At 52.0% G+C, this 49,779-nt stretch carries 51 protein-coding genes, 1 tRNA gene, 3 pseudogenes, 1 riboswitch and 1 other annotated feature; of the genes and pseudogenes, 25 read left to right on the top strand and 30 right to left on the bottom strand.

The window, feature by feature from the left end; all coding sequences use genetic code 11:
* From P3X23_RS03820 to P3X23_RS03830, 3 genes are all read right to left on the bottom strand, one after another.
* Positions 1–347 (bottom strand): inorganic phosphate transporter (locus P3X23_RS03820; protein WP_300873306.1); only part of this gene is annotated, 347 nt, incomplete at its 3' end.
* A gap of 3 nt (positions 348–350) precedes the next feature.
* A complete protein-coding gene (gene thiC, locus P3X23_RS03825; protein WP_300873408.1) occupies positions 351–1,733 on the bottom strand; it encodes a phosphomethylpyrimidine synthase in 1,383 nt (460 codons plus the stop codon).
* Between the two features lie 10 nt (positions 1,734–1,743).
* A riboswitch (TPP riboswitch) is annotated at positions 1,744–1,842 on the bottom strand.
* A 33-nt stretch (positions 1,843–1,875) separates the two neighbouring features.
* A complete protein-coding gene (locus P3X23_RS03830; protein ID WP_300873308.1) occupies positions 1,876–2,811 on the bottom strand; it encodes a septal ring lytic transglycosylase RlpA family protein in 936 nt (311 codons plus the stop codon).
* Positions 2,812–3,409: 598 nt separating this feature from the next.
* Between P3X23_RS03830 and P3X23_RS03835 the strand changes: the two are divergent.
* From P3X23_RS03835 to P3X23_RS03870, 8 genes and pseudogenes are all read left to right on the top strand, one after another.
* Positions 3,410–3,861: pseudogene (locus tag P3X23_RS03835) on the top strand (DUF2339 domain-containing protein).
* A gap of 140 nt (positions 3,862–4,001) precedes the next feature.
* Positions 4,002–4,316, top strand: a complete 315-nt coding sequence (locus P3X23_RS03840; RefSeq protein WP_300873310.1) for a hypothetical protein — start codon at positions 4,002–4,004, stop codon at positions 4,314–4,316.
* 78 nt (positions 4,317–4,394) lie between these two features.
* Entirely contained in the window at positions 4,395–4,667 is a 273-nt protein-coding gene (locus P3X23_RS03845) for a DUF2339 domain-containing protein (RefSeq protein ID WP_300873311.1), read from the top strand.
* Positions 4,668–4,709: 42 nt separating this feature from the next.
* Positions 4,710–5,345 (top strand): pyridoxamine 5'-phosphate oxidase, encoded by a 636-nt coding sequence (pdxH, locus tag P3X23_RS03850; protein ID WP_300873313.1) that lies wholly within the window; start codon positions 4,710–4,712, stop codon positions 5,343–5,345.
* Positions 5,346–5,770: 425 nt separating this feature from the next.
* Positions 5,771–5,911 (top strand): urease subunit beta, encoded by a 141-nt coding sequence (locus P3X23_RS03855; RefSeq protein ID WP_300873315.1) that lies wholly within the window; start codon positions 5,771–5,773, stop codon positions 5,909–5,911.
* Between the two features lie 64 nt (positions 5,912–5,975).
* A complete protein-coding gene (locus tag P3X23_RS03860) occupies positions 5,976–6,731 on the top strand; it encodes a HEAT repeat domain-containing protein (protein WP_300873317.1) in 756 nt (251 codons plus the stop codon).
* Between the two features lie 12 nt (positions 6,732–6,743).
* The gene (locus P3X23_RS03865; RefSeq protein WP_300873319.1) at positions 6,744–7,541 is read left to right on the top strand and encodes an ABC transporter ATP-binding protein; all 798 of its coding nucleotides are present in this window, start codon (positions 6,744–6,746) and stop codon (positions 7,539–7,541) included.
* A gap of 135 nt (positions 7,542–7,676) precedes the next feature.
* Complete coding sequence (locus P3X23_RS03870) at positions 7,677–8,840, top strand: glycosyltransferase family 4 protein (protein ID WP_300873321.1); 1,164 nt, start codon at positions 7,677–7,679, stop codon at positions 8,838–8,840.
* On the opposite strand, the gene prmA is transcribed toward P3X23_RS03870, so the two are convergent.
* The 7 genes from prmA to P3X23_RS03905 form a co-directional block, all read right to left on the bottom strand.
* Positions 8,818–9,765, bottom strand: coding sequence for a 50S ribosomal protein L11 methyltransferase (prmA, locus tag P3X23_RS03875; protein WP_300873323.1), 948 nt, complete (start codon positions 9,763–9,765; stop codon positions 8,818–8,820). The genes P3X23_RS03870 and prmA overlap by 23 nt on opposite strands.
* A gap of 8 nt (positions 9,766–9,773) precedes the next feature.
* On the bottom strand, positions 9,774–11,357 hold the full coding sequence (gene serA / locus P3X23_RS03880) for a phosphoglycerate dehydrogenase (RefSeq protein WP_300873325.1): 1,584 nt from the start codon (positions 11,355–11,357) through the stop codon (positions 9,774–9,776).
* A 516-nt stretch (positions 11,358–11,873) separates the two neighbouring features.
* On the bottom strand, positions 11,874–12,719 hold the full coding sequence (locus P3X23_RS03885; RefSeq protein WP_300873327.1) for a hypothetical protein: 846 nt from the start codon (positions 12,717–12,719) through the stop codon (positions 11,874–11,876).
* Between the two features lie 15 nt (positions 12,720–12,734).
* Positions 12,735–13,289: an RAMP superfamily CRISPR-associated protein gene (locus P3X23_RS03890; RefSeq protein ID WP_300873329.1), complete on the bottom strand. Its 555-nt coding sequence runs from the start codon at positions 13,287–13,289 to the stop codon at positions 12,735–12,737.
* 371 nt (positions 13,290–13,660) lie between these two features.
* Positions 13,661–14,029, bottom strand: coding sequence for a hypothetical protein (locus P3X23_RS03895; protein WP_300873331.1), 369 nt, complete (start codon positions 14,027–14,029; stop codon positions 13,661–13,663).
* A 238-nt stretch (positions 14,030–14,267) separates the two neighbouring features.
* Complete coding sequence (locus P3X23_RS03900; RefSeq protein ID WP_300873333.1) at positions 14,268–15,062, bottom strand: type III-B CRISPR-associated protein Cas10/Cmr2; 795 nt, start codon at positions 15,060–15,062, stop codon at positions 14,268–14,270.
* Between the two features lie 955 nt (positions 15,063–16,017).
* The gene (locus P3X23_RS03905) at positions 16,018–16,455 is read right to left on the bottom strand and encodes a hypothetical protein (RefSeq protein WP_300873335.1); all 438 of its coding nucleotides are present in this window, start codon (positions 16,453–16,455) and stop codon (positions 16,018–16,020) included.
* A gap of 197 nt (positions 16,456–16,652) precedes the next feature.
* Between P3X23_RS03905 and gshA the strand changes: the two genes are divergently transcribed.
* Positions 16,653–17,792 carry a glutamate--cysteine ligase gene (gene gshA / locus P3X23_RS03910; protein ID WP_300873337.1) on the top strand — a complete coding sequence of 380 codons (1,140 nt, stop codon included), beginning with the start codon at positions 16,653–16,655 and terminating at the stop codon, positions 17,790–17,792.
* Positions 17,793–17,794: 2 nt separating this feature from the next.
* Positions 17,795–18,985 carry a lipid-A-disaccharide synthase gene (gene lpxB / locus P3X23_RS03915; RefSeq protein WP_300873339.1) on the top strand — a complete coding sequence of 397 codons (1,191 nt, stop codon included), beginning with the start codon at positions 17,795–17,797 and terminating at the stop codon, positions 18,983–18,985.
* A 37-nt stretch (positions 18,986–19,022) separates the two neighbouring features.
* Here the strand turns inward: lpxB and P3X23_RS03920 are convergent, their stop codons facing one another.
* From P3X23_RS03920 to P3X23_RS03930, 3 genes are read right to left on the bottom strand one after another with little or no spacing between them, the layout of a single operon-like run.
* On the bottom strand, positions 19,023–19,463 hold the full coding sequence (locus tag P3X23_RS03920; protein WP_300873341.1) for a Spy/CpxP family protein refolding chaperone: 441 nt from the start codon (positions 19,461–19,463) through the stop codon (positions 19,023–19,025).
* Between the two features lie 54 nt (positions 19,464–19,517).
* On the bottom strand, positions 19,518–19,838 hold the full coding sequence (locus P3X23_RS03925) for a hypothetical protein (protein ID WP_300873342.1): 321 nt from the start codon (positions 19,836–19,838) through the stop codon (positions 19,518–19,520).
* Positions 19,835–20,440, bottom strand: a complete 606-nt coding sequence (locus P3X23_RS03930; protein WP_300873344.1) for a sigma-70 family RNA polymerase sigma factor — start codon at positions 20,438–20,440, stop codon at positions 19,835–19,837. Before P3X23_RS03930 ends, P3X23_RS03925 begins: the two co-directional genes overlap by 4 nt.
* A 158-nt stretch (positions 20,441–20,598) precedes the next feature.
* On the opposite strand from P3X23_RS03930, the gene P3X23_RS03935 reads away from it, so the two are divergent.
* The 3 genes from P3X23_RS03935 to P3X23_RS03945 all read left to right on the top strand — a co-directional run bounded on the left by P3X23_RS03935 (position 20,599) and on the right by P3X23_RS03945 (position 22,863).
* On the top strand, positions 20,599–21,258 hold the full coding sequence (locus P3X23_RS03935) for a MotA/TolQ/ExbB proton channel family protein (RefSeq protein WP_300873346.1): 660 nt from the start codon (positions 20,599–20,601) through the stop codon (positions 21,256–21,258).
* Between the two features lie 105 nt (positions 21,259–21,363).
* Positions 21,364–21,765, top strand: coding sequence for a DUF3110 domain-containing protein (locus P3X23_RS03940; protein ID WP_206200608.1), 402 nt, complete (start codon positions 21,364–21,366; stop codon positions 21,763–21,765).
* Complete coding sequence (locus P3X23_RS03945) at positions 21,766–22,863, top strand: glycosyltransferase family 2 protein (RefSeq protein WP_300873352.1); 1,098 nt, start codon at positions 21,766–21,768, stop codon at positions 22,861–22,863. It abuts the gene before it with no gap.
* Between the two features lie 53 nt (positions 22,864–22,916).
* Here P3X23_RS03945 and P3X23_RS03950 read toward each other — a convergent pair whose 3' ends face one another.
* On the bottom strand, positions 22,917–23,291 hold the full coding sequence (locus tag P3X23_RS03950) for a DUF4278 domain-containing protein (RefSeq protein ID WP_300873354.1): 375 nt from the start codon (positions 23,289–23,291) through the stop codon (positions 22,917–22,919).
* 319 nt (positions 23,292–23,610) lie between these two features.
* Between P3X23_RS03950 and P3X23_RS11940 the strand changes: the two are divergent.
* Positions 23,611–24,036, top strand: a pseudogene (locus P3X23_RS11940) (RNA-guided endonuclease TnpB family protein); the annotation flags it as partial.
* The gene (locus P3X23_RS03960; protein ID WP_300873358.1) at positions 24,033–26,351 is read left to right on the top strand and encodes an ATP-dependent helicase; all 2,319 of its coding nucleotides are present in this window, start codon (positions 24,033–24,035) and stop codon (positions 26,349–26,351) included. The pseudogene P3X23_RS11940 and the gene P3X23_RS03960, both read left to right, overlap by 4 nt.
* Here the strand turns inward: P3X23_RS03960 and P3X23_RS03965 are convergent.
* Both P3X23_RS03965 and P3X23_RS03970 read right to left on the bottom strand, forming a co-directional pair.
* Positions 26,332–26,970, bottom strand: coding sequence for a hypothetical protein (locus tag P3X23_RS03965; RefSeq protein ID WP_300873360.1), 639 nt, complete (start codon positions 26,968–26,970; stop codon positions 26,332–26,334). The two genes, P3X23_RS03960 and P3X23_RS03965, sit on opposite strands and share 20 nt — an antisense overlap.
* Positions 26,971–27,017: 47 nt before the next feature.
* On the bottom strand, positions 27,018–27,710 hold the full coding sequence (locus tag P3X23_RS03970) for an HAD family phosphatase (protein ID WP_300873362.1): 693 nt from the start codon (positions 27,708–27,710) through the stop codon (positions 27,018–27,020).
* Between the two features lie 186 nt (positions 27,711–27,896).
* Here P3X23_RS03970 and P3X23_RS03975 point away from each other — a divergent pair, with 186 nt between their 5' ends.
* Positions 27,897–30,371, top strand: a complete 2,475-nt coding sequence (locus tag P3X23_RS03975; protein WP_300873364.1) for an ATP-dependent Clp protease ATP-binding subunit — start codon at positions 27,897–27,899, stop codon at positions 30,369–30,371.
* A 142-nt stretch (positions 30,372–30,513) separates the two neighbouring features.
* Positions 30,514–30,675 carry a hypothetical protein gene (locus tag P3X23_RS03980; protein ID WP_300873366.1) on the top strand — a complete coding sequence of 54 codons (162 nt, stop codon included), beginning with the start codon at positions 30,514–30,516 and terminating at the stop codon, positions 30,673–30,675.
* A 149-nt stretch (positions 30,676–30,824) separates the two neighbouring features.
* Here P3X23_RS03980 and P3X23_RS03985 read toward each other — a convergent pair whose 3' ends face one another.
* Both P3X23_RS03985 and lepA read right to left on the bottom strand, forming a co-directional pair.
* Positions 30,825–30,980 (bottom strand): hypothetical protein, encoded by a 156-nt coding sequence (locus tag P3X23_RS03985; RefSeq protein ID WP_300873368.1) that lies wholly within the window; start codon positions 30,978–30,980, stop codon positions 30,825–30,827.
* 10 nt (positions 30,981–30,990) lie between these two features.
* Positions 30,991–32,802, bottom strand: coding sequence for a translation elongation factor 4 (gene lepA, locus P3X23_RS03990; RefSeq protein ID WP_300873370.1), 1,812 nt, complete (start codon positions 32,800–32,802; stop codon positions 30,991–30,993).
* Between the two features lie 103 nt (positions 32,803–32,905).
* Here lepA and P3X23_RS03995 point away from each other — a divergent pair.
* Together P3X23_RS03995 and P3X23_RS04000 are read left to right on the top strand one after the other, a co-directional pair.
* Positions 32,906–32,979 (top strand) — tRNA-Pro (locus tag P3X23_RS03995).
* 102 nt (positions 32,980–33,081) lie between these two features.
* Positions 33,082–34,443 (top strand): TrkH family potassium uptake protein, encoded by a 1,362-nt coding sequence (locus tag P3X23_RS04000; protein ID WP_367186509.1) that lies wholly within the window; start codon positions 33,082–33,084, stop codon positions 34,441–34,443.
* Here P3X23_RS04000 and P3X23_RS04005 read toward each other — a convergent pair.
* Together P3X23_RS04005 and P3X23_RS04010 are read right to left on the bottom strand one after the other, a co-directional pair.
* Positions 34,440–35,516, bottom strand: coding sequence for an isocitrate/isopropylmalate dehydrogenase family protein (locus P3X23_RS04005; RefSeq protein ID WP_300873374.1), 1,077 nt, complete (start codon positions 35,514–35,516; stop codon positions 34,440–34,442). The genes P3X23_RS04000 and P3X23_RS04005 overlap by 4 nt on opposite strands.
* 169 nt (positions 35,517–35,685) lie before the next feature.
* Positions 35,686–35,997 (bottom strand): annotated as a pseudogene (locus P3X23_RS04010) (30S ribosomal protein PSRP-3); the annotation flags it as partial.
* 79 nt (positions 35,998–36,076) lie between these two features.
* Between P3X23_RS04010 and P3X23_RS04015 the strand changes: the two are divergent.
* Positions 36,077–36,859, top strand: coding sequence for a TIGR01548 family HAD-type hydrolase (locus P3X23_RS04015; protein WP_300873376.1), 783 nt, complete (start codon positions 36,077–36,079; stop codon positions 36,857–36,859).
* Here the strand turns inward: P3X23_RS04015 and rnhA are convergent.
* The 7 genes from rnhA to secE all read right to left on the bottom strand — a co-directional run bounded on the left by rnhA (position 36,807) and on the right by secE (position 40,716).
* Positions 36,807–37,286 carry a ribonuclease HI gene (gene rnhA / locus P3X23_RS04020; protein WP_300873378.1) on the bottom strand — a complete coding sequence of 160 codons (480 nt, stop codon included), beginning with the start codon at positions 37,284–37,286 and terminating at the stop codon, positions 36,807–36,809. The genes P3X23_RS04015 and rnhA overlap by 53 nt on opposite strands.
* 79 nt (positions 37,287–37,365) lie before the next feature.
* Positions 37,366–37,764 carry a 50S ribosomal protein L7/L12 gene (gene rplL / locus P3X23_RS04025; RefSeq protein WP_300873380.1) on the bottom strand — a complete coding sequence of 133 codons (399 nt, stop codon included), beginning with the start codon at positions 37,762–37,764 and terminating at the stop codon, positions 37,366–37,368.
* Between the two features lie 75 nt (positions 37,765–37,839).
* Positions 37,840–38,367, bottom strand: coding sequence for a 50S ribosomal protein L10 (rplJ, locus tag P3X23_RS04030; protein WP_300873382.1), 528 nt, complete (start codon positions 38,365–38,367; stop codon positions 37,840–37,842).
* Between the two features lie 18 nt (positions 38,368–38,385).
* Positions 38,386–38,518 (bottom strand) — a sequence feature (ribosomal protein L10 leader region).
* Positions 38,519–38,545: 27 nt separating this feature from the next.
* The gene (gene rplA, locus P3X23_RS04035) at positions 38,546–39,259 is read right to left on the bottom strand and encodes a 50S ribosomal protein L1 (RefSeq protein ID WP_300873384.1); all 714 of its coding nucleotides are present in this window, start codon (positions 39,257–39,259) and stop codon (positions 38,546–38,548) included.
* Positions 39,260–39,346: 87 nt separating this feature from the next.
* Entirely contained in the window at positions 39,347–39,772 is a 426-nt protein-coding gene (rplK, locus tag P3X23_RS04040; protein WP_300873386.1) for a 50S ribosomal protein L11, read from the bottom strand.
* Positions 39,773–39,786: 14 nt separating this feature from the next.
* Positions 39,787–40,470 carry a transcription termination/antitermination protein NusG gene (gene nusG, locus P3X23_RS04045; RefSeq protein WP_300873388.1) on the bottom strand — a complete coding sequence of 228 codons (684 nt, stop codon included), beginning with the start codon at positions 40,468–40,470 and terminating at the stop codon, positions 39,787–39,789.
* Between the two features lie 30 nt (positions 40,471–40,500).
* Positions 40,501–40,716: a preprotein translocase subunit SecE gene (gene secE / locus P3X23_RS04050; protein WP_300873389.1), complete on the bottom strand. Its 216-nt coding sequence runs from the start codon at positions 40,714–40,716 to the stop codon at positions 40,501–40,503.
* A gap of 95 nt (positions 40,717–40,811) precedes the next feature.
* Here secE and P3X23_RS04055 point away from each other — a divergent pair, with 95 nt between their 5' ends.
* Positions 40,812–41,693, top strand: coding sequence for an alpha/beta hydrolase (locus P3X23_RS04055; protein ID WP_300873391.1), 882 nt, complete (start codon positions 40,812–40,814; stop codon positions 41,691–41,693).
* Between the two features lie 14 nt (positions 41,694–41,707).
* Here the strand turns inward: P3X23_RS04055 and P3X23_RS04060 are convergent, their stop codons facing one another.
* A complete protein-coding gene (locus tag P3X23_RS04060) occupies positions 41,708–42,502 on the bottom strand; it encodes a hypothetical protein (protein WP_300873393.1) in 795 nt (264 codons plus the stop codon).
* A 129-nt stretch (positions 42,503–42,631) separates the two neighbouring features.
* Here P3X23_RS04060 and P3X23_RS04065 point away from each other — a divergent pair, with 129 nt between their 5' ends.
* Entirely contained in the window at positions 42,632–45,712 is a 3,081-nt protein-coding gene (locus P3X23_RS04065; protein WP_300873396.1) for a glycoside hydrolase family 38 C-terminal domain-containing protein, read from the top strand.
* On the opposite strand, the gene P3X23_RS04070 is transcribed toward P3X23_RS04065, so the two are convergent.
* Positions 45,709–46,146, bottom strand: a complete 438-nt coding sequence (locus P3X23_RS04070; RefSeq protein WP_300873398.1) for a single-stranded DNA-binding protein — start codon at positions 46,144–46,146, stop codon at positions 45,709–45,711. The two genes, P3X23_RS04065 and P3X23_RS04070, sit on opposite strands and share 4 nt — an antisense overlap.
* A 175-nt stretch (positions 46,147–46,321) precedes the next feature.
* On the opposite strand from P3X23_RS04070, the gene P3X23_RS04075 reads away from it, so the two are divergent.
* The 3 genes from P3X23_RS04075 to P3X23_RS04085 are packed head-to-tail and all read left to right on the top strand — an operon-like array spanning position 46,322 to position 48,730.
* Complete coding sequence (locus P3X23_RS04075) at positions 46,322–47,620, top strand: FAD-dependent oxidoreductase (protein WP_300873400.1); 1,299 nt, start codon at positions 46,322–46,324, stop codon at positions 47,618–47,620.
* Positions 47,621–47,665: 45 nt separating this feature from the next.
* A complete protein-coding gene (locus P3X23_RS04080) occupies positions 47,666–48,241 on the top strand; it encodes a DUF3365 domain-containing protein (protein ID WP_300873402.1) in 576 nt (191 codons plus the stop codon).
* A 12-nt stretch (positions 48,242–48,253) separates the two neighbouring features.
* Entirely contained in the window at positions 48,254–48,730 is a 477-nt protein-coding gene (locus tag P3X23_RS04085; RefSeq protein ID WP_300873404.1) for a DUF3122 domain-containing protein, read from the top strand.
* Here P3X23_RS04085 and P3X23_RS04090 read toward each other — a convergent pair.
* The coding region (locus P3X23_RS04090; RefSeq protein ID WP_300873406.1) for an anthranilate synthase component I at positions 48,717–49,779 on the bottom strand (1,063 nt) is incomplete at its 5' end. The two genes, P3X23_RS04085 and P3X23_RS04090, sit on opposite strands and share 14 nt — an antisense overlap.

Below are 49,779 nucleotides of genomic sequence, written 5' to 3' on the forward strand. Positions count from 1 at the left end.
CCTACTAAGCCACCAATCAGGGCGTGGGAAGAACTACTGGGCAGCCCCCAATACCAAGTGAGCAAATTCCAGCCCATTGCACCAAGAAGTGCGGCACTAATTACGCTAAACCAATGTTCACCCAAGGCGCAACTGTCGAGAATCCCCGATTCAATGGTTAGCGCCACCCGTGTACTCAAGAAAGCACCGCTAAAATTAGCCACAGCCGCAAGGATGAGGGCTGAGCGCAGGGAAAGGGCACGGGTGGCCACCACCGTCGCAATAGCATTGGCGGCATCATGGAAACCATTGGTGACATCAAAAAGGAGGGCGATCGCAATCAGCCCCCCCTTGAACTCAATGGCCATGCTCTAGGCAGAGGCGCTGACTTGATCTTTTTCCTTGGCGAGGAACTTCTCCAGTTCCGCAAGGGCGTCGGCATCCACTTTGGTTTGCATTGGGCAGAACTTCGGCCCGCACATGGAGCAGAACTCAGCCGTTTTGTAGATATCTGCTGGTAGGGTTTCGTCGTGGTATTCCCGTGCCCGATCTGGATCAAGAGCCAGTTCAAACTGGCGGTTCCAGTCAAAGTTGTACCGTGCCCGCGACAGTTCATCATCGCGATCGCGCGCTCCCGGACGGTGACGGGCAATATCCGCTGCGTGAGCAGCAATTTTGTAAGCAATTAAGCCATTGCGCACATCTTCGGCATTAGGCAAGCCAAGGTGCTCTTTGGGGGTGACATAGCAAAGCATCGCTGTGCCGTACCAGCCCGCCATTGCTGCCCCAATGGCACTGGTAATGTGGTCGTAGCCAGGGGCAATATCAGTCACTAAAGGTCCAAGGACATAGAAGGGGGCTTCGGAGCACTCTTCCATTTGCTTGCGCACATTAAATTCAATTTGATCCATGGGCACATGGCCAGGCCCTTCCACCATTACTTGGACATCGTGTTCCCAAGCCTTGCGCGTCAATTGACCGAGGGTTTTCAACTCCGCCAGTTGAGCTTCGTCGGAGGCATCGTGGAGACACCCCGGCCGCAGCGAGTCCCCTAGGGAGAAGGAGACATCATATTTTTTGAAGATTTCAATAATGTCGCGGAAGTGGGTGTAGAGCGGATTTTGCTTGTGATGATACAGCATCCACTTGGCGAGAATGCCACCACCGCGCGACACAATCCCTGTGATGCGGTTTTTGACCAAGGGCAGATATTCAATGAGAATCCCGGCATGGATTGTCATGTAGTCCACCCCTTGCTGGGCGTGCTTTTCAATGACATGAAGAAAGTCATCGGGGGTGAGCCGCTCAACACTGCCGTGGACACTTTCAAGGGCTTGATAGACGGGCACCGTACCGATGGGCACCGGTGAGGCATTAATAATGGCGGTGCGAATGGCATCGAGGTCACCCCCCCCCGTGGAGAGATCCATTACCGTATCGGCACCATACTTGACTGCTAGACGCAGTTTCGCCAATTCTTCCTCGAGGTTTGAGGAGTTGGGTGAGGCACCAATATTCGCATTGACTTTGCACTTGGCGGCAATTCCAATCGCCATCGGCTCGAGGTTGGGGTGATTGATATTGGCGGGGATAATCATCCGCCCACGAGCCACCTCATCGCGAATCAATTCCGCAGGTAAATTCTCCCGCTTTGCCACATAGTGCATTTCTTCGGTGATGATCCCTTGGCGGGCATAATGCATTTGGGTGACATTGTCTTGCCCTTTGCGGGCAGCAATCCATTCGCTACGCACCATGGATAGAATCCTCTCTAGACAGCTTCCCTACGCCAGCATGACCTGGTTCAGGTTCTAAGGGTTTACTCTCAGTCTGCTCTGACCGCAGACACCCCTAGCATGTCGTTCATTCTATCATTTTGCCCTTGGGGGGTGGGGATCAATCCAGCACATCAATGCGTACAGGCCCGACACCCGCACCAATCAGACCAATAGCAGCGGCAGCTCCCCGCGAGAGGTCAATTTCCCGTCCCCCTGTAAAAGGCCCGCGATCGTTAATCCGCACGACCACTGAGCGGCCATTTTGCAGATTCGTCACCCGTACCCGTGTACCAAAGGGCAGCGTGCGATGGGCAGCCGTAAGGGCATCTTGATTAAAGCGCTCACCATTTGCTGTGCGAGCACCATGAAAACCAGGACCATACCACGAGGCAAGACCACTAAACTGCATCCGAATTGGTCCCATGGCCACAACTGTATTTTGGCTCCCCTCAACACTGGTAAGAGCCGGAGCATTACCCAGTTGGCGACGGATCAAGTTGGCAATTCGCAGGGCATTTTCATCGTTGCGCTGTGCCCCCTTAGGCAGCATGACCTGATTGTTCAGGGTCAGCAGCGGTTCTTGGTCAGCGTAGATGCGATAGTGCTGCTGTTGGGCATCCCAACGGACGCGCACCAAATTGGCGTCAAAACCCTGTTCGTGAAGCTGATTGAGACGAGCAGTAAAAAGGGTTGCCTGTTGTGCTGCTTCTGAGAGAGTGGTTTGCTCTGGCATCCCGGCGCCGTTCGCGGCAGCGACTTTGACTCCCTCTGTGGTGGCTGCCCGTTGCCCCAAGAACGTAAGCACGGGAATCCCCCGCAGATAGACAGTAATGGCTTCCCGTCCCTGTTGCTGATGACGATGGAGGCTGGCGATCGCCCGCGTTGTCCTCGGAGCTGTGGACTGACGTTCCCCCACTTTGGTGGCAACAACGGTCGAGGCGGTATCTGAAGCTGACTCTATAGCTGGTGCAGTCGTGGTTGCACGGCTACTAGAAAGCATTCCCAACACAGCCAACGTGGTTGTTGTCAGACCCAAATAAAGCGTTTTTTTCATAGGCGTCCGTTAAAAAGGGCATCCATACGGCTGGACAGTAGGGCACCAACATCACACGGGGCAAACCCTTACTGGTGCCGTGTTCGCTCTCATCGCGGAACTGTTTCAACCTACCACGAAGGCCTAGAATCAAGCATCAGGGGCATTTTGTTCACGGAAAACATCTTGAAAGAGAATAAAAAAGCGCCGAGGGCAGTGAAACCTATGCAGACTGGCATATTGACGGAATTTAGAGTTGATGAAAGAAAATAAGAAAATTTTATAAACTTTTAACAAGTTATTTTTAATTTCTGAACACTTTTGTGACTCCGATCACCGAAAATAAAAATTTCTCTGAAAGATAAAATTTGCTTTTTGCGACCTTTTCTGTGTGTCATAGGACGATTTTTGACCTGATTTTGTTTCCTGTTTTACCCCTTTTGGAAGGCTTCTCTAAACATTTGATAAAGTGCATTGCTCAAGGAATTGCTCTCTTTTTTAGCGCATAAAACGGGGATATAGCCCCTAAGGGGTCAGACTATGGCAGACAGGGATGACTTGCGGCGTTGTCTTGAAAACTGAGAAGCCGCTGTGGCCGTCCTCCAGCGATCGCTATGTGATGCCTTCCTCAGCGGACTGGCTGCACAATTGGGAGCTGTGGCTCAACCGTCTTGGTGTTGGCCTACTGCTGTGGGGGCTTGGCTTTCTCTTTCGGTACGCCGTTGAATTGGGCTGGATTATGGATGGGGTTTTTGTGGCCATGGGCTTTGTTATCGGGATTGTGCTGATGGGGCTGGGCTGGCGGTTGCAGCAGCGAGCCATTTTCAGTCAGTTTTTGCAGGGGGGTATTACCTAACCATCTTTGCTGCTTATCAGTTTTTAATAGTGATGCCTTGGGGCATGGCGTTTCCATTGATGGGGGCAGTGACCCTGGGGGCATTTTTTATATCGTTGCGCCAAAATCGAGCCATTTTGGCAGTGATTGGTGTTGTTGGCGGCCTAACCACCCCCTTGCTCCTCTACAGCACAGATATTAGTTGTCCTTTGGCCTTGACCAGTTACATTTTTTGAATTCTTCTGGGCAGTTGGCCAATTGACGGGGTGAAGGGCGGGCGATCGCTCCTGCTTTCAGCTTTTTGGTTGGGATGGCTGATGTTAATGGTGTCTATGACCGTTCACCGGATTAATCTGGGGGGTTGCAAGCGATTCTGGTGTTGACTTGGCTAGGCTTTACGGTATTGCCCCCTTGGTATCAGTGGCGCGATCGCTCCCACTCCCAGCAGACTTCCCCAGTATCAGTTGGCTATGGTTCAACAATCGCCCTTTTTAACCCGCTCATTGCCCTCGGCTTAAGTGCTTTTCTTTGGGGGTGGTCAACAACGGTAACGGGGCGCGTGGTGGCCTCTACCTTGGAATCAGTCTGCTCTGGCGACGCCTGTCGCAACCTTGGCGCTGGGTCTATAGCTTTACGGGACTTGTGCTGGTTGCCTTCGGTATTATTATTCGCTACTACGCTAATCGCCTGATCCTCGCACCCCTAGTAATCAAGGGGCTGATTTTGCACGACCTAAGCCAACACGATTCGTCACAAAACTTGCGGATGATTGCCCCTCTTTGGTACGGGGGCAACGACCCTTGTCTGGGGACTCTTTGGTGTGGGACTGCTGAGCTATGGGCTGCGACGAGATACATCAGTACTGCGCACGCTGGCTTTGATAATCCTAATCATTACACTGGTTCGCCTTTTTTTCATTGATCTTATCAATCTTGCGCCCGTGGGGCGAGTGCTCCTATTTATGGGATTTGGTTTGATTTTTTTGCTGCTGAGCTATTTTTTTCCGTACTCTGTGGGGGCGATCGCCCGTGGAATCCTCTAGGATCAGTGAAGAAACCCCAAGCAACAAGTCTGAAGAAAACCCATGACCAGCATTGCTGATCTGCGCCGTGATTACCGCCGTCAACGTCTTCTAGAAAGTGAGGCGGCTGAAGATCCAATTCAACAGTTTCGCCTCTGGTTTACCGAGGCCGTCAACGCCGAATTGCCGGAACCCAATGCGATGACGCTGGCCACCCTTGGCCTCGATGGTATGCCCGCCGCGCGACTGGTGTTGCTCAAAGAAGTGGATGAGCGCGGGTTTGTTTTTTTCACAAACTATCGTAGTCGCAAGGGTCTAGAATTAGCAGCTCATCCCAAGGCCGCCCTAGTGTTTTGGTGGGCAGAACTAGAACGGCAGGTGCGCATTGAGGGCCATGTCGAGCAAATCAGTGCAGCGGAGTCCGATGCCTATTTCCAAAGTCGTCCCTTGGGTAACCGTTGGGGGGCATGGGCATCTCAGCAGAGTGAGATTCTAGAATCCTACGCCGAACTGGAAGCTCGCCTAGCAGAAGTGGAAGCCCGCTACGGTGAAAACGTGCCCCGGCCAGAGCATTGGGGTGGCTATCGGGTCCTGCCGACCTTGATTGAATTTTGGCAAGGACGACCCAATCGCCTCCACGATCGCCTGTGCTATCGTCGCCAGGGAGACCACTGGCAGCGGGTACGCCTCTACCCCTAGGATAGAGATACCTTGCCGAGATTGGCCGCGAGTCTGCCATGATTCCCAGTGAACTCATCCCCGCAGATGGCGCGATTGAATTTAATGCTGGCTGACCAACAGTTACTTTAACGGTGGTCAACTGGAGCATCGCCCCATTCAGTGGGGGCGCATCATCACTTTTAGGAAAAAAGCTTAGAGCCCCCGGTTTAAGCGCAGGCTGAAATTATTCAGCTGTGGTGCGGTTCAGCACCTTCTGAGTTCAAGTTCTTTGACCTCAATGCGTTCAAAGCAGAAATGTTTGTCCAGACGATGCGTGCCACAACCGAACCGGCAAAACTGCTTCGCATTGCACCCAAAGAACAGCAGGCATTAACGACCGCCAAGGGGGTGACGCCCCTTAAGTCTATACTGTCAACTAGGTGATTCGCATCCTCAAGGGAAAGGTGGGCAGGCAGGTCAATCTTGCTCTCCAGTTTGATCGCCAACAGGCGCGAGGGATGTGCTTAGATATTCCCGCTGGCACGGCCATTCCCTTTGAGCTGGGGGATGAGCAACTGGCACAACTGATGACCTCAAATCTATGACTTTCGCGCTGAAGTCAACGGTGCGCTCTAGTCGGGGTTCCAAGCATCCTGTAGATTAAACAGTATGGATGACAATGATTTCCCCCTTCTTGACACCTCAGAAGATGCACTGGCAGCTCTACCGAGTGAGGAGAGCGATCGCCCCGATCCCGAAGCTATGTTGCCCCTGCTGACCTCCGCTGATGTGACGGAGCGGATGTTAGCGGCGCGTGCCTTTTGTGAATTGCAGGATGAACGCGCCACACCCTATCTCATTCATCTGTTGCAAGAACCCTGTCCCTTGGTTCGTGTCAGTGCTGCCTATGCCCTTGGCCGTAACCCCAGTTTGGCGGCAGTGGATGCCCTCATTCAGCAATTGGAGCGGGACTGGAATGGCTATGTCCGCAAAGGCATTGTTTGGGCCTTGGGCAACTGTAGCGTCCGCTTTCCCCTACCAGAAGTTTATCGGCGCACCCTTGATCCCTTGATTCATGCCCTGCAGACCGATATTTCTGCCGTGCGCCTGTGGGCGGCCAGTTCCTTGGGTCAAGTTGCCGAAGCCAGTGAAGAGGCGGCAACGGTTGCCATTCCTGTCCTTGCTTTGGCTTTGGCTCAGGATGCGATCGCGGCGGTGCGCAGTAACTGTGCTTGGGCCTTGGGTCATGCCTGTCGCAAAATTCCTTTTGGCTCTCTGTACACCCAAGCCATTGATCAACTGATTGCTGCGCTGCAGGACAGTGATATGGGTGTTCAGGAAGATGCCAAAGCAGCCCTTTTGAAGTTGGGGGATGCGCGGGGATTGCAAGCGATCGCAGACCTGCAATTAGAGGCCTTTGGCTAAAGGAGGCGGCAGATGACCAAACCACTGGTAGAGTTGCGGGGTGTCTGCAAAGCTTTCGGTAATAAGCAGGTTCTCGATAATGTGGATTTGGTTATCTATCCCCAAGATGCCCTTGTGATCCTTGGTCCTTCTGGTACTGGGAAGTCAACAATTTTGCGGATTATTGCCGGATTACTTGCCCCCGATCAAGGCGAAGTCTATGTGGCAGGTGAACGCCGCCAAGGGTTGCGCCAGGATGGCCTGTGCCGGTTGCGCATGAGCATGGTTTTCCAGCAATCTGCCCTCTTTGACTCCTTGACAGTTGCTGAGAATGTTGGCTTTTACTTGTATCAACACACCCGTTTGCCCGAAGCACGGATTCGCGAAATTGTCAGCGAAAAATTAGCGATGGTCGGCCTCGCTGGCGTAGAAGACCTCTACCCAGCCCAGTTGTCTGGGGGGATGCGCAAGCGGGTGAGTTTTGCCCGTGCCATCGTCGATAATCCAGAAGACCCCGATGACGATCCCTACCTCCTGCTTTACGATGAGCCAACAGCAGGGCTAGACCCCATTGCCTCGACAGTGATTGAGGATTTGATTCGCGACCTACGGGAGAAAACTGGCCATGCCTACGTTGTCGTGACTCACCAAAATAGTACGATTGAACGCACGGGCGATCGCCTGATTCTCCTCTACCAAGGTCGCATTTGCTGGCAGGGTACCCATGCTGAAGCTCACACAACTGACAATCCCTACTTGCGACAGTTCCTCAGCGGCGATGTCAATGGCCCCATTCACATCATCGATCAAATGGGTACGGCTGTTCTATAGAATACATTTCCCCTTGGTCTATCTGTAGGCATCTTGGCGAATTCCGAGGATGTATGTCAGGATAGCGATTATTCCCTGCTATTAAAACATTTAAATCCTATAGAAAACTATCCTTAAATAAAGGAATAAACTATCGTGGCTCTACACATCGCGTGGCTTGGCAAAAAATCCCCCCCCTGCGGCAATGTCACCTATAGTCGTGAGATTACCAATGGGCTATTGGATCGGGGTTATCAGGTGAGCTTTCTGCACTTTGCCCAAGAGGATAAACAGGAGGCCGACAGTGACAGTGAGATGCCAGATGTAACGCTCCCTTGCCTCTACAAATCGCAAGTCTATACTCTGCCGTCTCTGCGAGCCAACAAAGTTCTGGTTGAATCCCTGAAGAAACTCAAACCAGATATTGTCCATGCGTCATTGACCCTCTCCCCCCTCGATTTCTTTCTCCCTGACATTTGCGAAGAGTTGAATATTCCCCTTGTCGCCACATTTCATCCTGCCTACAGCGAAAAGTATCGCACCTTAACAGCGGGCACAGCTTTGATGACTTACCAACTCTATGCCCCCTTTTTAGCCCGCTATGACCAAGTTATTATTTTCTCTCAGTCGCAAAAAGAACTCTTGATGCGTCTTGGAGTAGGTGCTGAAACCCTGCGGGTGATTCCCAACGGGGTGGATACACGCAAATATGCCCCCGGCCCCTCTACGGCCAAAGAAGAGTTTAAGGCACGCTACCTCTATGTCTATCAGGGGCGGATGGCAATCGAAAAGAATGTCGAAGCACTCCTGCGCGCTTGGTGTGCTGCTGACATGCCGCCGGAGTGTAAGCTGCTGATGGTGGGTAGCGGTGTCCTCATGTCTTCATTAATGGCCAACTATGGCCCAGATCAAAATATTCTCTGGCTTGGCTCGATTGTTGATGATCAGGAACGGTTGCAAATTTTACGCGGCTGTGATGTCTTCATTTTACCTTCACAGATTGAGGGGTTGTCCCTTTCGCTTTTAGAGGCAATGGCCTGTGGTTTGGCCTGCTTGGCCACGGATGTGGGCGCCGATGGCGAAGTCCTTACAGGGGCAGGCATTGTCTTAAATCCCCAGTATGTCAAAACTCAGTTGCAAACGCTTTTGCCCGTTTTTTATCAGCATCCAGAAATGATTCGCCTGCTGGGGGATAAAGCCCGCAAACGGGTACTTGAGCACTATAGTCTTAGTCACAACTTGGATCGCCTAGAGGCTTGTTATCAAGAACTTATGGCATCACACTCTTTAATGCGCTCTAAAGCAAAGGCGGCAACTTGACATTGTTTAACTCGTTGAACTCGGTTGAATCCGGCAGACCTTGAAAACGGGCATTGAGACAACACCACTCCTGGCGTCGCCAGACACTGCCTAGGCTCCAGCCCTGCCGCTCCAATTGCTCTGCGACACGATCTGCTTGATCTAAGAGAATGCCGCTAAAGATGCCCCAGCCTTTAGGTTTGACAATTGCCGCCAAGTGGGGCAAAATTTCAAGAATCACCGCTGCCAAAATATTACAGACAACCCCATCTACGAATGGTGGCACTTTCTCCCAACTGCCTTGAGCCACCACTAGCTGCGCTTCCGTGAGGCCGTTGAGCTGAGCATTTCTTTGGGTGGCTGTAACTGCTAATTCACAAGTGTCAACTGCATAAACTTTCTCAGCGCCTAAGAGCAGGGCAGCGATCGCCAGAATGCCACTGCCACAGCCAATATCGGCAATCACAGTGGGGGGCAGCGGCTCAAAGGTTTGATCTAACTGCATCTCTAGGGCTTCAAGGCAGAGCTGAGTGGTCTCATGGGTACCAGTGCCAAAGGCCATGCCGGGGTCTAACTTGATGACTAAGCGGGTGTTATCTGCCGGTGGGGTTTCCCAAGCGGGACAAATGAGTAGGCGATCGCCCACCGGTATCGGATGCCAGTGAACTTGCCAACTATGAGTCCAGTCCTGCTCATTGACCAACTGCCAGTGCAGTTTGGGTGAGAGGTAGCCTTGAGCCACGACATCCTGCTCAATCCAAACCCCCAACGCGGCAATGTCCAGTAGGGTCACCTGCTGCTGCGGTACATACCCCTGAATCAATACCCGTCCCTGCTGTTGCTGGGTTGCCGTTCCTTGACAGCCAAAAGATTGCAGGCGCCAATAGACCAGCTCTTCCGCCTCAGCTTGACAAGTAACGGTAATTTCCCACCAGCGCTGTACCACAATCAAGCCTATAGATTGACAATATAGGCATCACGAATGCCGGGCACTTTGAGGATTTCCTCCAAAAGGCCTTCCGGGAGTGGATCATCGAGGCTAATCACCATCACCGCATTACCGCGCACCATTTTGCGACCCACCTGCATACTGGCAATGTTGACATTAAAGCTCCCCAACTGGGTGCCGATCTTACCAATGATGCCGGGCATATCGCGGTGCAGTGTCAGCAGCATATAACGGGTTGGCGCTACACTAATGGGAAAGTCATCAATACTGGTGATGCGCAATTCCCTATGGGCCAGCAGCGCACCAGAGACAGATCGGGTTCCCGATGGACTTTTGGCAATCAGCGTCAAAGAGCCAGCATAGTCGCGCTGCGATTCATCGCGGGTTTCAACAACGCGAATTCCCCGTTCCTTGGCCTCTAGTCCAGCGTTCACATAGTTCACCCGCTCCCGCAACGCCGGAGAGAGCAAGCCCTTGAGAGCGGCAATTACAATCGGTTGACTGTCATTGGTGGCCAGTTCCCCTTGCAGACGAACTTCCAGAGATTCCACGCGACCGCCAGCCAATTGCCCCACTAAGTTGCCGAGGGTTTCGGCCAACTGCATATAGGGAGCTAGTTTCTCAAGGACATCGGGACGCAAGCCGGGAATATTCACCGCCGATCGCGCCGGCAGCCCCAAGAGGACATCGCGAATCTGTTCGGCAACATCAATGGCCACATTCACCTGTGCTTCTTCAGTGGAGGCCCCTAGATGGGGAGTTAAAATTACCTCCATGCCGCAGGTACGCAGTGGGGAATCGGCTTCAAGGGGTTCATTTTCAAAGACATCGAGGGCAGCCCCCGCGAGTTTACCAGTCCTAAGCGCCTCCACAAGCGCTGCTTCATCAATAATGCCGCCCCGCGCACAGTTAATAATACGCGCTGTGGGCTTCATCTTGGTAATGGTTTTGGCATTGATGAGATGTTGCGTTTCTGGAGTTTTTGGCAAGTGCAGCGTGATAAAGTCCGACTCCGCAAACAGCACATCTAGATCGACAAGGCGGCAGCCCAGTTGTTCAGCTCGCTCTGTCGAAAGATAAGGATCATAGGCAAGGAGTTTCATGCCCATGGCACGGGCGACCGTAGCGACATGGGAGCCAATTTTGCCCAATCCAATAATGCCAAGGGTTTTCTTATAAATTTCTACTCCCGTAAAGCGTTTGCGATCCCATTGACCCGATTTAACCGCAGCATTTGCATCGGGGATATGGCGGGCAAGGGCGAGCATCATCGCCAAAGTGTGCTCCGCCGCCGCAATTGTGTTCCCCTCTGGCGAGTTGACCACCATAATACCTTTGCGGGTAGCAGCGGGTACATCTACGTTATCAACCCCCACCCCAGCACGACCAATAATTTTCAATTGATTGGCTGCTTCAATGACTGCCTTAGTAACCTTGGTTCCCGATCGAATCATTAGGGCATCGTATTCGGGAATGATTTTAATGAGTTCTTCCTCTGAGAGGCCAATTTTGACATCGACTTGTGCCACTTGGGCAAGCAGATCAAGCCCCACCTGTTCAATGGGATCGGAAACCAGAACTTTGGGCATACCTAAACACTATGTATAATGCCAAGTTTATTATAGTAGCACATCCTGCATGAAAGCTCTTGCAGTCGACCCTAGGCCAAAGAGCGGCTTTGTTAGGGTAAAACTCTGCTTGTACTCTGGGAATGCTAAAAAATGGAACAGCAATAGCAGAGCACCTCTACCTCCCTGTTAACAGATTTTGGATTAACCGTTCTGCATCCTCCCGCTCTTTAATGGCCAGCAGTTGCAGAAAATGACCTTCATTGCTCAGCTACTAACTGAAGGAGTCCACAACCACAAGTATTGCCAAGGGTAATTGTTTGAAATACTCACCGCGCGGCGAACACAAATTATCTAAAAGCGAAGAAAAGCCAAAATAATACAGAGGGCACTGTTGTTGATTGCCGTGTTTTTGGGGGAGCTTGTCGGCTTGAGATTTGAAACATAGCCGAAGATACGCCGCTTTGATCTCTTCCTCAGAAGCTCCCCCTGAATGCCAAGAATATCGTAGTAGTAGCTATTTTCCCAAAGAAATTGTCAGGAGGGGTTACTTTTAACTTTTTTTGTAAAGGGAAATAGCAGGTTGTATTGTCCTTCTTTCTTTAATTTATTCACAAACTTGAGTCTTGGATTATCTGGATTATCTTGACTTTCAGGTACGCCAAAGATTGTAATAACTTGGTAGTCATCCAAGTTAGCTACCCAAACAGGTGACGGCTTGCCGGTAGAACCACAGAGGTTTTTATCGTAGCCATTCCGTTGCTTAAATTGGTTATGATGGAGGCACGCAAGACCATAGGATTTTCCGTTTTCAGGAGAACCCCAGCAAAGGATAATACGGCAGTTTTTATCAGCAACTTCTTCCCATTGATCAGTATTAACAGTGCCAAGCGATAACAATGACGGTTCAGTGGGGTTAATTGTCCGATTACCCAGATCATATAAAGCGGTATAAAACTTTTGAAGGTATTCCTGAAATTTTTGTTTAAATTCCTTCGGATCCTCGGGATGTTCCCAAAAGTCATGTTCATCTTTATTTTCAGGATTAGACATAGGAATCAAGTCAGAACCGCGCCACCATGGAAGTCGAGGGTTAGGGCGCTCTTGGCGAGAGTAGCAAGGACGGCGTGCGCCTTGGCCAATACCACCAAGGTGAAACATTAGCCATGCGAGATGTTTTGCCAAGTTTGCTAAGGTGCCTTTTTGACCATCAGGAACCTCTGGGGAATAGTCCAATACCAGCGTCCCTTGTTCTTCGCCGTAGAGGTCACTTTTACCTTGTGCTTCAGGTTGAGTTACTTGACCGTTGAGCACCCGTACTTGTAGATAGCCATGCTGAAGGTGAGGCTGAATTGCCCCGAAAATTTTTCTTTTCGTTTCCACGTCTCAGGCAAATTTTTAGGAACCGTGGATGAGTTGGCCTTGAACTGTAAACTCTACGCTAAAGAAGCCATGCTCGACCTGTTTTTGGGGTTCCACTAAAACACCATAGCCTGCATTAACTTGAGAACCAAGGCCTTGGTTCAGACCACAGATTAACCAGTTTTTTACTTGCTCCAGAATTTCAAAAGAGACGCCATCTCTCGGTCGTAGGCCAATGAGGAATGAAACTCCTTGCAGGGAGAAGAAAGTGTTGGGATTGGGTTTGTACTTGAGAGAGTTCCCATCCCATGACCATAGGTTATTGACAATATCGAGTGCCAATCCGCCCTTCTTCGATTCAGGCAATGGATAGGCATCAAGGAAAATAATCTTGCCGGCTTGATTGGCTTTTTCTGCCTTTAGGGAACCGAAATACTTAGCAACCTCTATTTCTGATTTCAGCTCGCGCAGGGCTTGGGCACGGGCTACGCCGCGCAGAGTGCTGGAGGGAATATAGGGAATTCCCAAGTTATCGAAGGCCGGCAAGAGCATAGTTTCTGGACCGCGGTGGCCACAACACGGATACGCCAAGGGCAGGTGACCTGAAAACAGTTCTGTTCACCAGCAATTTGGCGGATGCGCTCTGTTAAGCTTTTCAGGCGTTCTGTGTAGTTTCCCCTCTCCGCCGTTGTGAGTAATTGAATTTTTGTTCCATCTTTACTTGAAGGATCACTGGGCGATCGCATCCAGCGGAGGTATTCAACAAAGCCTGCGGTTGGATCAGGGCCGGGAGTGGGATCAAGGGGAGGGATCGTCTTGATTGCTATTTCCGCCGCTCCCCTTACCGTTGCCACGGGGAGAATTAGCGGAATTTCCTGAATTTGGGTGCTGCGTCGCTTTATTACTTTATTAGAGGAGGGGCGTTGGAGAACTCGATTTTGAGAGGTCATTTTGCGGTGCTCCTAGTCTTTACTCTTGATGTCGGCGTAGAGGGTCGTCGCCCAGAAGGTAAATTCACGGGCAATCTGTAAGCCTAAGCCCGTTAGGCCAAGGTAGGACGCTGTGTCGAGGTTCTTGAGGGCTTCCAAACCTTTGTCATTTGCTAAATTTTGATCACCGGTTACTTCCTCAAGAACCCGGAAAAAGGCTTTAACGACATCTTTCTTTCCCTCTTGACTCAGAGCTAATTCTTCGGCCTTGAGACGCATTAATCCCCAAGTGGCGAGGTAGGTGTAGAGTTCGACGGCTTGGCTTTTTTGCTCCCGCAGCCGAGTGTCATCCTTTGTGTCCTCATGCAGTTTTCTCAAGGCTGTATAGACAGGCTGTGCCATTGTGCGTGGATAGCAGATTGGGGTGCAGGGCACTATAGAGGCCAGAAATCGAGGAACGTTCCCCAGGGGATGCTGGAAACCACCAGTTGCGAGTATTTTTAATGGCCGAGAGTGCTTGCTCCAGGCGCTGTTGCAATAGCGGCCACCAAGTGCCGACATTAATAGTGACATATACTTTTTCCTCTGCGGAAGTAGGCAGGGCTGGATTGGCTTGACTAAGAGCTGTTTGGGCTTGCTTCTAGGCCTTGTAATCTGCATCGCTGCGCTTGCACGTGGGTCTTTCTTGAGGGTCACCTAGCGGCAGAGCAATCCAGTAAGTTTCCCCAAAATGACTTAGTTGAGCTTCCCAAAGAGCATTCCACTCCCACTGTCCCCCTTGCTGCCAGCCTTGGAACTCGCGCTTTAATTTTTCTTGTTCAGAAGCGGTGAACTCTGTTTCAATCCATTTTTTAATTCGCTCCTGCCAGTGGGAATCGTTATAGCTGTTGCGGACTTTGGATTTAATTGCTTGTCGCACTGATCTACCAATCTCTAACCAAGTTTGTTGCGGATGCTGCTCCAGTTCCTTGTCAATACTCTTTTTATCTTTGTCGAGAATGAGTGCCGTAATTACATTGGGAAAGCCTGCCGTTACTGAGCTGGGGGCGGGTTGTCCTTGGGTTTCAACGGGTTGGGCAATGCCAAATGCCTCAAAGTATTCTTCAAAGTCGGAATATTTTTGCAAGAGAAAGGCATCAATGATTGTCTGGTTGTAAAGATTGGGGGTAAGGCCATACCGTTCAGCAAGAAACCAGCAGACCTTGGCACTTAGGTAGTGAAGCAGGTAGGAACTTGACCAAAAGTCCAGCAATTTCCGCAAGGATTTAATGAATTCCTGCACAGGAGAAAAGGAAAACATCAATAGCCAAGGGTGTTTTGGCTGATCCCTATTGCCGGCACCTTTAGGAAACAGTGTCCCTGCCAAAGCAGCAGTAATGGAGGTGTGGGCTTCGCGGGGGCAATCGGGAATGCGTGTGTCAGCAGGCAGCAGCAAGATATCTCTAGTAGAGGTTGCTTGGCTTTTGATCCGCTCATTATTGGCAATGGCCTCGCCATAAAATCGCCAAAACCACCAAAAGACTTGTTCAGCGTCAGTTTCTTGGCAAATCTGCTCCGGGATAGAGTTTTTTTAATTTGAATAGAGTTTTCTTCAATTTCAGTTAAATTCCCTGCAAAGGAAAATTTCAAATAACTTTTGGTACCGCTGATAGGGTGGGCAATTTCCACCTGAGTACTGTTATTTGTTCAAGTTGGTAAAGTCATCATTTTCCGTTGAAAGCTCAGGCGATCGCCGGCCGATGCGCTATGATCTGCGGTGATGCCGCCGGCCTACCAATCTTCCAAAGCTTGGGTATGTTGGCTAAGGCAGTTTACCTGCTGCCATTGACCTTTACTAACAGCGCTTTCAGGTAGGGCTTGTGGAGCAGGGCATAAAGCTTGCCTTCGTAGTACATGGATGTGCTTCCTAAAACAATTGACTCTACTGCAAATAGCTGACTGGACAGTATGTGCCTTGGGCAATCGCAGTAAATATTTTCTTTTTCTTTGCCTAATATAGTTTAGTTGAGATATGCAGGCGAAAGAAAAACACATTTTTTTTGCAAAGATTAACAATTTTCTATATATTTTTTGATTTTTTGCAAGAATTCAAGAATTGAACTGGTATCCTAACTCAGGACAAAACTCAGAGGTATCCGATACGCGATCGCACCACTATTGAAATAACCGACCTCTCCCTGATTTCGACAAAAGGCTGTGATGCCAATTTAATTTGAAGACAGCCTGAGTAGAGGTGGGGTGATAGATCCCCCTCCCGTTAGAGAGCTAATCACATCCTCTATTGTCTATGACAGTAAACCTGTATATTTCGACACAAGGCTTCAGTTCTAAGACAAGCAATTTTGGAAGTTAGTTATAATTATTGACCTCGATATTACAAAAAGCTGGTATTACAAGCGATCGCCGGCTTCAAGAATTTTTTCAAGTTCGTCGGCAACTTCTAAAACAATCCGAATACTGGTGTAAAGAGCTTCGGGTTCACAATCGGCAGCTACTTTGGTGCAAAAAACAGCAATGTATTTATTGTCAGCAAGGGGGCGCAGTTCCCAAGCGCCAATTTTCTTGGTCGCATTTTCAATCAACAGGTAATTGGCTATCTCTTGATCCAAATAGCCGTCGGCAATATAACCAATCGACCAGACATCGCGAATTTCGTAGCTGCCGAGGTGCTGCGTTTGCGAGTCAATAAAGGCTTGTTGCGATCGCCCGTTGCTCAGTTCAAACACAACACGGTAATCGCCGTCTTCGTCTATCTGGTAGCGAATCCCCAATTGATCCAAAAGATGACCAACGCGGACATCTGCTTGAACTCGGCGCTGACCAAACATAACCTCAAACTCCTAATTACCAGTGTAATTTGAATTACCAGCTATCGTATCGGATTCCTATGCTCACAGCGATGGTTTCACGAATGTTCATATAAGCAACAGGGGCAAGAGCGTGGTATCGTAACTAAATAGCTAAACTTAAAATTCTCAACCTACGCGGGGTTGCTCGCCAACTCAACTCAATCAACAAGGATGTCATGCTATCAAAGGGCTTTGAGGTTGAACTCTACACGGGTAAACCCACCGCTGAGATTGTGGGACTGTCGGATCGAATCGTAAAAGATTTGGCCGGCTTTGTGCGGGAACCGGATACCCGCAATGTTGAATTCACCACGCCCCCTGTGTATCTGTATGATCAAGCCCTGTGTGACTTGCTGCGTCCTCGCTTTCGGCTGCGAGCCTACTTGAAATCTTTGGGGGATTTAACCCTTATTCCCGGCAGTACCCTAAGTCTTGGAGATAGCCAGCACTTTTATCGCTCTGACCCCCAGAACCCTTATCACACTTACATTGAACAAACCTATGGCACGCGGGTGGTGACCGCCAGTGTCCACATCAACATTGGCTTGCGTCATCCAGAGGAGTTGATTCGTGCCTGTCGGCTCCTGCGCATGGAGGCACCGCTATTTCTAGCACTGAGTGCATCTTCGCCATTTCTCGATGGCAAGGTGACGGGCTATCACTCCACCCGCTGGGCAATCTTTCCCAAGACGCCGCCCCATGTGCCCCTCTTCACCAGCCATACCCACTTCATTGAATGGACAGAGGCGCAGCTTCAACTGGGCACAATGCAAAATGTACGGCATTTGTGGAGTTCTGTACGTCCCAATGGCGATCGCCGACCCTACGATCTCAACCGCCTTGAACTGCGGATTTGTGATTTAGTCACGGATCCCATTGCCCTACTGGCCATTACGGCTCTTCTTGAGGCACGCCTCCTGCAACTGCTAGACGACCCCAACCTTGATCCCCTACGCTGGGGCGATGGCGAGATACTGGCACAACTGGCCGACGAAAATGAGCACCTAGCTGCCCAAAATAGCTTAGAGGCGGTGTTGACCCACTGGCGAGATCGCCGCCAGCTCACGGCAGCCGCTTGGATCGCGGAACTCTATGAAGAGGTTTGGCCAATTGCTAAAGCCCAAGGATTTAGCTGTTTTCTGGCGCCCATTCAGAAACTCCTGCAACGGGGGAATACAGCTCAACAATGGCTGGCTCAATACGCAGCCGGACACTCCATCCCTGAGATCATGGCAGCCGCCGTACAGGAAATGGCCGCTAGCGAACAGGAATTTGCAGATCAACTCTGTCAACCAGTGGCGGCAGCACGGGGCTAAACATGGCGCATTTGTTCATTAGCACAGGGGAGGTTTCTGGGGATTTGCAGGGTGCTCTGCTAGTGAAAGCACTCTATCGCCTAGCCGCAGAGCGGGGAATTCCCCTAGAAATTTCTGCCCTTGGGGGCGATCGCATGGCTGCTGCGGGCGCGAAGTTGCTCTTTAATACGGGGGGCATAGGTTCTGTAGGGCTACTGGAAGCCCTGCCGCTCATTAAGCCAACGATTGCTTTGCAACTCAAGGCACGCCGCTATTTACGGCAGCACCCGCCCGATTTAGTAGTTTTGATTGACTACATTGGCGGCAATGTGGCCATGGGGCAATTTATTCGCAAGCACTTTTCTGTGCCGATGGTTTACTATATTGCCCCCCAAGAGTGGGTCTGGTCCCACAGTCTGAAGACGACTCGTCAAATTGTTGCCCTTAGCGATCGCCTGATTGCCATTTTTCCAGCAGAAGCCACCTATTATCGCCGTCATGGTGCCAACGTTGTTTGGGTGGGGCATCCCCTTTTGGATCGAATTGCTGCGGCTCCCAGTCGGGAAGCGGCGCGCCAAAGTTTGGGTCTTGCTGCTGAGGAGCTGGCGATCGCCCTTTTGCCCCTGTCTCGAAAGCAGGAAATCAAATCCCTTTTGCCCCTGATTCTAGGGGCTGCCACGAATATTGCCAAAGCCTATCCCCACGCCCGTTTTTGGTTGCCCCTGTCTCTACGGCAGTATCGCCCAGCCATTGAAGCAGTTCTTAAGCAGTATCCGATTCAGGTTACCCTTACGGAAGACTCTCTACCAGTCCTTGCGGCAGCGGATCTGGCGATCGCCAAGTCCGGCACCGTGAATCTAGAAACAGCGCTTTTGAATGTGCCCCAAGTGGTGATCTACCGCGTCCATCCCCTGAGTTTGTGGCTTTATCAACGCTTCCTAAAATTTAATCTCAAATTTGTCTCTCCCCCCAATTTGCTTGTAAATAGAGAAATTGTCCCTGAACTGCTCCAAGGACAAGCCACTGTGGCCAACATTACTGCTGTGGCCCTTGAGCTGCTGAATCATCCAGAAAAACGCTTAGCGATGCAGACAGGCTACGGGGAAATGCGAGCTGCTATGGGCACCCCCGGCGTGGTTGATCGCGCCGCCACAGAAATTCTAAATCTGTTAGTCAACAAAAAACGTGTAGGATCAGTAACCCTACACGAGTGAGTCAACCAACCGACTTAAGGGTTAGGGAGTAAATTCTCTACTGTTGGGGTTTGATAAAGCGATTGCCTTGACGGCGTTGCTGCATCTGGGTGGCCAGGGTTTGCCGTTGTTGTGGTGTGAGAATGCCGCGCATAGCCAGCATACTTTCAAAGCGGAGGGAAGCGAGTTGGTTTTCCAGTTGGCGCACCTGTTGGTGTTTGCTGCGGATTTGATCTTCGGAGGCATTGCTACCCATCATCTGCCGCAGTTCTTCCTTGGCGGTGCGCAGTTGATTGCGGGTTTGCTCCATTTGAGCTTGGTATTGTTGCCGCACGGCTTGCAAACGTTGCCGTTGCTCTGCGGTGAGGTTGAGGTTCTCCAGATTCGCTCCCCAGCGCGGTCCGCCATAACTAGGGTCAGCTAAAGTCGGGGCGGCGATCGCCACTAAGGGGCTAAGGGCACTGCATACCAAAAGTGCTGCAAGGGATTTTTTCAACATAGTTGCGTTCTCCTTTATTGAAAGTATCAAAAGTTGGAAAGTTGGAATGATGGATTACTCAAAAAGAGAGGGGTCGCCATCGTGGAACATCGCTTGCCAATTGGTGGTGATAAAGGTTTCCACCGCGTCTGGCGGAGTTTGTTGCGCCACTTGAGTTGAGGGCTTGAGGAACCACACACCGGTGGCAGTGGCGATCGCCCCAGCCCCCAAAAGAGACAGAACCTGCCAGCGGTGCTGCCTCAGTTGATGTTGATGCAAAGCGGCTTGGACAATACGCTGTTCCAAATGAGGATGGGGTGGCGGTGGCGTTCCCGCATAGGTCTGCAAAAACTTAACCAAATTTATATCCTCCGCAGCTGGGGGTTCACGTTTCATAGGCTGACTCCGGCTTCAGTAAAGTAAGTCCGCAATGTACTGCGGGCACGAAAGAGACGGGATTTTACCGTACCCACAGGAATCCGCAGAATTTCAGCAATTTCCTTTTGGGGCAAGCCTTGGAGATCATGCATGACCAAAACACTGCGATATTCTAGGGGCAATGTGGCTAAACCCCGCTGCACCAAATCTTCATAGTGCAATTGCCGCAGATCTAGTCCAGGGGTGAGTGGCTCGCTTTGATACAGGTATTGCTGATGTCGCGATTTGCGCGTTGCCAACTGGCGGCGATAGTCGCAAGCTACATTCCAGGCAATCCGATAGAGCCATGTCGAAAACTTTGCCTCATGTTTGAGACTCTTGAGTCCTTTCCATGCCCGCAGAAAAACCTCTTGCACTAAATCATCAAGGGCAACGGCACCACACAACTGAAAGAGGAGCGATCGCACCCGTTGCTGATGCCGTTGATATAGCCCCCGAAACCCCTGCGGATGCCCGGAAAGACACTGCTCAATCATCTGCCGATCGGGATCGTTAACTTGGGGTCGGGTCACAATATCCGTTGATGCTATTGCCGCCGATAGAGGTAAAGATACACCCATGCGAAGCATCACTCCATTTCATATAATCGTCTGTTTAGACTGGCCTAGGAAAACAAAGGTTCAAGACCATTGGCAGCACAGTTCGCTAAAATTTGGAAATAATTGCGGCTTCAGGGTGGACTATACTAAACGTCGAATGCTCTAGCAGGGAACTGATCGTGAATATCGCTGAAGTTTTTAACCGCGGTGGCTTGGCCATGTGGCCACTACTGATTCTCTCGATCTTGACCTTAGGCACCATTTTTGAGCGGCTTTGGTTCTGGAGCATTGTTCTCCGAGGAGAAACAAAACTGGCCGAGCAGATTCTGGATGCTGCTCGCCACGACTGGCAAGAGGCCATCGAATTGGCAGCAAATGCCTGTGATCAACCAATTGGTCGCTTCCTTTATACCCCTTTACAATTGATTGATACGAACCCAGAAATCTTTCGCCTTGCCCTAGAAGCTGCTGCCGATGAAGAACTAAGTGCTATGCGGCGGGGAGAAAAAGTCTTGGAGGCAACAATTACCATGGCGCCGCTGTTGGGTTTGTTAGGAACAGTATTAGGTCTGATTAGTGCCCTCAGTTCCATTCGCTTGGGAGACATTGGCACACCAGCAACAATGGGCGTGGGTCTAGGGATTAGTGAAGCCTTAATCAGTACTGCCTCTGGTTTGGTGGTGGCAATTATTGCTCTTGCCTTTCAGCGGCTCTTTCAAGCCTTTCTCTTGCAGCAGGCACAAATTTTTCGTCGCACGGGGAATGAATTAGAACTCACCTATCGCCAAGCATGGCTAGAGCAGCGGCTCAAAGGGGAACCCGAAAAAACTTTATTCTAACCCAAGTTCTATGTTTACTCCTTTGACACTCTGAACTGAAAACTCTTACGGCTAGGGGAACCAAAATCGTTATAATCGCTGTTGAGATTTGATTGGCGAGGCATCATGCGCGTTTACGTGTTGCTCTACAACCCAGGGACTGAAAATGAGGGCATTCATTCTCTACAACTGGGCGATCGCAACCTCATCCTCATGTTTGAAAGTGAAGACGATGCCAGTCGTTACGCCATGCTCCTAGAGGCACAGGATTTTCATCCCCCCAGTGTTGTCCCCATTGATGCCAAGGAAATCGAAGAATTTTGCGAATCCTCAGGCTACACTTGTCACTTGGTTCCCGAAGGATTTGTGCCGACAAACGATGCTGAGCGTCTCTTTCTGGCACCCCCAGAGCGCAATGTCGAAGAAACTGACTGGGAACTGGAAAATCGCGTGCCCCCCGCTGCTGAGAGTGAATTCTCCGAAAGTGAGCTGAATCAGTTGCGCCAGCAATTGGAAAAGCTGCTGTAGATGGTGCGGGTCTGTGCTTGTCTGATTGTCAAAAATGAGGCAGCTCATTTGGCTCGCTGTCTCAGCAGTGTTCAGCCTTGGGTAGATGAGATCGTTGTGGTTGATACAGGGTCAACGGATGAGACGATCGCGATCGCCCGCCAGTTTACGGAGCAGATTTTTCACTTCCCTTGGCAGGATGATTTTGCCGCCGCCCGCAATTACTCTCTAGAACAGGCCACGGCTGAGTGGATTTTGGTGATTGATGCCGATGAGGTGCTTGTGACGTTGCAGGAGTCGCCGGTGCCATTAGGGCAACAACTAGAGGGCAGAACTTTCTCTGCCTACCAACTCCTACGGCGGGAAATCGACACAGGGCAACAATTTTCTGACTTTGCCATTGTGCGACTTTTTCGCAACCTGCCAACGCTGCGCTATCAGGGACGCTTCCATGAGCAGTTAGTGTCAACGGCAGGAGAACCACTGACCGTTGGTTTTCTGGAAACACTGCGCATTGATCACTATGGCTATCAGCCAGCACAAATTCAAGCCAAGATGCGCGATCGCAACATCCCGATTTTGGAGCGCATTCGCGCCAGTGAAGGTCTGCCTTTGAGTCTCCTTTTTGCCTTGGCCGATATGTACCACGCGGTGAATAACCCCAAGGCTGCTGATGAGTGTTACCAAGAACTTTTTGAGCGGCTCTTGCCCCACCTCCTCACCGGCCAACTGCCTGAGAATGCCCCCGGTGCACTGCCAGAAATTCTCAATCAACTGGGGCGGCGTTTGCTGGCTGTTGAGGATCACGAAACATTGCAACTCCTGTGTCAGCAGAGTTTAGTGTGGTTTCCGACCTATCCTCCCCTCAATGATTTGGCGGGATGCTGGCTTATGGCCTTAGGATTGCCATTGGGGGCAACAGCCTACTTTGAGTACTGCCTCGAGTTGGGCCGCACCGATGGCTATAGCAAACAGATGATTTTTCCCTTGGGCTATGTGCGGGAGATTGCAGCGGAACACTTGGGACGTGCCTATGAAGCCTTGGGCGATCGCGAGCGGGCAGCGGCAGCCTTTGCCCAAGCAACCGCTTTTCGCCAGGAAAAGAGGAATAACAAATAAAAAAACGCCCTTGTTACCAACGGCACCCCAGTTTGGGTTGCGGTGATCTCACCTTAGGCAAATTGCTGCCACTCCTCTTCCAATAGACTGATGAGGTTCTCGTTGCCCTGGCTGCGAGCCACCTGAAGCCGCCGCTCAAGAGTTTTGAGAATCGCATGGCGATGGGCTTCGGCCAAGGAGTTGCGTTTGCGCTGGGGAAGCCCGGAGGGGGTAGCCGTCGTTCTCAGAGCGGTTGCGGCAACTGGAACACCGTTGGTTTGGTAGGTAACTCCCCGCCAGCAAAGGACGTGATTGGGCTGAGGAACAGGTTCAGCCACGTTGTGGCCTATCCATTGGGCGCCCCGATAGAAACCCTTGGTGCCCGATTCAGCAAGGGGAATAGCTTGGTCAGAAGTTTTGTATTTAACGCCGCGATAGATGAGCTGCATAATTAAATCAAGGCTTCTAGGGGAATATTTATTGACTCGTTAGCAAACTTGCGGTGGTCTGCGTCAGGGAACAACTTGCTCTAAAATTTCTGTATTCTATTATACGATATTTTGAGATTCAGAGGTCAGAAGCCCGTTGTTGTAATCAATCTTTAGCTAATCGGCGGGAAGCGCCACGCTCTCCCGAAGGGGAATGGGGAGTGAACACTTTGCGGCGATATTTTGGGGTGAGTACTAGGTGTGCGATCGCCCGCTGGAAATAAAGTCGTCGTGCCTTTGAAGTGCCATACTTATCGTATGCAAACAGCCTACCCATACCGATGTGATCTTTGTGGCGAAGCTGCAAGTCACCCACATGACCCGCCGCTGCGAACCTAAGCTAGGTGAAAGTGGCGAGTTTTTGCCCAACGGTCAGGCGGCAAAGTCTAGCCTGAGCAAAAGTTTTGCCGACGCCAGGATAGCTAGGTTCCTTAACGAAATCCTTCTGTACAAAGCTGCAAAAGCTGGGCGGTTGGTCGTGAAGGTCAACCCCGCCGGTACGTCACAGCACTGGGGAATTTGCCTAAACCAAGTGCCGCAAGCGTGATCCGACCGGCGAGACGTGAACTCTGCATTGCTTATCAAAAAAGTGGGTCTGGGGCATCGGCGCACTATAAAATGCGAAGATCGACAAATTGGAGAAGCTTGCCCTCGACGCGAAGCGTGGGGGTTGGGGATATGTCACTCTTTCTACAGTTTTTTATGATCTTGTCGTCCATCCCTGCTCATGTCAGTCAGCTCTTGCAAACCCTCCGTCCCGGTCAAAAGGAAATTAGCCAATGGCAAGGGGGGCTTTTGGCGGTATCGGCAGTACCCGGAGCGGGCAAATCCCATGGCATGGCTGTGGGAGCAGCGATCGCCATCGCCCGCAAAAAGCTCCATCAACAGCGGCAACTGGTGGTGGTGACCTACAGTCGTTCGGCTGCTGCCAATATCAAGGCACGGATTCGCAAGTATTTGCGCGAGATGGGGTTACCCCGTAATGGCTTTAGTGTGCAGACGCTCCACAGTTTGGCGTTAAAAGTTGCCACCAGTCATCCCACAGCGGCTCTGCGCTGGAGTGGGGAAAATTTAATCAGTGAGCATGAACAGCAACGCCTGTGTGCCACCTGTGTCAAGGAATGGGCGCGGTCTCATCCCCAACTCCTAGAACGGCTGATTCAAGGCTGCGACACCAACCCACTGAGCGATGTCGAACACGATGGCCGCAGAAGTGCCCTTTTAACTGACATCTTGGTGAAGTTGGCACAAACAGTGATTCGCAGTGCCCGCAGTATGGCGTTGACGCCCAATGATCTGCGCCAGTTGTCTTTGAAGCTACACTCCCAAAACACAGCAGAAGCCGAGCCTTACCCTTTTTTGGAGATTGGTGCCGATCTTTTGGAACTGTACCAGCACCATTTGGCTCAGCGGGGGCAAATTGACTACGATGAAATGATTTTGGCAGCGGTGCAACTCCTAGAGGGCAATCCCCAGTGCCGCCAAGAGTGGCAACAGCGGGTGTATGCCGTCTTTGAGGATGAGGCTCAAGACTCGACCCCCTTGCAATCGCGCTTACTGCAACTTCTGGCTGAGGACAGCACCACAAAACAAGTTAATTTTGTGCGGGTGGGGGATCCCAATCAGGCCATTAACTCCACGTTTACAGCGGCAGACCCACTCTTTTTTAATGAATTCTGTAACCAGTGTGCCCAAAAACACGCCTTCTACACCATGACCCAAGCGGGGCGATCGACCCCCCTAGTGATTAGAGCGGCCAACTTTTTGGTGCGATGGAGCAACCGGTTCCTCCAAAACCAAGAACTCCCCTTTCGGAGCCAAAAGATTCAGCCCGTCTCCCCGACTCAGCGGCAACCAGGGGAAAACCCAGACCCTTGGGGAAAGGGCGTAGAAATTACCCGACCGGCAACTATTTTTGAGACCGTGCGAGAGCTAGCAGCCCGCATTTCCCAAGTATTGGCAGACCATCCTGATGCCTCAATTGCCGTCCTAGTGCGCACCAACCGCCAAGGGGAATTCATTGCAGATCTGTTGCGATCGCCCTCTAGCTTCAACATTGGTACTGACCTTGCCGCTCAAGGGATTCCCATTCTCGATGTGTCAGGCATTGAACGGCGATCGCAAATCCCCAAGGAATTGCTGGACATTCTTTATTTTCTCCACTGTCCCTATTCCCCCGAAGCAGTCAAGGCAGCCCTGACTGTTCTTCAGGAGCGCAAACGCATTGCTGTCCAAAATTTGGATCGCTTGGCCGCCCAGCCGGAGGTGTTTCTCTACCCCGGTCCTTTAGACCCCCCTGCTGAGGAGCCAGAGTTCAAGGCACGGCAGTACTGTCAACGTCTCCTCAAAGCCCGCCTAGAGCTGTCGCTATTTCCCTTGATCACGTACTGCGCTCAAGAATTAGACTATGACGCTGCTGAATTGGCCACCACCGATCGCCTGATTTGCCACTTGGCACAGCAGGAACCGACGCAACTGTGGCAGCGTATTTATCCCCGCTGGCAGGAATTGGTGGCAGCAGATCGCTTTGACGCTGTTGAGATGGAAGACCTCCATAGCCGCTTAGTGCGAGCAGGTCAGGTGACAATTATGACGATGCATCGTGCCAAGGGGCTGGATTGGGATGCCGTTTTTATCCCCTTTATAGAAACAAAAACCCTCTCCGGTGAGAGTTGGGTGCCTGCCAATGCCAAGTTCCTCAGTCCTGATGTGGAGTTTACAGAGGTGGTGCGATCGCAACTGCGTGCCCACTGCCATGGACAACCCCCTCTCAACTGGAAAGCGGCCTATCAAAAAGCCAAAGAAGCCAAAATTGCCGAAGAATACCGCCTTCTCTATGTGGCCATGACCCGTGCCAAGCGTTTACTGTGGCTTGCTGCCGCCTCCCAGATCCCTTTTAGCTGGCAGAGCTTTGACTGGCGAGGAGCCTATCAACTCCAAAAGAGTGACTCTTGTCCTCTTTTAGACCGCCTAGAGAAGAAATTAAAAAAACACGCAAAGGCTACTCCCGGCGATCGCTAAGACTATCCCGCCCCGGTAAGCGGTCCATTGCTGCTAAGACCGCCCGTTCCGCCGCGAGAATATCCCGTTCTGCACCCCCCAAAAAGAGGCGGCCAAAGCTGCCCACCGCTGAAATTTGCAAAATATTAATGAGTGCTGCTTTTTCCGCTTCATTGGCCGCTAAGGCGGCATAGGCTGCGGGTTCAACTTCAAACACATAGAGGGTTTGCCCCGCCAAAATCATGTTGCCCCGCCGGGAGCGGTTAATCAACTGGGTATGGTGGGCATCAATGTTGCGAATCACCTGACTGGAAATCACCCGTGGCCGCAGGCAATCCTGTACCCGAGCGCCAATGGCATCTAAAATAGCTTGTCCTGCGGCTCGCACCTCCCCCTGATTGCCCGAATGCACCTCCAATAGCCCATAGAGTCGTTCGATAAATAGAACCCCCGGCCGTACCACCGCAGACTTAAGGGCAATGTCCAAAAGACGATTCACATCAATCCCCGGTGAAATCTCCACCCAAAGGGAGCAGTCCCCTGGTAGGGGCAAAAACCCTTGAGCCACGGTTCCCAAGTAGGCCGCGTGTTGCGGTTGGATGGAGTCGAGATAGACATAACTGCGCAGATCAACGCCCAAGGTGGTGGATTCCTAACGCGCCAGTACCCATGATCGCCGAAAATGCCCTAGGACAATAGTCGCCGAAGGCGCGGATCCGTAAAATCCTCAATGCAGACTTCTGCTCCTGCGTCTTGAAGTGCCATTTCCGATTGCGTTGTCAAGACGCCCCAGCAGAGCATCCCTGCGCGCACCGCCGCCAGCACCCCTGCCACCGCATCTTCAAAGACCAGACAGTGCTGCGGCAACACCTGCAATCGCTCCGCCACTAGGAGATAGCACTCGGGATCCGGCTTGCCCCGTTGCACATCCTGCTCCATCACCACCGTATCGAAAAAGTCCCCCACCCCCTCACAGGAGAGCACCAATTTAACATTGGCAGCGCAGGCAGAGGTGCCTAAACCCAAGCGATAGCCTTTCTCCTTGGCGCTTTTAAGAAAGGGCAACAGCCCCGGCAACAGTTCCAAATGGGGTGCCAGTAGTTCCCGAAAAACTGCCTCTTTACCCGCACCCCAACGTTCTACTTCCGCTGCAGTCACCGATCGCCCAAGGAGTTCAGGGAGAAGTTCAGCATTACGCTTACCCCCCATTTGCCGTAGATGCTCAAGGTTGATCTGTTGCCGCAGTTCAGGGGTGCGCTCAACGTAAACGCGCCAAGCTTCAAGGTGATAGGGCATCGTATGACAAATCACCCCATCCATATCAAAAATGAGGGCGCGCTGGGAGGGTTCAACGGCAAGAAAATCCGATAGATTAGCCATTGGGGAAAAATTTAGGCATCAGCAAATGTAGTCTATCGCCTTTTGTCCTACAAAATACGGGCAACCGCACCTGCAAAAAAATGAGTCAACATTTACAGTGATAGTAAGTTGGCATACAAAAACACGCCAAAGTGGACGTGTTAAGATGAGTGTTACCAGCACGCAGGAGCCATTAGGGGAAGGGTCATGTTTGAACGGTTTACAGAAAAAGCCATTAAAGTCATCATGCTGGCACAGGAAGAGGCACGCCGCCTCGGCCACAACTTTGTCGGTACTGAACAAATTCTCCTCGGACTCATTGGGGAAGGCACCGGTGTGGCGGCAAAGGTTCTCCGTTCCATGGGTGTGAACCTCAAAGACGCCCGCATCGAAGTGGAAAAAATTATTGGCCGTGGGTCTGGTTTTGTTGCGGTGGAGATTCCCTTTACCCCCCGCGCCAAGCGAGTATTGGAACTCTCCCTCGAAGAAGCCCGCCAGTTGGGACACAATTACATTGGCACTGAGCATCTCCTGTTGGGTCTGATTCGCGAAGGCGAAGGGGTAGCAGCACGGGTTCTTGAAAATCTCGGCGTTGATCTTTCCAAGGTGCGCACCCAAGTAATTCGCATGCTGGGTGAAACCGCAGAGGTGACCGCCGGTGCTAGTCAAGGGCGTACCAAAACGCCAACGCTAGATGAATTTGGTGCCAACCTCACGCAGATGGCCATTGATGGCAAGTTAGATCCCGTTGTGGGTCGGCAAAAAGAAATCGAGCGGGTAATTCAAATTCTTGGTCGCCGCACCAAAAATAACCCCGTGTTGATTGGTGAACCAGGGGTGGGTAAAACTGCCATTGCAGAAGGCCTCGCACAGCGCATTGCCAATAAAGATGTCCCCGATATTCTCGAGGACAAACGGGTAGTGACCCTCGATATTGGCCTGTTGGTGGCGGGCACCAAGTACCGCGGTGAGTTTGAGGAGCGGCTGAAAAAGATCATGGATGAGATCCGCCAAGCTGGGAACGTGATCTTGGTGATTGATGAGGTGCACACACTGATTGGGGCTGGGGCTGCTGAGGGAGCCATTGATGCCGCCAATATCCTCAAACCCGCCTTGGCTCGCGGTGAGTTACAGTGCATTGGTGCCACCACATTGGATGAGTACCGCAAACACATTGAGCGGGATGCTGCTTTGGAGCGGCGCTTCCAGCCGGTAATGGTGGGTGAGCCTTCCGTTGAAGAAACCATTGAAATTCTCTATGGCCTGCGGGAACGTTACGAGAAGCACCACAAGCTAAAAATTTCCGATGAAGCCCTCGAGGCGGCAGCGAAGCTGTCAGATCGCTACATTAGCGATCGCTACTTGCCCGACAAGGCTATTGACCTCATCGACGAAGCCGGCTCACGGGTGCGCCTGATTAACTCGCAACTGCCCCCCGCAGCTAAGGAACTGGATCGCGAACTGCGGCAAGTGCTCAAAGAAAAAGATGATGCCGTGCGTGCCCAAAACTTTGACAAAGCGGGTGAATTGCGCGATCGCGAAATGGAACTGAAAGCGCAAATCCGTGCCATTGCCCAGCAGAAAAAAGCTGAAAGCGCCAACGGTGAGGAAGAAACCCCCGTAGTCACTGAAGAGGATATTGCCCACATTGTTGCCTCTTGGACGGGGGTGCCTGTGAGCAAACTCACCGAAAGCGAGTCAGAAAAACTGCTGCACATGGAGGAAACCCTACATCAACGGGTCATTGGCCAAGATGAAGCAGTAAAAGCCATCTCCCGTGCCATTCGCCGTGCCCGTGTCGGTCTGAAAAATCCCAACCGTCCCATTGCCAGCTTTATCTTCTCTGGACCGACGGGTGTGGGTAAAACCGAGCTAACGAAAGCCTTGGCCGCTTACTTTTTTGGCTCCGAAGAGGCGATGATCCGCTTGGATATGTCCGAGTACATGGAGCGGCATACTGTCTCCAAGCTCATTGGCTCACCCCCCGGCTATGTCGGCTACAACGAAGGCGGTCAACTCACCGAGGCTGTGCGACGACGTCCCTACACGGTGGTGCTCTTTGATGAAATTGAGAAAGCCCACCCCGACGTTTTTAACCTTCTGCTGCAAATTTTGGAAGATGGTCGCCTCACCGACTCCAAAGGGCGTACCGTTGACTTCAAGAATACCCTCTTGATCATGACCTCCAATATTGGCTCGAAGGTAATCGAGAAAGGGGCTGGCGGCCTTGGCTTTGAGTTTGGCACGGAGGATGCTGCCGAATCACAATACAACCGCATTCGCTCCTTGGTGAATGAGGAACTAAAGCAGTACTTCCGTCCTGAATTCCTCAACCGCCTTGATGAGATCATTGTCTTCCGTCAATTGACGAAGGACGAGGTCAAGCAAATTGCTGACATCCTCCTCAAGGAAGTATTCTCACGCCTGACAGAAAAGGGCATTACCTTAGAAGTGACCGAACGCTTCAAGGAACGGCTCATTGATGAGGGCTACAGCCCCAGTTATGGGGCACGGCCACTGCGGCGGGCGATTATGCGCCTCCTAGAGGACACCTTGGCGGAAGAAATACTCTCCGGCCGCATTCGCGAAGGTGATACTGCCCTCATTGATGTGGATGAATCAGGTCAAGTGAAGATCCAAGCTCAACCGCGACGTGAGCTATTGCCCCAGGCAGTTGAGTAGGGTATTGGCTGCCCATGCCCAATGCACCGGAAGAAGTTGAGGGGGAATCTTTCAAATCCTAGGCGCTTGATGTAACTGGCGCACACTTTATCCCCTAGGTGCTTACCAAATCCATAGTCTGGCATGGGTTGCTCCCCAAGTTTTGTGGTTACACCCACTGCCCCGTTTACCCTTTTGCCAAGCGACCTTTGGCGCTAGCTTTTTGGCCTTGGATTGGGGGCGGGGCTTTGTTTTGCTCATCAATGGCGAAGTGGCAAATTGCACTGCCGGCCAATTCCCTGCGGCAAAAACTGCTGCCGGCTGAACCGGTGGACACCCTTTTCATTTGGAAACTGTGGCGGATCCACAGGTAGCGGTGTTTGAAACCACGAATTGGTTACCCCTTGGAGATTGAGCCCTCAGTCATGTCCGCTTGACGATTCATGGCAAACTACCCCTGGCTACCTAATGGTTCTAAAACAGGAGCAATCGCAGTACTCCTAAAGGAGCGGGTTGCCAGTCGCCGCGCCAATCCAAGAGTTGGACTAACACCAAATAACCAATGCCGAGTAACAGGGAAATTGCACCGGTGACGATTGCCACCCATTTCCCCGATGATCGTTGAGACATTCTGAACCTCCTATTCATTCTTGAGTCGCAATACCGCCATAAAGGCCTCTTGGGGCACATCCACTCGCCCGATTGCTTTCATTCGTTTTTTACCGGCCTTTTGTTTTTCTAGGAGCTTGCGTTTGCGGGTGACATCACCGCCATAGCACTTGGCCAAGACATCCTTACGCAAAGCAGGAATACTTTCACTGGCAATCACCCGTGAACCAATGGCTGCTTGAATGGGAATTTTGAACTGGTGGCGTGGGATCAGATCCTTGAGTTTGCTGACGAGGGCACGCCCCACATAGTAGGCCTTATCGCGGTGAACAATCGTCGCCAACGAATCCACGGGGTCATTGTTGATGAGAATATCCAGCTTCACCAGATCATTGGGACGGTAACCAATCAGGTGGTATTCCATACTGGCATAGCCCCGCGATCGCGACTTCATTTCATCGAAGAAGTCGGTAACAATTTCTGCCAAGGGCATTTCATAGACCAACGTGGTGCGCCCTTGGGTGAGGTAGCGCATATCCTTAAAAATGCCCCGCCGCGACTGCGCCAGTTCCATCAGCGTTCCCACATAAGTTTCGGGAGTAATCATTTCCAGTTGAACGTAGGGTTCCTCAATTTTTTCGCGGTATTGGGGTTCTGGCAGTAGGCTGGGGTTATCAATGGTTAGGACTTCTCCTTTGATAGTGGTGACGCGATAGACCACCGAAGGTGCAGTAATGATTAAGTCTAGGTTGTATTCCCGCTCTAGCCGCTCTTGGATAATTTCCATGTGCAGCAGCCCTAAAAAACCACAGCGAAAGCCAAAGCCCATGGCACTGGAGGTTTCCGGTTCGTAGTGGAGCGCAGCATCGTTGAGCTTCAATTTTTCAAGGGCTTCCCGCAGATCTTCAAACTGGTCAGCATCGGTGGGAAACAGACCACAAAAGACCATTGGTTTGGCCTCAGTGTAACCCGGCAGAGGCTCTTTGGCTGGGTTTTGTGCCAATGTAATCGTATCGCCAACACGGGCATCGCCAACGGCTTTAATAGCGGCTGCCAAGTAGCCCACTTCCCCGGCATGGAGACTCTCCACGGGTTTCTGATTGGGGGCAAGGACACCTAGTTCGTCAATTTCGTACTCTTTGCCGGAGGCCATCAAGCGAATGCGATCGCCCTTGCGCACTACCCCATCCATAACCCGAAAATAAACAATTACACCGCGGTAGGCATCATAGTAGCTATCAAAAATCAATGCCCGCAGGGGTTGATCCACCGTATCGCGGGGGGGTGGTACCAAATGGACAATGGCTTCCAGAATCTCCTCAATGCCAATTCCCTCCTTGGCGGAAGCGAGAACCGCTTGGGAACAGTCGAGACCAATAATCTCCTCAATTTCTGCTTTTACGCGATCCGGCTCGGCACCGGGCAGATCAATCTTGTTGAGGACAGGAATAATCTCTAAATTGTGCTCCAAGGCCAGATAGACATTGGCCAGCGTTTGCGCTTCCACCCCCTGAGAGGCATCCACAACGAGGAGTGCCCCTTCACAGGCAGCCAGCGATCGCGACACCTCATAGGAAAAATCCACATGGCCGGGGGTGTCAATCAGGTTCAAAATATACGTTTCGCCATCGTGACTGGTGTAGGTCATGCGGGCAGCTTGCAGCTTAATCGTAATTCCCCGCTCCCGCTCTAGTTCCATGTTGTCGAGAAACTGTTCCTTCATTTCACGGGGATCCACCGTGCCCGTAAATTGCAGTAGGCGATCGGCAAGGGTTGATTTGCCGTGATCAATGTGGGCAATAATCGAGAAATTGCGAATGTGGGAAACGGGGACGTCGGTCATACCAGCGAGGGCAACCTTAACAAAATGAAAAACTCCTTTCTTGATTCTAAGCGTCCCTGTCCTATTGTGCTGAGAATTCAGTGGTACGATAGAAATTAACTGCCGGGATGTAGCGCAGCTTGGTAGCGCATCTGCTTTGGGAGCAGAGGGTCGCAGGTTCAAATCCTGTCATCCCGATTCGGAACCGCAAGTTAGGGCTTTGTTGTGTCTAGAACGATTGTTGCCAATACAATCCTGCGGTAGATTAGCCTCAGGCCTTTTGGATACGTATTGTTAATGCTGACGGTTCCACGGACAATTTGCCTCGGATTTTTGGCGGTGATTGCGGTGGGGACGCTGCTTTTATGCCTGCCTTGGTCCACCAGTAATGGGCAGTGGAACCCCGTAATTATTGCCCTATTTACCTCGACATCGGCAGTTTGTGTAACCGGCCACATTATTGTTGACACGGCAACCCACTTCTCTCCCTTTGGCCAACTGGTGATTCTGCTCCTAATTCAAGTCGGTGGTCTGGGGTATATGACGGCCACTACGTTTTTGATTATTTTGCTGGGGCGAAAGTTTAACCTGCGGCAAAAAATAGCGGTACAGCAAGCCTTAGATCGGCGAAGCATCCAGGGGGCACGGCAACTGGTGCGCTCGATTTTGGGCTTGACCTTTCTCTTTGAGCTGACGGGTGCCTTTTTACTCTGGCTGATTTTTCGCCAAGACTTTAGTGATCCACGGGCACTCTGGCTGGCCATTTTTCACAGTATTAGCGCGTGGAACAATGCAGGGTTTAGTCTCTTTAGCGATAATCTAGTGGGGTATCAAACCTCTGTACCTTTGAATTTGGTGATTTCACTGCTAATTATTTTTGGTGGCATTGGCTATGAGGTGATCTTTGAGTTCTACCTTTGGCTACGAGAGCATCTGCGCCACTGGGGTAAGCCCGCCTATTTGATTCGCAAGGCCAGCCAAATGACATTTAGCCTCAATTTTAAAATTGTGACCAGTACCACGGCGATTCTCCTGATCTTGGGAACAGTGATGCTCTTCCTGACGGAGATGCAATCGCCAGAGCGGTACGGTTTTTTTTCTTTTGATCAAAAGCTCCTCTTGGCGTGGTTTCAGTCAGTTACCGCGCGGACGGCGGGCTTTAATACCGTCAACATTGGCGAATTTGACAATGGCGGGCTATTTATTGTCATTGCCCTGATGTTTATTGGCGGTAGCCCCGGTGGTACCGCAGGAGGGATTAAAACAACTACGTTGCGGATTCTGGCAGGGATTACCAAGTCAGCTCTCCAAGGGAAAGAAGTGGTGTTGCTCTACCGCCGTCAGGTGCCCCCCTCACTCATCATGAAGGCAGTCGCAGTGGCCTTTGGCTCCATGTTTACGGTGCTGATTTCAACTACCCTAATCGCGATCGCTGACTCCGAAGAGAATTTTATCAATATTCTCTTTGAAACTGTTTCTGCTTTTGGCACTGTTGGTCTTTCCACTGGCATTACCAGTGAATTAACCGTTTTTTCCAAGTTGGTCTTGATTGCAACGATGTATGTCGGACGGGTGGGTATCCTGCTGCTGATGGCGGCCATTATCGGTGACCCCCAACCCTCTAGTGTGCAATATCCTGAGGAAAACCTACTAGTGGGTTAGGGTGCAGCGTACTCGGCAATCGCGGCAGCCATTTCTTGGGTACCCACGGGTTCTTGATCTGTTACGGCCAAATCATAGGTAACCAATCGTCCCTCACCAATAACTTTTTCCACAGCAGCTTGGAGACGCCCTGCTGCCTCCATTTCCCCAAGGTGTTGCAGCATCAACACCCCTGAGAGAATTAAGGCAGTGGGATTGGCTTTGTTTTGACCCGCATACTTGGGGGCTGAGCCGTGAATTGCTTCAAAAACAGCATACTCATCGCCAATATTGGCGCCGGGAGCCACCCCAAGGCCGCCGATCATCCCTGCGCAGAGATCCGAGAGGATGTCACCGTAGAGGTTTGGCATCACCATCACATCGTAGAGTTCGGGCTTCTGCATTAACTGCATGCACATGTTATCTACGATGCGATCTTCAAAGGCAATTTCGGGGTAACGGGTAGCAATTTCGCGGGCACGTTCGAGGAAAAGGCCATCGGTAAATTTCATAATGTTGGCTTTGTGAACGGCTGTTACTTTCCTGCGATTGTTGGCCTTGGCATATTGGAAAGCAAACTCAATGATGCGATCGCTCCCCAGGACGGAAATGGGCTTGACACCAATGGCTGCATCTGCGCGAATAGGCTTACCCGATAGATCGCTTAAAAAGGCACGGGCCTTGGCAGCCTCAGGACTGGTGTATTCAAACTCAATCCCGGCGTAGAGGTCTTCAGTATTCTCGCGAACAATGACGAGGTCAATGTTTTCAAAGGCGCTTTTGACACCGCGAATGGACTTGGCCGGCCGCAGGTTGGCGTAGAGATTGAGCCGCTTGCGGATCTCGACGTTCACGGAACGAAACCCTGTACCCACCGGTGTTGTAATCGGGCCTTTGAGGGCTGTTTTTGTGCTTTTAATGGCATCGAGAACATGCTCGGGTAAGGGCGTGCCGTAGCGTTCCATCATTTCTATACCGGCATCCACCACCACCCAGTCAATTTTGACACCAGTGGCATCAATGGCTGTACGGGCAGCAGCGGTAACCTCCGGACCGATACCGTCGCCGCGAATTAAGGTAACAGCGTGGGACACCAAGACTCTCTCTCTACAGACTATGGGGGCTAAATCAGCTTCACCGTGCGCAGGGTGTGAAACAAAATTGTTGCTAAGGCAATGGCAGCGGTAACAATGACAAAGTACAGTACAATTCCCATTGGTATTTTCCTCAACTTTGGTAATTTGTTTAGGGACTCAATGCATCCTAGGCGGTGCCGACAAAACTAACATCACTAAAGCGTTTTTGTGCCTCACTAACAGGGAGATTCTTGCCTTCCTCTTGCCAGTAGTTAATGATTTCGGTGGCACGGTTGAGGAGTTCAATGCGCTCCGCTTCCGTAATCCAAGATTTTTTCTCTAACTCCGCCTTGAGGAGTTCCCAAGCATCGGTGCGCGGCCAAAAGAAGTAGGAGGTAAGGGGACTTGTCCCTTTGCCAACAATTTGATCGACAGCGATCGCCACGTCTTTTTCTAACCAAAGCACTCTCAGGGTAAAGCGGGACAATTCTGACCTCCTAGAACTCGTTTTTTACCAAGAGCCATCCTCTATAATAACGAATTGGGTCAACTGCATACAAGTTTCTGGAGAGCTACAGTTGAGTACCCCCTGTGCCTGTGTCTTTTTTGATATTGATGGGGTGATTCGCGATGTCAGTCGTTCCTATCGCCGTGCCCTAGCGGATACCGTCGAGCATTTTACGGGGGGAGCCTATCGTCCTAGTCAAAAGGAAATTGACGACCTCAAGGCGGAAGGCTGCTGGAATAACGACTGGGAAGGAGCGCGTGAACTCATCTATCGTTACTTTGAACGCCAAGGGAAACCCCGCCTCCAAGTGCCCCTAGACTACGAACATCTGGTGATCTTTTTTGAGGAGCGCTATAGCGGCCAAAATTGGTCGGGCTATATTCAAGATGAGCCACTGCTGGTGGATACTGCCTATTTTCAGGCTCTCGATCGGGCAAAAATCCGCTGGGGTTTTGTCAGTGGCGCCACGCGGGACTCGGCAGAATATGTCCTGAAACACCGCTTGGGTCTGGATCAGCCCCTTTTAGTGGCGATGGAAGATGCACCCGGCAAACCTGACCCCCTAGGACTACAAATGGCCTACCGTCGCGCCACTCATCAAGAAACCATTCCTGCCTTTTATGTCGGGGATACGGTGGCGGATATGCAGACCGTTGTCAATGCCCGCAAAGCCCAAGTAACAATACCATGGATTGCCCTTGGGGTCATTCCCCCCCATGTGGAATCTGAGGATCGTCAACTGTATGGCGATCGCCTGCGCGCAGCGGGAGCCAATGCAGTTTTTGAACATACCCGCGACATTACGCCGGCGGTGGTTGCCACATTCTTAGCACAACTGGCTGACCGCAACTAAAACTGCGGGCAATAAGATCGCAGCGCTCATTGCCAACATTGCCACTGTGGCTAGACACATGGTGCCACGCCACAAAAGGAGCATTGAGGGAATCTAATTCTTGCCACAGGTCTTGGTTAAGAACCGGTTTGTTGGCCGCTGTTTTCCAGCCTCGCCGTTTCCAGTTGGGAATCCAATCGCTAATCCCCTTGAGGACATACTGGCTGTCGGTGTAAAGGGGGATCGGCGTCCCTGGAGCCAGTTGGTGCCATGCTTTGAGGGCCTCAATAGCCGCCCGCAACTCCATGCGGTTGTTCGTCGTATGGGGTTCCCCTCCCCCCAGTTCCTGCACGGAGCCGTCGGCCAAATAGATAACCACCCCCCAGCCTCCTGGCCCCGGATTGCCTTTGCAGGAGCCATCGATATAGATGGCAGGAATATCAGTCATGGGTATTTCTCCTTTCCAAAGGCTGCAAATAAAAAAGGGTGGCAAAAACACCACCCCCTCAATCAATTGATACCACAGACTACTTGATGCTGACTTTGGCCCCGGCCTCCTCGAGTTCTTTCTTGGCAGCTTCGGCGTCTTCTTTGGTAGCACCTTCTTTTACGGGTTTGGGCGTGGATTCCACCACCTCCTTGGCTTCTTTGAGACCCAAGCCGGTCAAAGAACGCACCACTTTGAGCACAGCAATCTTCTTGTCAGCGGGAACCTCTTCAAGGATGACATCAAAGGAGGTTTTCTCCTCCACTTCTTCAGCGGGAGCAGCAGCCCCACCGGCCACGGGAGCGGCAACCATCATCCCACCAACAGGCGCAGCCGCACTGACGCCAAAGGCCTCTTCAATTTGCTTGACCAGCTCAGCGGCTTCCAGCAGAGTCAAGGATTTCAACTTTTCGAGAATTTCATCGGTTGCAGCAGACATTGTAAACTCCTATCGTTTCAAGGTTGAAAAACAAAAACAGGTGGCTTCCCAAGGGAAACCGAAAACAGGATCGATCTATGCCGCACCTTTGTCGGCGATCGCCTGTGTTGCCCGCGCCAAGGAGGCCGGCACCTCCTTGATGCCAATGGCAATCTTCGCTGTGACGGCATTGAGGGCACCGGCAATCTGCGCCATGAGCTGTTCTTTCGAGGGCAGATCACCAATGGCCTTCACTTGCGCTTCGTCAAGGGCACGTCCTTCCATGACCCCACCGCGGAGGGTGGTTTTTTTCGTGGCCTTTTGGAATTCTTGGTAGGCCTTGATCGCGCCGCCAATATCATCCTTGAGCAAAAGGAACGCCGATGGTCCTTTGAGGAATTGGGTCATGGACTGCCAGGCGTCATTTTCTTTGACCGCCAATTCCATCAGCGTATTTTTCGTAACCTTGCAACTGGCATTGCACTTGCGCAAGCGTTGCCGCAAATCCTTCATTTCAGCATCGGTGAGACCTTGGTAGTCAATCACCAGTGCCATTTGTGACTCGCTCAGGCGTTCCTTTAGCTCCGCCACAATTTCTTTTTTGTTTGCTAGCGTGCGTCCCACGCACATCACCTCCTATAGTCAGTGAAAGAAAAACCCCAGCAGTGGTGCCGGGGCGATCGCCCAATCCTAAGGGATGGACTTCGCAAACCTCGGCAGGAAAATTATGTCTGAGCCAGACCCCTGCGGTCTTCGGTTTCCGTCTTGAGTTGTCGGGTATTGGGCAATAGGCAAGTCCTCCTTAGGCGGCTTCCGCCAGTTTCAGCTCCCGCAGAGCATTGATGTCCACCTGAATGCTCGGCCCCATTGTGGCAGCTACATAGACACTGCGCCAGTAACGGCCCTTAGCACCACTTGGGCGGTTGCGATCAATAGTCTCTTGGAGAGCCTTAAGGTTTACCAGCAAGTCTTCGGCACTGAAGCTGGCTTTGCCAAAGAGCACATGGACAATGCCGCTGCGATCAGCGCGGAATTCCACTTTCCCTGCTTTGAACTCCTGAATGGCCTGGGACAAGTCAAAAGTCACTGTGCCGGCTTTGGGGGAAGGCATGAGCCCCCGCGGACCAAGAATTCGCCCCACCTTAGCTACTTGAGGCATCATATCGGGAGTGGCAATGAGCAAGTCAAAGTCCATCCGCCCCTTTTGAATTTCGTCAATCAGTTCTTCTGAGCCGACCACATCTGCGCCCGCGGCAGTGGCCTCAGTCACCTTTTCGCCGCGGGCAATTACTGCCACGCGAATGGTTTGACCGGTGCCTTTGGGCAGCGCCACGGTGGTACGCAATTGCTGGTCTGTGTACTTGGGATCAATACCCAGACGGATGTGAGCCTCTGCCGATTCAGGAAATTTGGCTGTGGCCGTTTCTTTGAGCAACTGTAAGGCCTCAAGGGGAGCATAGGGACGATCCTCCACCTTGGCATAGAGTTCGCGCAGTCGTCGCGAGAGTTTACGCATGAGAATTAACCTCCACGGGGTACTAACGAAACCAAGTTTCTCCCCCCAAAACAACAAGGGACTCAACAGGAACACACCTAGAAAGCTTTAGTCGGTAATGGTCACGCCCATATTGCGAGCAGTGCCTTCGATAATCCGCATCGCCGCCTCAATATCATTGGCATTGAGATCCGGCATTTTTTTCTCCGCAATTTCCCGCAGTTGGGCGCGGCTGATACTGCCCACTTTTTTCTTGTTGGGTTCACCGGAGCCTTTTTCAATGCCAGCGGCTTTTTGAATGAGCACAGAAGCAGGCGGAGTTTTTAGAACAAAGGTGAAACTGCGATCTTCATAGACCGAAATTTCAACGGGAACTACCATCCCCGCTTGATCGGCGGTGCGAGCATTATACTCTTTGCAGAACATCATGATGTTCACACCGTGCTGACCAAGGGCTGGACCAATGGGCGGAGCGGGGTTGGCTTTACCCGCTTGAATGGCAAGTTTGATAATTGCGACGACCTTTTTCGCCATAGTGAGTTAGCGTCCTAATCTACTTTTTCCACTTGAGTCACTTCGAGTTCGACCGGCGTTTCGCGGCCAAAAATCGAGAGTAAGGCTTTCAGTTTGCTGCGCTCAGCACTGACTTCAATCACCTCTCCCTCAAAGTCCTTAAAAGGACCGTTGAGAACTTTGATTTTATCACCAGTGTTGAGATCAATGCGGTGAACGGGTTCCTGTTCTTGTGTCTTCCGAAAGATGCGATCTACTTCGGCCGGACTCAGGGGCATGGGCTTAACGTGACCACGTCCGCGGCCGGTGCTGCGGCGTTGCTCAGCACCGACAAAATTAATCACATTGGGGGTGTTTTTAATCACCTGCCAAGCTTCATCATCAATTTGCCATTCACCCGTTTCGGGAGACTGCTGTGCCCGCACTTGAACAAGAACATAGCCGGGAAAAATTTTTTCCTCAATGGTTTGCCGCGAGCCATCTTTCTTGATTTTGATGACCGGGGTTTGGGGAATTTCAATGCGAAAGATGCGATCAGCTACATCCAGTGTATGAACCCGCTGCTCAATGGTGCTTTTTACTTTTTTTTCGCAGCCAGAGGCCACTTGCACGGCATACCAAAATCGTTTGAACTTACCCGCTTGATCCCCTTCGGCCACTTCAACAGTATCGTCAAGGGGATCGCTTAGATCAGAATGATCAGTAAATTCACTCACCATAGGCGCGTACTCGTAGAAATTTTTGGCTGTCTAGAAAATCAGTGTGGCCAGCCAACGAAACAGTTCATCCACTAGGTAGATGACAGCAGCTGAAAGGGAAACGATGAGAATCACTGCCGCAGATTCGCCAATCAGACGCTGGCGATCGGGCCACACCACTTTGTTGAGTTCTTCCTTGGTTTCGCGGAAAAACTCAGTTAACTTAAAGCCACTAGTGGGCTTTTCGCCTTCGGTACTTTTGGTCACGGCGACACTCCTTGGAGCGGGGGCAGCCCGTTGCTACCCATTTAATTCAGCGCGATTTATTATCATAGCAGGTTTCTTCTTTTTAGGAAATCCCGATGTTTGATTGCCTGCAATCGCGCACCCTCACGACGGCCATGGGTGAGGTGGCCTACGTTACAAATGATTTCAGCTCTGCGAACCATGCCCACCCACCCCTATTTTTTTGGCATGGCTTTGGCGGTGGCTCAAGCCGCTATGAGTGGTCGGCGGTGTATCCGGCGTTTGCAGCCGAGTATCCCCTTTTTGCTTTGGATTTGCCTGGTTGGGGAGCGTCTGAGCATCGCAATCAACCCTATACGGTGGCGGCTTATGTGGAGCACTTGCTGGAGTGCCTTGGCCAATTGACGGTGGAACCAGCGGTGGTCATCACGTCTTCATTGACAGCAGCCTTTGTCGTCCAAGGGGCGATCGCCCATCCCCAACGCTTCCGTGGCCTCATTCTCACTTGCCCAACGGGGTTGAGTGATTTTGGGCAAGATTACCGCCAGACCCCCCTTGCCCAGATTGCCCGCCAGCCCTATGTGGATACAGCCTTTTATCGCCTTGGGGTCGCCAATTCCCTGAGTGTGCAGTCCTTTATGGCCAATCAACAATTTGCCCGACCTAGCCGCATCAGCCCTGAAATGGTTGCCACCTATACTGCGGTGGCGCAGTCGCCGGGGGCAGAATTTGCGGCACTTGCCTTTGTTCGTGGCGATCTCTGTTGCGATCTCAGTCGCTTTTTGCCCCATCTGACAGTGCCGACCTATATCGTTTGGGGAGAGCAGGCAAAACTCCCCCCCGTGGCCGTAGGGCAACGCTTGGCACAGTTAAATCCCGAGGCAATTCGTGCCTTTGATGTGATTCCAGAGGTGGGACTGACACCGCAGTTAGAATGTCCTGGAGTAATGATTGGCTGGATTGATCGTTACCTTGGCCAGTTGTTGGCATCCCCTTGAGCCGATCCCTAAGGTTAACGCTGGGCATTGGCAGTGGCGGGTAGGGTGGTGCCATAGACACGGGGGCGATCGCCCTGAGCTAATTGGGTGCTGCCTTGAGTATCCACTGCCCAGATCGTGGCCTTGGGGTTCCCCATCGTTTGGGTTTGAAAGAGCACTCGCTGCGGATCTGTTGTGCTCCAGCCTAAGAGGGTGGCAAAGTCGTATTCATCGGCTGTGGGATAAACTGTGGCCACATGACCCACCCCCGCCTGCCAAATCCACGCGCCATCGCTAATTATATCGGTGGCAAACAAGCCGCCAACCTGACGTACCAAGAGACGGTTGCCTTTTTCTGACCAACCGACGGGAACAAGCACAGCAATCAGGCCTTGACCTTGGGGCACCTCTGCCAAAAAGTCCCGCGGCATTTCCTTGAGGCTTTCAATCCGCTGTTGGGTGCCGCTCTGGCGATCGCGAATTTCAAGAACGCTCACCAGTTGTTGTCGGTGTGGCTCAGGATCAGCCGTAAAGTAGAGGGTAGCCTGTGCCACGTAGCGGCCATCGGGAGAGACATATTGGGGGGTTTGTTGAGTGAAGCGGAGGGGCTTTTTGGCCTTTAGGGCAGCAGCATGGCCGTCGTCAATCCATTTCCAAGGGAGCGGAAAGGAACTGCTCAGAGGATCCGTCACGACAGTTTCTACGGGTTGATCGGGGGCAGGGGGTCGCTGGGATTGGGCAAGCATCCCTGAAGCGATCGCTAGGGCTGTCAGTATCCCACAGACTGAGGAGATTGCAAACCCCCGCCACGGCTCAAATCGGGTTACCATAAGGTCACTCCTCTAACATAAAGTTTGCTTGTTTTTATTGACAGTTTGGTGAAACAAATGACGACGGCTCCTCACCTCTTTAGCATAGCAATTGGCCTAGGCCGGTCGCAGGAAAATTAACGAAGTTTTATGCTCTTGACAGAATTGATCAAAAAATCTCGCGACTATCTGCATTCATTGGCAGTCATTGAGATTCATGGCCAGTGGTTTCCCCTCAGCTCACCCTCGCTCAAAGATGCAGGGACTGCTCCCTATGCAGTGAATGCGCAAGGCCACCTAGTGTGGCCCAAGGGTCGGCACTCCCTCTGGTTGGGGCAACGGATTACTGTGCCGGCGACGGTTCAAGGCTATAGTGTGGCGGGCTTAGCCCTACGCCTTGATCTCAGGTGGTGGGCCGATCAGGCAACGGTGTATGTCAATGGTCAGGCGGTGCATCAGGGGGACTTGTTTGATTCGTCTGTGAGCCTTTGCTTAGGGGAGACAGTGACCCCTGGTCAAACATGGGAGGTGATCTTACATTTGGTCAGTCCCGCCCATGATCACGGGGCTTTGGTGACCTCCTGTCTGCGCTTTGAATCCCCAAGGGGAGTTGACCCCGGCTTTGTTGCCACCGAGTTGGACATTTTAGAGCTTTTTGGCGGAACCCTTGACCCACAACCCCTTGAACCCCTGCTCAAGAAAATTTTAGAAAGCCAAGGGCAGCGCCCCATCTTGGATCCACTGCTAGCAGAGATCCATGGGAGAATGCAGGCGATCGCTACCCCTTTGCGAGACTTCACAATCCACCTGTGTGGCCATGCCCATCTGGACTTGGCGTGGCTCTGGCCGATTGCCGAAACGTGGCAAGTGGCACAGTCTACTTTTCGATCCGTATTACAGCTTAAGGAACGCTATCCCGAACTTACCTTTACCCATTCTACCCCCGCCCTTTATGCCTATTTGCAGACCCATACCCCAGAACTTTTTAGACAAATTCAGGAAGCAGTAGCAGCGGGTTGGTGGGAGGTGGCGGCAGGCCTTTGGGTGGAAGCGGAACTGAATCTCATTGATGGAGAGTCTATTGCCCGTCAGATTCTTTATGGTCAGCAGTACGTGCAGCGGGTTTTTGGGGAGATTAGCGCCATTGCTTGGTTGCCCGATACCTTTGGCTTTCCGGAACGACTCCCCAGTTTCTTGCACGAGGGGGGGATACGCTACTTTGTCACCCAGAAATTGCGCTGGAATGATACCACACGCTTTCCCCACAGTTGGTTTGTCTGGCGGGATGTGGCAGGTGCTGAGGTAAATGCCTTGATGTCGGCACCCATTGGCGAGGGGATCGATCCTGTGAAAATGGCTGCCTATGCTCAGGAATGGTGGCAGCAAACGGGATCTCAGCGCAGTCTCTGGCTCCCCGGTGTAGGGGATCATGGAGGTGGCCCCACAGCGGACATGTTGGAGCGGGTGCGGCGCTGGCAACAGCTCGGAGGAATTGGTCCGCAGTGGCAATGGACCACGCTGCGGCAGTATCTAGAACAATTAACTCAAGAAACACCTCCAACCACCCCTTGGCAAGGGGAGCTGTACTTGGAATTCCATCGCGGTTGCTACACCACTCATGGCGATCAAAAGGCTGCCCACGATCGCGCCCAACGGCAACTACAACAGGCGGAACTTTGGTGTGCCCTCGCCGCAATCACGACCTCTTTTGCTTACCCCACAGAAGAACTCAAAACCTGTTGGCACAAGCTTCTCTTTAACCAGTTTCACGATATTCTCCCTGGCTCCTCGATTCCAGAGGTCTATGCGGAGATCAACCCGACATGGCAGGAAATCTTGACAAAAACGGAAACCTTACTGGATGCGGCGCAAACAGCGCTATGTGAATTAATAAACTACGGCGAACCGCCAGTGACAGGGGCTATTCCTGTGGTCATTTTCAATGGTGGGGTTGGCGATCGCGCCGCTGTTGTCCACATTGACTTGACGCAGCTGCCCCAAAATGTGCCCTCTTGGCGGGTGTATTCTCCACAGGGAGGGTACAATCTGCCCGCCCAGTTGAATCGCCCCCAAGGCTGCCTGACCCTGCGTACCCCTGAGGTGCCGGGAATCGGCTACACGCTGCTGTGGCTTTGTCCAGAATCCCACTCTGACAGGTTACCGACCCCACCCTTGGGCTATGTCTTGGAAAATAACTATCTCCACGTTGAAATTAATCCCACAACGGGGGAAATCACTAACCTCTATGACAAGTTAAATCATCGTCCCTGCTTGGGCGATCGCGGCAATCAACTGCAATTTTTCCAAGATCAGGGGCAATACTGGGATGCTTGGAACATTGACCCCAACTATGGGCAGCACCGATTGCCAAGCGCGACCCTAGAGGCCATTGAATGGGTGAGTTGGCATCAACTGGAGCAGCGGCTACGGGTGAAGTGGCGCTTTCAGTCTTCGTGGATTCAGCAGGAGTATGTATTGCAGGACCAAACCCCTTGGCTGCGCATTGACACGGCGATTGACTGGCAGGAAGAACATATTCTCCTCAAGGCGGCCTTTCCTTTGGCAATCCGTGCTGAGCAGATCACCTGTGAAACTCCCGGTGGCGTCACAGTGCGACCCACCCTCCCCAATCCCCGCCTGAGCGCCCATGAGCAAGCTAAATGGGAGGTCCCCTTTCTCACCTGGGTGGATTTGAGTACCCCAGAGTACGGCGTCAGTCTTTTTAGCGACTGCAAGCATGGTCTGGATGCCCAAGCCAATCAACTGCGATTGACCCTCTTGCGATCGCCCACCTGGCCGGATGCAAATAGCGATCGCTGTCACCACCGCTTTAGCTATGCTGTGTTTCCCCACCGCGGCTCATGGCAAGCAGCCAGTGTTCCCCAGCAAGCAGCTCAATTTAATCTTCCCCTCAGGGCCGCGATCGCTCAAGGGGCAGCGAAGCTGTTTGCCCCCGCCAATTTATCAAAGACATTCCCGCCCCAAGCTCAGCTTCTTCATTGGTCGGATGCCCGCATTCAATGCCTTGCCCTCAAACCAGCGGAGGACGGACAAGGGTGGCAATTGCGAGTGACTGAAGTCGTTGGCGAAGGGAGTACCTTAGAACTACACTCAACGCTAATCCCATGGCAGATCAAGGGGCGGCAAACACTCCTAGAAACCCCGGCAGGGGACACGGACTCAGCGACCCTCAGCCCATGGCAAATTCAAACATTTCGGCTGTATCCCTAGAAGGGCAAATTATCCAAATTAATATTTTCAGGTTCGAGGGGGGGAGGTGCCACCGTCGGTGTTACCGGTGCGGTGACGGCGGGGGTAGCGATTGAAGTTGGGGCAGGCTGTGCAGGATGATCCAGAATATTTCCCTCAACGGTGTAGAAACGGCTCACCACCAACTCGGCGCGTTTTTCTTTAAAGCCCTCCGGGCGGTCAATCGTGTCCATTTTCAGCCGACCTTCAAGGATTAGGCGATCGCCCACTTTGCATTCTGCCTGCATTTTTTGTCCCAAGTTGCCCCACGCCACTATCCGCAAGCTCATGGGTGGCTCTTCACTGCGCGGGCTGGGAAACTGTACTATCATTGTGGCTACGGGCATCTGGTTTTCTTGGGTGTAGCGCAGTTCGGGCGCTTGAATAACTTCTGCAAAAAGGACGCAACTATTCATTCGCTATCCTTCTAAAGGTCATGCTGTTTCCAGTATAGCCCCAAGGGCTGCCGTCACCAGGCCACAGCATGAATCAAGGAGAACCGGCCTTTTCCTAGCACAGACGAACTATAGCCGATTGTATTTTCTTATACTATCATATAGTTAATTAAATAAATTTACAGAGGATACGGTTATGGCACGGGTGGTTGTCCTAGGGGCGGGGATTGGCGGCTTGCCCACAGCTTATGAATTACGGCATCGTTTGGGCGATCGCCACCAAGTAATTTTAGTTTCCGATAGAGATTACTTTACATTTGTGCCGGGGCTAGTGGCAGTTGCCCTAGGACACAACTCCCTAGAACGCCTGCAACTCCCCTTAGAGACCCTGAGCCGGCAGCAGGGGCTGAAGTGGGTAAAAGGCGCCGTTCAGCGGGTTGACCCCGAAGCTAAGAAAGTCTATTTACCTGAGCAAACCCTTGACTACGACTATTTAGTAATTGCCACCGGCGCAGAGCTAGCGCTGGATCTGCTGCCGGGCTTAGGCGTTTACAGTCATTCGGTGTGCACGCCTGCCCACGCCGTTGCCGCCTATCGCGCATGGCAGGAATTCCTCAAAGACCCGCGGGAGTTGGTTGTGGGTGCAGCGCCGGGAGCCAGTTGCTTTGGGCCTGCCTATGAATTTTTGTTTTTGGCAGAGCACACCCTGCGCCGTCAGGGGTTGCGCGATCGCGTCAAGATTACATTCATTACTCCTGAACCCTACATTGGTCATCTCGGCATTGGCGGTTTAGCCAACAGTGAGCAGCTCACCCTAGATTTGATTGCCCAGCGGGGTATTGAAACCATCACCAATGCAGAGATCACCGCCATTGAGCCGAATCGAATCCTGTTAGGGGATGGACGGGTGCTCCCCTTTGGCTACAGCATGATTTTGCCCTCGTTTCGCGGCGCGGCATTTGTGCGAGCCTCACGCCTTGGCAATGAAAAGGGATTTTTGCCCCTGCTGCCCACTCTGCAACATCCCGACTATCCTGAAATTTATGGGGTTGGCATTAGTGTTCACCTCCAGCCTTTGCAAACCACCCCTGTGCCCACCGGCTTGCCCAAGACGGGTCAAATGACGGAGGAGATGGCGATCGCGGCCAGCCACAATATTGCCGTTGCCCTTGGAGAATTGGCGGCTGACCCTGTGGTGCCAACACTGGATGCCCTCTGTTTTGCCGACTTTGGCGACACAGGTATTGCCTATATTGCAGCTCCCGTCATTCCTGAAGCCCAGGGAAAACACCGTCGCCTTGCCTATGCCATTCAGGGAAAATGGGTCAGTTGGGTCAAGGCAGCCTTTGAGCGCTATTTTCTGTTGAAAATGCGAAGGGGGCTGAGTGTGCCTTGGTTTGAACAGTGGGGGCTGCGGTTATTCTTTGGCATCTCTTTAGTGCGCCCCCTACAACCCACTGTGTTCCCACAGAAGCAGCTACTGATAAAAACCTGACACATAAACTTTGACAAACTTCATGTCTTATAAGGAGTAATTTCTATGATGCGCATCTTTTTTGTCGGGCTGTTGATGATAGTCCTCTGGCTCAATGGTTCCCCGGCGACGCTGGCTGGTGTTGATGCTGAAGAACTAGGGAAAGCGGTGACGGCCATTGAACAGTTAGATCAAATGCGCATTGGCCTTGCCTCTACCCTAGAGGGCAGTCCTACCGAACCGACCCTTGACACCTTCAAGGCCGTTTGCGCGCCTGTCGGTAAGAAGGCCAAGGAGCTTGCTACTGCCAATGGTTGGGAAGTCCGTCAAGTGGCACTGAAGTACCGCAACCCCAACCACGCCCCGCAGACAGCGCTGGAAGTCCAAGCCCTCAATCGGTTTGAGAACAATCGTCAACTGCAAGCCTTTTGGCAAACGGATAAAGAAGGGGTGCACTACTTCCGTCGCATTGATGTTCAGGCCAGTTGTCTGGCCTGTCATGGGGCTAAAAACCGTCGCCCTGCCTTTATCCAAGAAAAATATCCCAGCGATCGCGCCTATGACTTTCGCGTTGGCGATCTCCGGGGGATGTACGCTGTCACCATCCCACAAATTCAACAGGCACTGCAACCCTCAACCTAAAGAGAGGCTCTAATGGCACGTTGGCAGCACTTTTTGCTTCTAATTCTGCTGCTTATTCCCCTGTGGCTAGCAGTATCCCCCAGTAGCCCTGCTATGATTCGCACGATTGAGGAAGCGCCCAATCAAGTGGTGGTGCAATCGCGGCATCAGTTGCGCGATAATCGTGGCCTCACGTGGCAGGTAATTCTCTTTTCCCGTCGTGACCAGTTGCAGTTGCGCTTGGTGGGGTTCCCAGAGCAGTACCACTTTCGCCATGCCGATCCCTTAGTGCTGATCACCTCCGGCGGTCAAACCCTCACAGCTGCGGATGACTTTCCCAAGGCAGAAACGGTTGCCAATGTAGGACAGTTTGACCTGTTGCCCCTTGTGTCAGAACTCCCTAAGAATGAACCCTTGGTTTTGCGTCCGCCCCTAGAGGAGCAGGGGATTGAGATTGCCATTCCCACTGCTGTAGTGATTGAGTGGCAGACTCTGATCAAGGGAGCCTAGAAAGCTGGGGTGATTGTAGGATCGACGCTGGTGTTCCGAGGGTCAAAAGCAGGGCTTGGGCTTTGTGGAGGGATTCTTGCCACTCCCGCTGCGGATCGCTGTCGGCAACAATACCTGCGCCCACCTGTCCCCAAGTGATCTGGCGATCGCGAGCCACTAAGAGGGTACGAATGAGAATATTGAGATCCAAATGCCCCCGCTGATCCCAGTAGCCACAGGAGCCGTAAAACAAGTTGCGGGGAAAGGGTTCTAGCTCAGCCAAAATCTCCATGCAGCGCACTTTAGGGCAGCCTGTGATTGTACCGCCGGGAAAGAGGGCACGGATCACCGCCACGGGAGAGATTCCCGCCTGTAACTTGCCGCGCACATTGCTCACCAGGTGGATGACATGGCTGTAGTACTCCAGCGTCAAGAGTTCATCCACGACCACACTGCCCCATTGGCACACTCGTCCCAAGTCATTGCGCTCTAAATCCACTAACATAATGTGTTCTGCCTGTTCCTTGGTATTGCTGAGGAGTTCTTCGGCGTAGGCGCGATCGCCCGCAGGGGTTTGGCCGCGGGGACGGGTACCAGCAATGGGTCGTGTTTGCACACTGTCTCCTTGCACCTGCACTAGGCGTTCCGGTGAGCAACTGACAATGTAACCCCAGGGGGTCTGCCAAAAACTGGCAAAGGGAGAGGGGTTCAGTTGCTGTAGCCGCAGGTATTGTTGCCAAGGATCAACGGATCCGTAATGGCAAAAGCGTGCCGATAGATTGGCCTGAAAAATATCCCCAGCGCGAATATGGCGGAGAATTTGCCGAACTGCAGCTTGATAGGTGTCCGGTTGCCAGCCAGCGGCGAGTTCAATGTGGCCGGAGCGATCGGGCACCCAAAGAGATGCCGCGGGGGGTGTTTCCTCAAGTGCCTGTTGCAGTGCTGCCAGTTGACTAGAGGTCGAAGCGGCTAAATAAAGGCAGTCTTCCTGATGATCCAGGACGGCAAAGGCTGCCGGTTCATACCAAAAGGCCACGGGGAAAGGGAGGGGGTCAGACTTGAGAGGGGGG

The organism is Thermosynechococcus sp. Uc (genome assembly GCF_029335995.1).
Lineage (GTDB): Bacteria > Cyanobacteriota > Cyanobacteriia > Thermosynechococcales > Thermosynechococcaceae > Thermosynechococcus.

Excerpts from the sequence above, each read along its gene's own strand:
- P3X23_RS03830 (WP_300873308.1), bottom strand. The coding sequence starts at position 2,811 with ATGAAAAAAACGCTTTATTTGGGTCTGACAACAACCACGTTGGCTGTG.
- pdxH (WP_300873313.1), top strand. The coding sequence starts at position 4,710 with ATGACCAGCATTGCTGATCTGCGCCGTGATTACCGCCGTCAACGTCTT.
- P3X23_RS03860 (WP_300873317.1), top strand. The coding sequence starts at position 5,976 with ATGGATGACAATGATTTCCCCCTTCTTGACACCTCAGAAGATGCACTG.
- P3X23_RS03865 (WP_300873319.1), top strand. The coding sequence starts at position 6,744 with ATGACCAAACCACTGGTAGAGTTGCGGGGTGTCTGCAAAGCTTTCGGT.
- serA (WP_300873325.1), bottom strand. The coding sequence starts at position 11,357 with ATGCCCAAAGTTCTGGTTTCCGATCCCATTGAACAGGTGGGGCTTGAT.
- P3X23_RS03895 (WP_300873331.1), bottom strand. The coding sequence starts at position 14,029 with ATGGCACAGCCTGTCTATACAGCCTTGAGAAAACTGCATGAGGACACA.
- P3X23_RS03905 (WP_300873335.1), bottom strand. The coding sequence starts at position 16,455 with ATGTTTGGTCAGCGCCGAGTTCAAGCAGATGTCCGCGTTGGTCATCTT.
- gshA (WP_300873337.1), top strand. The coding sequence starts at position 16,653 with ATGCTATCAAAGGGCTTTGAGGTTGAACTCTACACGGGTAAACCCACC.
- lpxB (WP_300873339.1), top strand. The coding sequence starts at position 17,795 with ATGGCGCATTTGTTCATTAGCACAGGGGAGGTTTCTGGGGATTTGCAG.
- P3X23_RS03920 (WP_300873341.1), bottom strand. The coding sequence starts at position 19,463 with ATGTTGAAAAAATCCCTTGCAGCACTTTTGGTATGCAGTGCCCTTAGC.
- P3X23_RS03925 (WP_300873342.1), bottom strand. The coding sequence starts at position 19,838 with ATGAAACGTGAACCCCCAGCTGCGGAGGATATAAATTTGGTTAAGTTT.
- P3X23_RS03930 (WP_300873344.1), bottom strand. The coding sequence starts at position 20,440 with ATGGGTGTATCTTTACCTCTATCGGCGGCAATAGCATCAACGGATATT.
- P3X23_RS03940 (WP_206200608.1), top strand. The coding sequence starts at position 21,364 with ATGCGCGTTTACGTGTTGCTCTACAACCCAGGGACTGAAAATGAGGGC.
- P3X23_RS03945 (WP_300873352.1), top strand. The coding sequence starts at position 21,766 with ATGGTGCGGGTCTGTGCTTGTCTGATTGTCAAAAATGAGGCAGCTCAT.
- P3X23_RS03950 (WP_300873354.1), bottom strand. The coding sequence starts at position 23,291 with ATGCAGCTCATCTATCGCGGCGTTAAATACAAAACTTCTGACCAAGCT.
- P3X23_RS03960 (WP_300873358.1), top strand. The coding sequence starts at position 24,033 with ATGATCTTGTCGTCCATCCCTGCTCATGTCAGTCAGCTCTTGCAAACC.
- P3X23_RS03970 (WP_300873362.1), bottom strand. The coding sequence starts at position 27,710 with ATGGCTAATCTATCGGATTTTCTTGCCGTTGAACCCTCCCAGCGCGCC.
- P3X23_RS03975 (WP_300873364.1), top strand. The coding sequence starts at position 27,897 with ATGTTTGAACGGTTTACAGAAAAAGCCATTAAAGTCATCATGCTGGCA.
- P3X23_RS03985 (WP_300873368.1), bottom strand. The coding sequence starts at position 30,980 with ATGTCTCAACGATCATCGGGGAAATGGGTGGCAATCGTCACCGGTGCA.
- lepA (WP_300873370.1), bottom strand. The coding sequence starts at position 32,802 with ATGACCGACGTCCCCGTTTCCCACATTCGCAATTTCTCGATTATTGCC.
- rnhA (WP_300873378.1), bottom strand. The coding sequence starts at position 37,286 with ATGACTGATATTCCTGCCATCTATATCGATGGCTCCTGCAAAGGCAAT.
- rplL (WP_300873380.1), bottom strand. The coding sequence starts at position 37,764 with ATGTCTGCTGCAACCGATGAAATTCTCGAAAAGTTGAAATCCTTGACT.
- rplA (WP_300873384.1), bottom strand. The coding sequence starts at position 39,259 with ATGCGTAAACTCTCGCGACGACTGCGCGAACTCTATGCCAAGGTGGAG.
- rplK (WP_300873386.1), bottom strand. The coding sequence starts at position 39,772 with ATGGCGAAAAAGGTCGTCGCAATTATCAAACTTGCCATTCAAGCGGGT.
- nusG (WP_300873388.1), bottom strand. The coding sequence starts at position 40,470 with ATGGTGAGTGAATTTACTGATCATTCTGATCTAAGCGATCCCCTTGAC.
- P3X23_RS04055 (WP_300873391.1), top strand. The coding sequence starts at position 40,812 with ATGTTTGATTGCCTGCAATCGCGCACCCTCACGACGGCCATGGGTGAG.
- P3X23_RS04060 (WP_300873393.1), bottom strand. The coding sequence starts at position 42,502 with ATGGTAACCCGATTTGAGCCGTGGCGGGGGTTTGCAATCTCCTCAGTC.
- P3X23_RS04065 (WP_300873396.1), top strand. The coding sequence starts at position 42,632 with ATGCTCTTGACAGAATTGATCAAAAAATCTCGCGACTATCTGCATTCA.
- P3X23_RS04070 (WP_300873398.1), bottom strand. The coding sequence starts at position 46,146 with ATGAATAGTTGCGTCCTTTTTGCAGAAGTTATTCAAGCGCCCGAACTG.
- P3X23_RS04075 (WP_300873400.1), top strand. The coding sequence starts at position 46,322 with ATGGCACGGGTGGTTGTCCTAGGGGCGGGGATTGGCGGCTTGCCCACA.
- P3X23_RS04080 (WP_300873402.1), top strand. The coding sequence starts at position 47,666 with ATGATGCGCATCTTTTTTGTCGGGCTGTTGATGATAGTCCTCTGGCTC.
- P3X23_RS04085 (WP_300873404.1), top strand. The coding sequence starts at position 48,254 with ATGGCACGTTGGCAGCACTTTTTGCTTCTAATTCTGCTGCTTATTCCC.